At 51.0% G+C, this 54,216-nt stretch carries 46 protein-coding genes; 4 read left to right on the plus strand and 42 right to left on the minus strand.

Annotated features, from left to right (window positions below; all coding sequences use genetic code 11):
• Window positions 1–258: 258 nt before the first annotated feature.
• From PXY01_RS18735 to PXY01_RS18745, 3 genes are all read right to left on the minus strand, one after another.
• Window positions 259–6,618, minus strand: a complete 6,360-nt coding sequence (locus PXY01_RS18735) for a glycoside hydrolase family 78 protein (protein ID WP_127572090.1) — start codon at window positions 6,616–6,618, stop codon at window positions 259–261.
• A gap of 10 nt (window positions 6,619–6,628) precedes the next feature.
• On the minus strand, window positions 6,629–7,582 hold the full coding sequence (locus tag PXY01_RS18740) for a copper amine oxidase N-terminal domain-containing protein (RefSeq protein ID WP_127572092.1): 954 nt from the start codon (window positions 7,580–7,582) through the stop codon (window positions 6,629–6,631).
• Between the two features lie 309 nt (window positions 7,583–7,891).
• Window positions 7,892–8,797 carry a nucleotidyltransferase-like protein gene (locus PXY01_RS18745; protein ID WP_127572094.1) on the minus strand — a complete coding sequence of 302 codons (906 nt, stop codon included), beginning with the start codon at window positions 8,795–8,797 and terminating at the stop codon, window positions 7,892–7,894.
• 147 nt (window positions 8,798–8,944) lie between these two features.
• Between PXY01_RS18745 and PXY01_RS18750 the strand changes: the two genes are divergently transcribed.
• Window positions 8,945–9,349: a DUF2614 family zinc ribbon-containing protein gene (locus PXY01_RS18750; protein ID WP_127572096.1), complete on the plus strand. Its 405-nt coding sequence runs from the start codon at window positions 8,945–8,947 to the stop codon at window positions 9,347–9,349.
• A gap of 154 nt (window positions 9,350–9,503) precedes the next feature.
• Here the strand turns inward: PXY01_RS18750 and PXY01_RS18755 are convergent, their stop codons facing one another.
• From PXY01_RS18755 to PXY01_RS18920, 37 genes are all read right to left on the minus strand, one after another.
• Window positions 9,504–11,237, minus strand: coding sequence for a glycosyl hydrolase family 18 protein (locus tag PXY01_RS18755; protein WP_127572098.1), 1,734 nt, complete (start codon window positions 11,235–11,237; stop codon window positions 9,504–9,506).
• Between the two features lie 161 nt (window positions 11,238–11,398).
• On the minus strand, window positions 11,399–11,821 hold the full coding sequence (perR, locus tag PXY01_RS18760; protein ID WP_127572100.1) for a peroxide-responsive transcriptional repressor PerR: 423 nt from the start codon (window positions 11,819–11,821) through the stop codon (window positions 11,399–11,401).
• A gap of 114 nt (window positions 11,822–11,935) precedes the next feature.
• Window positions 11,936–13,909, minus strand: a complete 1,974-nt coding sequence (locus tag PXY01_RS18765) for a DUF4097 family beta strand repeat-containing protein (protein ID WP_127572102.1) — start codon at window positions 13,907–13,909, stop codon at window positions 11,936–11,938.
• A complete protein-coding gene (locus PXY01_RS18770; protein ID WP_127572104.1) occupies window positions 13,906–14,619 on the minus strand; it encodes an MgtC/SapB family protein in 714 nt (237 codons plus the stop codon). Before PXY01_RS18770 ends, PXY01_RS18765 begins: the two co-directional genes overlap by 4 nt.
• A 196-nt stretch (window positions 14,620–14,815) precedes the next feature.
• Window positions 14,816–16,255, minus strand: coding sequence for an Asp-tRNA(Asn)/Glu-tRNA(Gln) amidotransferase subunit GatB (gatB, locus tag PXY01_RS18775; protein ID WP_127572106.1), 1,440 nt, complete (start codon window positions 16,253–16,255; stop codon window positions 14,816–14,818).
• 214 nt (window positions 16,256–16,469) lie between these two features.
• Window positions 16,470–17,927: an Asp-tRNA(Asn)/Glu-tRNA(Gln) amidotransferase subunit GatA gene (gatA, locus tag PXY01_RS18780; protein WP_127572108.1), complete on the minus strand. Its 1,458-nt coding sequence runs from the start codon at window positions 17,925–17,927 to the stop codon at window positions 16,470–16,472.
• Window positions 17,928–17,966: 39 nt separating this feature from the next.
• Window positions 17,967–18,254: an Asp-tRNA(Asn)/Glu-tRNA(Gln) amidotransferase subunit GatC gene (gene gatC, locus PXY01_RS18785; RefSeq protein ID WP_127572110.1), complete on the minus strand. Its 288-nt coding sequence runs from the start codon at window positions 18,252–18,254 to the stop codon at window positions 17,967–17,969.
• Window positions 18,255–18,495: 241 nt separating this feature from the next.
• Window positions 18,496–18,876, minus strand: coding sequence for an ATPase (locus tag PXY01_RS18790; protein WP_127572112.1), 381 nt, complete (start codon window positions 18,874–18,876; stop codon window positions 18,496–18,498).
• A 236-nt stretch (window positions 18,877–19,112) separates the two neighbouring features.
• On the minus strand, window positions 19,113–20,363 hold the full coding sequence (locus PXY01_RS18795) for a M24 family metallopeptidase (protein WP_307719399.1): 1,251 nt from the start codon (window positions 20,361–20,363) through the stop codon (window positions 19,113–19,115).
• A 129-nt stretch (window positions 20,364–20,492) separates the two neighbouring features.
• The gene (locus PXY01_RS18800; RefSeq protein WP_127572116.1) at window positions 20,493–20,975 is read right to left on the minus strand and encodes a hypothetical protein; all 483 of its coding nucleotides are present in this window, start codon (window positions 20,973–20,975) and stop codon (window positions 20,493–20,495) included.
• 27 nt (window positions 20,976–21,002) lie between these two features.
• Window positions 21,003–21,428, minus strand: a complete 426-nt coding sequence (locus PXY01_RS18805) for a hypothetical protein (RefSeq protein WP_127572117.1) — start codon at window positions 21,426–21,428, stop codon at window positions 21,003–21,005.
• Between the two features lie 104 nt (window positions 21,429–21,532).
• Window positions 21,533–21,679: a hypothetical protein gene (locus PXY01_RS22430; protein WP_164744485.1), complete on the minus strand. Its 147-nt coding sequence runs from the start codon at window positions 21,677–21,679 to the stop codon at window positions 21,533–21,535.
• A gap of 31 nt (window positions 21,680–21,710) precedes the next feature.
• Window positions 21,711–21,860 (minus strand): hypothetical protein, encoded by a 150-nt coding sequence (locus PXY01_RS22435; RefSeq protein ID WP_164744486.1) that lies wholly within the window; start codon window positions 21,858–21,860, stop codon window positions 21,711–21,713.
• A 74-nt stretch (window positions 21,861–21,934) separates the two neighbouring features.
• Window positions 21,935–22,834 carry a type II secretion system F family protein gene (locus tag PXY01_RS18810; RefSeq protein ID WP_127572119.1) on the minus strand — a complete coding sequence of 300 codons (900 nt, stop codon included), beginning with the start codon at window positions 22,832–22,834 and terminating at the stop codon, window positions 21,935–21,937.
• A 15-nt stretch (window positions 22,835–22,849) separates the two neighbouring features.
• On the minus strand, window positions 22,850–23,785 hold the full coding sequence (locus tag PXY01_RS18815; RefSeq protein ID WP_127572121.1) for a type II secretion system F family protein: 936 nt from the start codon (window positions 23,783–23,785) through the stop codon (window positions 22,850–22,852).
• 8 nt (window positions 23,786–23,793) lie between these two features.
• Window positions 23,794–25,239, minus strand: a complete 1,446-nt coding sequence (locus PXY01_RS18820) for an ATPase, T2SS/T4P/T4SS family (protein ID WP_127572123.1) — start codon at window positions 25,237–25,239, stop codon at window positions 23,794–23,796.
• Window positions 25,236–26,081, minus strand: a complete 846-nt coding sequence (locus PXY01_RS18825) for a CpaE/TadZ family protein (protein ID WP_246028003.1) — start codon at window positions 26,079–26,081, stop codon at window positions 25,236–25,238. The genes PXY01_RS18820 and PXY01_RS18825 overlap by 4 nt, the downstream gene beginning before the upstream one ends.
• The gene (locus PXY01_RS18830) at window positions 26,078–26,797 is read right to left on the minus strand and encodes an SAF domain-containing protein (RefSeq protein WP_127572125.1); all 720 of its coding nucleotides are present in this window, start codon (window positions 26,795–26,797) and stop codon (window positions 26,078–26,080) included. Before PXY01_RS18830 ends, PXY01_RS18825 begins: the two co-directional genes overlap by 4 nt.
• A 211-nt stretch (window positions 26,798–27,008) precedes the next feature.
• A complete protein-coding gene (locus PXY01_RS18835) occupies window positions 27,009–27,608 on the minus strand; it encodes a TetR family transcriptional regulator (protein WP_127572127.1) in 600 nt (199 codons plus the stop codon).
• Between the two features lie 103 nt (window positions 27,609–27,711).
• Window positions 27,712–28,893: a YhgE/Pip domain-containing protein gene (locus PXY01_RS18840; protein WP_127572129.1), complete on the minus strand. Its 1,182-nt coding sequence runs from the start codon at window positions 28,891–28,893 to the stop codon at window positions 27,712–27,714.
• A gap of 163 nt (window positions 28,894–29,056) precedes the next feature.
• Window positions 29,057–29,407 carry a type II toxin-antitoxin system PemK/MazF family toxin gene (locus tag PXY01_RS18845; RefSeq protein WP_127572130.1) on the minus strand — a complete coding sequence of 117 codons (351 nt, stop codon included), beginning with the start codon at window positions 29,405–29,407 and terminating at the stop codon, window positions 29,057–29,059.
• Window positions 29,408–29,410: 3 nt separating this feature from the next.
• Window positions 29,411–29,692 (minus strand): CopG family ribbon-helix-helix protein, encoded by a 282-nt coding sequence (locus PXY01_RS18850; protein WP_127572132.1) that lies wholly within the window; start codon window positions 29,690–29,692, stop codon window positions 29,411–29,413.
• Window positions 29,693–29,928: 236 nt separating this feature from the next.
• Window positions 29,929–31,107 carry an alanine racemase gene (gene alr / locus PXY01_RS18855; protein ID WP_127572134.1) on the minus strand — a complete coding sequence of 393 codons (1,179 nt, stop codon included), beginning with the start codon at window positions 31,105–31,107 and terminating at the stop codon, window positions 29,929–29,931.
• 185 nt (window positions 31,108–31,292) lie between these two features.
• Entirely contained in the window at window positions 31,293–32,516 is a 1,224-nt protein-coding gene (locus tag PXY01_RS18860; RefSeq protein ID WP_127572136.1) for a DUF4367 domain-containing protein, read from the minus strand.
• Between the two features lie 196 nt (window positions 32,517–32,712).
• Window positions 32,713–32,934: a hypothetical protein gene (locus tag PXY01_RS18865; protein WP_127572137.1), complete on the minus strand. Its 222-nt coding sequence runs from the start codon at window positions 32,932–32,934 to the stop codon at window positions 32,713–32,715.
• Window positions 32,931–33,062: a hypothetical protein gene (locus PXY01_RS23100; protein WP_262385084.1), complete on the minus strand. Its 132-nt coding sequence runs from the start codon at window positions 33,060–33,062 to the stop codon at window positions 32,931–32,933. The genes PXY01_RS18865 and PXY01_RS23100 overlap by 4 nt, the downstream gene beginning before the upstream one ends.
• Before the next feature lie 210 nt (window positions 33,063–33,272).
• On the minus strand, window positions 33,273–33,968 hold the full coding sequence (locus PXY01_RS18870; protein ID WP_127572139.1) for a TIGR00266 family protein: 696 nt from the start codon (window positions 33,966–33,968) through the stop codon (window positions 33,273–33,275).
• Window positions 33,969–34,205: 237 nt separating this feature from the next.
• A complete protein-coding gene (locus PXY01_RS18875; RefSeq protein ID WP_127572141.1) occupies window positions 34,206–34,757 on the minus strand; it encodes a hypothetical protein in 552 nt (183 codons plus the stop codon).
• Window positions 34,758–34,819: 62 nt separating this feature from the next.
• The gene (locus tag PXY01_RS18880) at window positions 34,820–35,875 is read right to left on the minus strand and encodes a CobW family GTP-binding protein (protein WP_127572143.1); all 1,056 of its coding nucleotides are present in this window, start codon (window positions 35,873–35,875) and stop codon (window positions 34,820–34,822) included.
• Window positions 35,876–36,038: 163 nt separating this feature from the next.
• A complete protein-coding gene (locus tag PXY01_RS18885) occupies window positions 36,039–40,016 on the minus strand; it encodes a carbohydrate-binding domain-containing protein (RefSeq protein ID WP_127572145.1) in 3,978 nt (1,325 codons plus the stop codon).
• Window positions 40,017–40,490: 474 nt separating this feature from the next.
• Window positions 40,491–40,652 (minus strand): IS3 family transposase, encoded by a 162-nt coding sequence (locus PXY01_RS23105; protein WP_127572147.1) that lies wholly within the window; start codon window positions 40,650–40,652, stop codon window positions 40,491–40,493.
• Window positions 40,649–42,433, minus strand: coding sequence for an ABC transporter ATP-binding protein (locus PXY01_RS18895; RefSeq protein WP_127572149.1), 1,785 nt, complete (start codon window positions 42,431–42,433; stop codon window positions 40,649–40,651). Before PXY01_RS18895 ends, PXY01_RS23105 begins: the two co-directional genes overlap by 4 nt.
• A gap of 278 nt (window positions 42,434–42,711) precedes the next feature.
• On the minus strand, window positions 42,712–43,359 hold the full coding sequence (locus PXY01_RS18900; protein ID WP_127572151.1) for a response regulator transcription factor: 648 nt from the start codon (window positions 43,357–43,359) through the stop codon (window positions 42,712–42,714).
• A 6-nt stretch (window positions 43,360–43,365) separates the two neighbouring features.
• Window positions 43,366–45,549, minus strand: coding sequence for a sensor histidine kinase (locus PXY01_RS18905; protein WP_127572153.1), 2,184 nt, complete (start codon window positions 45,547–45,549; stop codon window positions 43,366–43,368).
• A gap of 135 nt (window positions 45,550–45,684) precedes the next feature.
• A complete protein-coding gene (locus PXY01_RS18910) occupies window positions 45,685–46,515 on the minus strand; it encodes a DUF8832 domain-containing protein (protein ID WP_127572154.1) in 831 nt (276 codons plus the stop codon).
• Complete coding sequence (locus tag PXY01_RS18915; protein ID WP_127572156.1) at window positions 46,508–49,000, minus strand: ABC transporter permease; 2,493 nt, start codon at window positions 48,998–49,000, stop codon at window positions 46,508–46,510. Before PXY01_RS18915 ends, PXY01_RS18910 begins: the two co-directional genes overlap by 8 nt.
• 2 nt (window positions 49,001–49,002) lie before the next feature.
• Complete coding sequence (locus PXY01_RS18920; RefSeq protein ID WP_127572158.1) at window positions 49,003–49,683, minus strand: ABC transporter ATP-binding protein; 681 nt, start codon at window positions 49,681–49,683, stop codon at window positions 49,003–49,005.
• 351 nt (window positions 49,684–50,034) lie between these two features.
• On the opposite strand from PXY01_RS18920, the gene PXY01_RS18925 reads away from it, so the two are divergent.
• From PXY01_RS18925 to PXY01_RS18935, 3 genes are all read left to right on the plus strand, one after another.
• Window positions 50,035–51,696 carry a M14 family metallopeptidase gene (locus PXY01_RS18925; RefSeq protein ID WP_246028004.1) on the plus strand — a complete coding sequence of 554 codons (1,662 nt, stop codon included), beginning with the start codon at window positions 50,035–50,037 and terminating at the stop codon, window positions 51,694–51,696.
• 296 nt (window positions 51,697–51,992) lie between these two features.
• Window positions 51,993–52,253, plus strand: coding sequence for a hypothetical protein (locus PXY01_RS18930; RefSeq protein WP_127572160.1), 261 nt, complete (start codon window positions 51,993–51,995; stop codon window positions 52,251–52,253).
• An 11-nt stretch (window positions 52,254–52,264) separates the two neighbouring features.
• Window positions 52,265–52,636, plus strand: coding sequence for a type II toxin-antitoxin system VapC family toxin (locus PXY01_RS18935; RefSeq protein WP_246028005.1), 372 nt, complete (start codon window positions 52,265–52,267; stop codon window positions 52,634–52,636).
• Between the two features lie 101 nt (window positions 52,637–52,737).
• Here PXY01_RS18935 and PXY01_RS18940 read toward each other — a convergent pair whose 3' ends face one another.
• Together PXY01_RS18940 and PXY01_RS18945 are read right to left on the minus strand one after the other, a co-directional pair.
• Window positions 52,738–53,544, minus strand: a complete 807-nt coding sequence (locus PXY01_RS18940; protein WP_127572162.1) for a CPBP family intramembrane glutamic endopeptidase — start codon at window positions 53,542–53,544, stop codon at window positions 52,738–52,740.
• A gap of 92 nt (window positions 53,545–53,636) precedes the next feature.
• Window positions 53,637–54,216 (minus strand): LuxR C-terminal-related transcriptional regulator (locus tag PXY01_RS18945; RefSeq protein ID WP_164744487.1); only part of this gene is annotated, 580 nt, incomplete at its 5' end.

Consider the following 54,216-nt stretch of genomic DNA (forward strand, 5'->3'; position numbering starts at 1 on the left):
AATGAATCTTGCTTTTCTTTCATCTCGTCCGCTTCGTCAGCAGCGACTCTTATAATGTATCACATCCGCCCACTCGAATGCAAGCTTTTTTTTAAATTCTTTTTCGCTTGTTTTCTTCGATGAGGCCCGCTTCAAAAGCGGCGAGATTTAATTTAACATGACAAGCCTATAGCAGTCAATAGCTTTTTAACATTTCATTTATTTTGTCCTCGTATCGCTTTCGAATGCTATAGGCTCTTGTCCAGTCATGTTAATGTTTTACTGCCTCCGATGAACCTCAACCGTCTCCTGAATGGTACCAATGATTCGAAAAGGTACTGTTGTCATCTTCGTAATTCCATTCATATATAACGCGGTAAATTGCAGTTTATACTTTCCTTTCGGAAGTCCACTTTGTAATGATGACCATCTCGAATCCACTAGCTCCGCTTCATAGCGTGCATGCCCCCCAGCTTCATTCATGCTCCAAGTCATAGATAGATCGGTGCCATCCAATCCGGTCGCAGCAAGTTTTACCGTTACTTTCTGTACTGGAGCTCCCGGGGTTGTTCGACTGCTGGCCAGTATAACCTCCCCTGCATAAAAATCTTTCGGATTACTCCTGGTCTCATGCCCTAACCGGTCGTGAAGCTGCTTCCATGCGTCTGTATGACGAATATCTGCTTCAATAGTTAATGGAGCGACCATGATCTCTTTCGTAACGCTCGATGCTGCCCGTCCATCTGATACAACTAATTTCACGGTGTATATACCCGGCTTGGCATTCGGTATTACAGGATCATTATTATAAGCAAATATTTGAGAAGAAGGGTTCACTACCGTCCACTCGGAAGTCAGAACGTCGCCATCGGGATCAGTTGAAAGGTCCGTTAATGTTAACGTATCCCCCTCCCAAACTGGTTTAGGCGACCAGTCGAAATCAGCCACTGGAGGCCGGTTCGTCTCAATATAGAAAAATTTCGGATCGGACCAGTCACCCCAGTCGTAACCATCATACGCCCGCACCATAACATACAAATTAACTCGTTCCGGCAAATCCGTCGTTGGCACAAACGACGTTGCAGCTCCACCCTTCACATTCGTATCCATCTGCAGCACGCCGCCATAACGATAGATACGCACTTGATATTGCGTTTGCGGATCGCCGTCCCCGTCGCCGTAGCTCCAGTTAAACGTTGGCCGCAGCGCATCAAATTTCGTCGGGTTATATTGATCAGCGCTGCTCGGATTGTAAATTTGCACGATAGGTTTACGATTGTGTATCGTTACCTTCAGCTCGTACTGCGCTGGTACACCCAACGAATCTTCTACTACCTGTCGAACATTAAACGTCCCGATCGTATTGAACGTCTTCACCCAGCTCGTTCGAGACATGCTTTGCAGCGTTTCAGATCCGTTCGTTAGCGAGAGATTGCGAATGTAGTATTCGTGCGGCAAATTCTCGCGGCCGCCGTCTTCGAGATCGTAGGCGTAAGAATCAAATGTAATCGGAACACCCCGGAACGTATTAATATAGCTGGACGTGAAGCCCGGTACAGGCGGCGTATTATTCCGTCCAATAACGCCGATCGTAAGGTTTTGAACGTAATACGTACTCCAAGCGCCGTACTCGTCCCGAACCGCCATGCCAATTTCATACGTGCCTGTCTCTTGCGGGGTGACAAGCTTCTCGCGTACCATCATACCGCTTGGTGAGATATAATAGAATTTCTTTTCGAGCACACCGCGAGTTCTGTAGTAATCAATGCCCGTCGGCTCCGTCGAATAAGTCCATGCGTTCAAATAGCGATCCGGATCATAGCTGTAGTCGACCCATTTCACCGTACCGTCCGGCATCGCCTCGACCGTGAAGTTCGCAATCGGACGGCGATGAACGATAACCTCCGCGACATATTCGTTGGACTCTTTGCGGTATTCCTTAAAGGTCATGTTCGGATAAGCAAAAGACGGATTCGGATCATCCGTTGTTGAGTACTTGACCTTATAGACCCCTACCTTATCAAACGGGATTTGTGGTGTCGTATACGTTTGACCATGCAATGCCGAACGTCCAGATCTTCCATCCCCTGCATCGAGGAACGGATCGCGGAATTGATCGTAGGTCCATTTCGTCAGCTGCTTAATCGACGGATCGTTCTCGGGATCTTGATACCGATCATTGTACTTCACGTTACTGTCCCCAGCGATCGCCACGTTATGGTATTCGGTCGTCGTGCCGGTCACATCCAAATTCGCATAAGACATTCCTTTAAATACTGTCTTCGGAGAGGATGAGTAAGGACCGAAGCTGCCGCCTCTATATTCTCCATCCCGAATATCAATCAGCGGTACGCCATTGACATAAACGCGGTGCCGATCATCCTGTACGATGATTTTATACGTGTTCCATGCATGATCTTCCGCCACAAAATCAGCGCTTCCGATAATCTCGCGCCAGCCATTACGAACTTTTACGAGCAGCAGCTTATTAGGGGTTTGCTCCACGGTATAATAGGACGAAAGATTTTGAATCCGATACGAGAAGCCAGCTCCTACTGAATTGGAGTAATAATCATTGAGCTGCATACTATATTGCAGCTGAATATTGTCAATTTGTTGACTCGAAATTAACTGATTTTGCGTGCCTAATGATTGATTGCCTGCAGCGCTATCGCCTTTGATCCAATACGTATAGTTACCCTCGTTGAATTCAAGAACACCATCCCCCGTTTGACGGATATTTGTCGCATTAAAACCAAGATAAGCAACGGTAATGATGCTTCCCGATCTTATATCAATGGTTTTAAGGGAATTGTCGCTGGAGAAATAGAGCTTTCCATCATTGGTTATGCTTATATTTATATTCGGGGCGTAGACTTCCCATAGATAAGTCAACGTTGCTCCTAGTTTATAAGCATAAATGGTCTGATCGCCCCTGAATAACAGATAATCGTTGAATCTTCCAACAATCCCCGCCCCCGCATATCGATAAGGGTAAAAGGAGGTAGGAAATGTCCAAACTGTAGTCGTTCCCGTTAATCGATCCAGCAGATTCCACTCTGATCCTGTAGTCTTATAGTCTTTGACCGTCAAAAGATATCGTTCATCCATTGAAAGAGCCCAATCCGTACCAATATTAAAATACGAATTATAGGTCGAAAAATTCGATATCTTATGTGCTAAATTATTTTTCATGTCTACCAAATAGAGACCGTCGTTTTGCTTTTGAATCGTATAATTGCCGAAAGCCGAAATTTTACTGATGCTATAATCGCACGTTAAAGTCATGATGCAATTCCCAGAAGAGACTTGGGCTGCAGACGGATCACCCCATGGCACTTTCGTTATAGAATAGTTACCGTTTGTATCGTACGATGGATAAAGATTTTCGTTTATCCCTGGGAGATAGTATTGTGTTGTGCGATTTTGAACAATTGAGTTCGTCGCATAGTGTTTCGTTTCAATTTTATAAGGCTGCCCAGCAGGGTTCACAAAGCTATCAATTGTATAGTAAGCATAACGAGATCCGCTATTAGTAGTGATAGCTGTTACGACCACCTTATTAAATAAATCCACTTGTTCTATTTGTTCTCTGGTCCAAGTGATACCACCATAACTACCTGATTGTCGTATGAAAGGAACTGCATAAACTCCTTCTTTGGAAATGGTAACACTCCAGTCATATGTGTTCCGATCATTTTCAGCGTAATAACCATTTCCGAGACCATAGGTTTCATTTTCTCTGGCGTAATGCAGACCTGTTGTGACACTCGTCGCGCTGCTTATTGCACGGAAATTGGTATACGAGCCATGGTTAGAGGCCGTTGAAGTCAGAGTCCCATCTGCATTCGCGACCCAAGCTTTAGGCTTGTTCGGATCACTTCCATCCGTATTAAGCCAAGAGCCTGAACTGACCACATCGGATGCTTTTATTTGCTGGACGGAGATCAAAGGCGGTTCTGTAATCGTTGATGACACATCAAAGGATACCTCTGGTGCATCATTCACAGCCGTAACGATAACCGTTATACACGCTGATTTTCCCCAGTCCTCTGTCGCACAAATCGTATATTGATATTTCCCCACTTTCGCATACGTTCGTTCGAATTTACTGTTCGCATCCAGATTTATATTCGTGGCGCTCTCATCGTCAAACGATCCATTGTTATTTGAGTCGTAACGTATGGAAACGGTCTTGCTGACGATCTTGTCCCCGTCCGGACTTATCGCACTCACTGTATACGGGAACGGAACACCCCTCACAACGGTAAGCGCCCCTTTGAGCTCCACTACCGGCGGCATATCTTCCAGCACCGTCAGCACATGTCGCGCCGGTTCAATCGATTTTAGACCAATGCCGTCATAAACATCGAGCTTAATAATCTCTTTACCCGGTGTCATATAGACCGATCTCACATTCGTCCATTCATCTCGGCTGTGATCAATGGTACGGCCTGATATTGGACTATATGAGCCATCAGCATTAAATTGCGACGGCAGCGGACGGCCCTCTACCACCTTGGTCGGACCTTCAATGACCGGGATCGGAGCTGGCGGCACAACAAGAACGTACGTACTCGCCGTAGAAGTCGCACCGAACTGATCTCGCATCGTGGCCGTTACGTTATGCACCCCAAGACCATCCATCCTGATGAAGTTATAGCTCATCCAGCCAAGAGTGCCTTTGCTCGGGACGGTCTTTAACCAGTCGTCGCTGCTTAGATCAAAGCCATCGAACGTGATTATATCTCCATCCGGATCGATCGGCGTTGGAACGGTAGGGTCTTGAATGACGACGAGGTTCAGCACTTCTCCTTCCAATACTTCATACACCGGTTTTAACGGCTCGGACGGCCGTACCCATGCGATCTGAAACTCCGGCGGACGGTTGTTATTTGGACCTTTTACTACGAGCTCTTTAGGCCCGATCCAGTCGCTCTCCCCGCAGCTTGTCTTGATCTTCATGTACACATAATGCGTTCCAATGCCGATGACCGATGGATATGAAGACTGCGTATAGGTTGAATCGGCATTCATACCGGTTACGGCAGGGGATATATATTCGCGGTTATCCCGAACGATCTTCCATTGATGATAAACGTAGGTGCAGCCGTTAAGTACAAAGTTTTTCGGTCGCAGCGTGAACGATTCTTTGTACTCGATTTCGTCCGGAATGACGTCGAAGTCTCCGGTAAAGTCCCCTTTTTTCTCATAAAAGAACGTCACGTAAGCTTCCTTCGTGACGGTCGTGAGATACATGGTCACTTTTGATCCGGATGAAATATCATCGCTATATTTGGTAGTCGATTGGCTTTTACCAATGATGGTACCATAGCTCGGATCAGCTTCGACCGTCTGGCTTTTCGGAAGTGGTGTGACAGGTATCACAGTTTCGGCTGCTTTGGTGTAAGTGCCGCTTGGCCCCATTCGAACCATGTGCCGTACGTGCATTTGACCTGTTTCTCCAACAGTATCGATGTCGTAAACGTAGTAGAGGTAGAGCGTTTTAAAGCTGCCGTCGTAAGTGAAGCCCGAATATTCGCCACTCGTCGGACTACTGATCTGTGATTTGGTTGGTGGGGTGCCGGTAGTGGTTTTGACGTAACCGGCGTATTTGTAGCCTTTTGGAGCTGCAGCGGATGTAGAACTAAACTTTTTATTTTGCTCCAGTTTCTCCTCACGATCGGCCAGCCCTGGAATCGGGTTTCCGTCGCGATCGACGTGACGAATGATGGCTTGTCCGTCTGTCTTCTCTGGTTTCTTGGTGTAATACAGATTGACGTGATAAATATCGTAAGTGCCATCATAGGTTACGTTCGGGGGGTTACCGGATTGGATCGATCCACCGCTTGGCGGTCCGGTAGTAGACTTCTTGTATCCGACATAATCGTACTTTGCGTTCGTCGCCGGTGTAAACGCGAGTGATCCACCTTGCGAAACGTTGAAAGATTGATCTGGAAAATCCGAGTCGATGAGCGTTCCGTCTGTCAGGTAATGGTGGACGGCTACGCGGCCGTCGAGCTGGATTTCGAACAGTATAGGAATGTAGTAGCGGTAGATTTTTGCGTCATCTGTACATTTGGGGCAGTAGTCTACGCCTTCATTCATGTACTGCGTACGCACGTTAAAGACTTGTGAAGAAGCAAGAAGCGCTGTTACATTGGCATTGAAAGTTACTGTTGATCCACCAATGCCGTAAATATTGGTGGCATTGTGATTAGTAATCTGAGTGCTGATAAAAGACTCAAATTCATTCCAGGGCTCCGATCCTGTACGAGACTCTAAAAAAATCTCAGAGTGATTGTTCGGATTAAACGCTCTTACTTTAACATCCCGAACCCTTCTGTCTGGAAAGTTAAAAGTATATGTCTTACTTACATCTACAGTAGAAGCAGGAATGTTACCAACTGTAGGGTGGGGTTTGGTAAGATCCCATGTCCCGTCATTCTTGCTCATAATTTCGTAGTACATAAATCCGACAGCGACGTAACGGGATTCGCCGTTCATAACTTTATTGATTGGTTTTACACTGGCATTATCTCCGAGCGCCGCTTCTGCAACTTCAGGTACAAAAATGGTGAGTCCAAGACCCACCAGTATGGTAGCTATGAGTATCGCTAATTTAAAGAGCTTTTTCATAGTATCACCCTTAGTTGAATGGATTTTTAACTAGAATAGGGTAGCTTTTTTTATCTACCGCACTTCTTATTCCGATATAGTCGGCACTGCTGAGCTTAAAATTCATATAATTCGTATCCCCCAGGTTATCTAAATCATTAATGGTTGACTCACTATAATAGTGAATACGAAATCCACCAATTGATTCGCGAATGCCCGCTAATTCTGCCCGACTACGGTACTTCTTATCATTTGAGAGGAAGAACAAGCCCGTTCCCATTGATCCCGTTTGTGTAGTTGAGGAACGAATATATGTGCTGCCGCCTACACTTTTAATGAGATCCCACCGATAGTAATATGATCCTTCGAGAAGAAACGGGAAATCTTTAATTTCCAATACATAAGCCTTCGTTGCCTTTGTACCCGTGTGATATGGATCAAGCAGGCCCTCTACCCCCTTGTAATAAGGCAAAAACGGCTTAATATCCACCAGCTTCGCAACATCTTCAAGCTTCGGAATGTTCTTATGCCCGATCCAGACGAATTGGTTCACCTTATCCCATTCGACGGCCACGCCCAGCGCTTCGCTAACGAATCGCAGTGGCACAAACGTCCGGCCTTTAATCACTTTGGCTGCCGTGTTTAACGTGAGTTTCTTGCCATTAACGGTCGCTGTTTTAGAGTCAATCGTCAGCTTAATCGTTCGTTCACCTTTCACAATCGTAATGTTTTTACCCGACAGCGATAGCTTGCCGCCAAGATTCTCGGATACGACGCGCACCGGCACGATTACCGATCCGTTGTCATTAATCGGCCGCGCATCCGGAAATGCAATTTTCCGAGCATCAATCAGCACTTCAATTGGCAGCGGTGTATGAATGAGCTTGGAGATGGAATACGGACCGTCAGCTGCATGTGCAGGCACCCCCGTTGAACCAATCATTGTCGTTATAGTAGTCAGTAGCAGAAGCAATTTTTTCTTCATAAAAACATCCACCTTTCACCCTATTGTTATTATCAATTTATCCATTCACGTATTTCGAATTATGAATAAGAGCTTCAACAAGCCTATCAAGATCCACCACCAAAATACTAATAATTACCATTCTATCACCACTCATCCCATCTGCGAACATTTTTTTACAACGTTCTTCACTATTCGACGGTATTGCTCGCAACAAAAAAAGCACCTCTCTGCAACGACAGCAAATAGCTATCGCGTGCAGACAGGTGCTTCCTGTCCGTAAGCATATTCATTTACCGCTATTATAAAACCAATTTTTACAAAAATCAACTACCCTGCATTCGTGCGGTCTGCGTCGGCTGATGTTACAACGGTATAGCGAAGCTCCAGCGCTTCAGGATCACCGGACTCCGAGATGAACGGAACCTCGTGGACGATCGATCGATTGACCAGCTTCTGCAGCAAGAGCGACAGATCGACATGCAGATGCGCAAATACGGGATGATTCTGCAGCTCCATAACGCTCCAAGGCTCAGGGCGGCTTGCTAATGTGCGAAGGAGCAGCGAACAGCACGATTTCATTTTGCTCATGATTGTAAACTCGCATGCCAGCATAACAAGCTGCACACGCTGCTCGAGCGTCTCGGAGCTGGCGGTCAATTCTTCATACAGCTTGTATATACCAGGGTGCACTCTGCGTAGCTGACGCCAGACCGTAAGCTCAGGATGCTGACCTTCTTCAATAAGCGCGATATGCGCCCAATGATGCAGACCGGCCAGAATATTCGAATAGGCATCCAGTAAATTGCCGTCCTGCAAATCTTGCTTCGCCTGAAAATAGGTGCGGACATAAGCGGCAAATTCGACCAGCCGCTTCTGCTCCCGGAACAGATCAGGAAACACGAGCAACGATTCACGAATATTTTTCAAATAGTTGTCGCGGTCTATAAGCAGCTGCCCCCGCTCCAACCATTGGATTATGCTTCGATTCTCTCCGCCGTAAATCCAGCGGTCAAGCATGATCTTATCGACCGTACGCACAAGCACCCGTTCGCCGTCGAATCGAAAATGCTCTGTCTGACCCGCAAGCTGAGACTGCTCTGTGACGACCAGCAGCAACAGATCATGTCCGTCGATAAGAGGATTATAAGGAACCGGGTTCTCAATTGCCGCTAAGCTTACGAGACCGCTGTCATTTTTATAACTTTCAACAAAATGATGTTTTATATGTTCCATGAGGCCTCCATATAGCTTAACCGAGAGGTTTCGGCTATAATATTAGTCTACAGCATACTGTTTCGACAACCGTCCGGCTGATTCCTGCTAATTTATGCGAATCACCCCCGGCATTTTTCGACAATTTACTGGAGGGGAGCTTCCACCGTGTTTTTCAAAACAGCAAAAATCAACGAGTTTCGTCTTTGGGGCTTATTGTTTATGCTCGGCGGCATGGGCATGATGATCTTCGGTACAGCAGGAATTGTCTTCTTCGACGGCACAGCCGGACGAATTTTCGCCGGAACGTTCATGGTGCTTGGTTCGATTTTAATGCTCATCAGCGTCGGGATCTACTTCTGGGCAGGCATGATGTCCACCAGCGTCAAGACGATTCAATGTCCGGAATGCGGCAAGCATACGAAGATGATCGGCCGAGTGGACCGCTGCATGCATTGCAAAACAAAAATGACCGTCGATCCTTCGCTTGCAACAGACCTGGACGACGAGACGTTCGAGCCTATTGAGGGACAGCAAGAAACCGCTACTGTATCTGCCCCTCCGCATGCGTAAGTCTTAACTTTGCTAACATTCAGACCTCTACATACGTAAACAAAATCCCCTTACAACGAAGGCCATATGGCATCGATCAAGGGGATTTTTGCATATTTACAATATAGGAAAATAGTAGTGCAGTCTGCAGTTCACTATAGCTTACAACTTTGGTTTATGACTTTGGCTGTCCCTTCAACGCGCCGTCAATCGTGCTCCATACATTCCCGCCTTGAAAAGCACGCTGCCACGTCGCAACGCCAGCCAGCTTATATTTATGCACGAGAGCAACTCTCGCCTTCAAGGAAGTCTCATCCTCCAGCCATATCCGTTTACGTCCGCCGTCCTCTTCAAACTCGACGTAATGCTGACCGGCAGCTTGATCAAATGTCGGCGTCAGCTTCTTCTCCTTTAGGAGCGAAGCTGCCTTCTCCATGCCAATCGCTTTGGAGCTAACTTTACCGTCCTTCTCCGTCCATACTCTCGTATACAACGGCATAGCGAGCACCATCTTCTCCGGCGGAACGCCATCCTCGTCCAAAATGCGCGCCAGCGATTTCTCCGTCCACCCAAGCGACGCAACCGAGCCTGCTTTCGGACTGCTTGCCCAATGCTCGTCATATGCCATCAGCATCATATAATCAACCGTTTGACCAAGAGCCTGACGATCGAGAAAGTTCGACCACGTATCGCTGCCGCCCTTCGGCGTAACGTCAATCGATACGACTAGTCCCTGCTCGTGCAGCAGCGGAGTCAGCTCGCGTACGAATTGTACGACGTTCGCTTTATCCGACAAATTAACGTTCTCGAAATCGACGTTAATGCCTTGTAAGTCATACAGCTGCGCGAATGCAAGCAGCTGCTGAATCATTTTGAACCTCGTATCAACGCTTGCCAGTGCCTTCGCCGTCCGCTCGGGCTCAAAGCCGTTGCTGAACAGCGCCCAAACGTGCATGCCGCGGTTATGCGCCCATTTGACATATCGTGCATCGGCCTTACTTATTATATCTCCGTCGCCGTTCTTCAGCTCGAACCATGTGGGGCTGACGACATTAACGCCGGGCATATCGCCAATAGATGCCGTATTGATCGGATTATTGTACACCGCTTCCCAGGTCAGATTGATCTGTCCTCCGGTAAGCTTAGGCGCTTCGAACGGCTCCGGCTGATCCGGCACAGGGACCGTCTCCGTCTCGGCAGTTGTGACGTCAGCCGCTTTCACATAACCGACTGCACCATCGGGCCCTTGCACGTACAACCACTTCTTATTCTCCTCACGCCAAAGCCGCAGCACTCCCGTACCTGTCACCTGCTCGACGATCGGCGCTTTGATCGATGGCTTCGTACGAATCGGGACTCCCTTCTTTACATTCTTCGGCTTAACCCGCTCTACCGTATCTCCCGCCTGAAGAAGCGTCACAGTCCCGCTGCCCGGCTTGTACTCCGCCTGAAGCCCATACAGCTGCTTAAGCGGTTCAACAGGCAAATACACTTCATCCTCCTGCGTCTCCGCCGCGACCCGAAGCTCGTACGGCTTACGGTTAAGCGTAGCGGTCAGCTCATCTGTTTTCATCCGGAGCACGTGATTGGCGGTCGTCAAGATGATTGATCCGCTCTCGTCCTCATATGGAATCGGACTGCTGTCGCCCATCACATCCTGGATGGCCGACAGCGGCAGCTTCAGCTCACTACCGTCCATCAATGCATGCTTATCTAATGGATTGCCCTCATAAAATAATGCAAACCCGCTTCCATAATCCGGGGATACATGCTTCTTATTAGGCGCTAGCTGATTCCAACCGATCCATGCCCCAATCACGGCGCCAACCAGTACGAGCAGGATGAAGCCTGCAGCTCCGCGCCGTCTTCGCCTTCTTCGGCTGCTTACACGCAGTCGAATCGTTTCCACCTGAACACTCTCCTTATCGTCACCTGCAGATCATACGATCGACACAGTAAGTTGATTAAATAAAAACGTGCAGCGGGAAGACGAGCCTCCTTCTGCACGTAATCGCGCATATAACTATTACGAAACCTTAACGCAAAAAGCTTCACTTGTTAACCGAGAAATTACTTCAAGCAATCCTCGCAGACGCCGTATATCTCCATCCGATGTCCCTCAACTGTAAAGCCCGTCGTCTTGGACGCCGCCTTCTCTACTTCGAGCAACGGAGGATATTCAAAATCAACGATCTTACCGCAGCACTTGCAGATCGCATGATAATGATCCGATAAATCAGCATCAAAGCGGCTCGACGAGTCGCCATAGGTCAATTCCCGAACAAGTCCCGCCTCGACGAATAGCCGCAAATTGTTATAGATCGTCGCCACGCTCATACTTGGAAACTGTGGGGACAACGACTTATAAATCTCGTCCGCTGTCGGATGCGACATAACGCTCATTAAATAGCTCAATATAGCATGACGCTGAGGGGTCATCCGGACGCCATTATTTTTCAGTTGTTCCAGTGCTCTTTCGACGGTGGCACCCATACCATTCACGTCCTTTATTCCATCTTTAGAATTATTGTAATTGCAAATTAAAGTTTTTGTCAATGTAAGCGCTCAAAGCTGCTTTCGTCAACCGGTAAGGGCTGGTCTAGCTTCCTATCGTACGAAGGGAGCGATTTCAATGCTGCTGTTCGCATTAACGTATATTCGGTGATCGCCGCCTCCAACGATGCCTCGGACGGTTTTGCGCACGGAGGTTAGCGGCAGTCCGGGATCTATATGGATTTGTCCGAACGTGACGGAGCCGTTCATCTCGTAGCTTCCATCGGACGGTAGCTGCAGCTTTACATCTCCAACCAGTCCCACAATGTCCCAATCTCCGCCAACAACGCTGCTGGATACCTCGATCGTTCCATTCAGCGTATCAGCCTTCACACGTCCTGCTGCTTCACGGATGGATACCTCGCCATTCTTCGTCTCTACCTCAATATCGCCCGCCACTTGCTTCAACTGTATTCCGCCGTTCGCAGTCGACGCTGTTACATTACCGCCGGCTTCAATGGCGTTAATGGAGCCATTACTTACGGAAGCATGAATTTCATCCGCTACCTGTATAAGCCGAACGCTTCCGTTCACCGTTTGGGCTGATACGGTACCGCTTATTCGCTGAGCAGTAATCGTGCCGCTGCCAACCTCAATCATTAATTCAGCAGGCACAGCGATATCGAACACTTTCGCATCCCCACTCTGAATTTTTATACGCATTTCCAGCCGCTTATGCTCCTCAATCTCTGGCTTGTTCTCTGCCTGTTCTGGAGCTTGCTCTGCTGTACCTTCAACGCTTGCGTCCTCATCCAGCGCGGCTGTCTGCCCCTGCTCCATTGCCGCCTCCTGCTCTGTCATAGGCAAATCCACACTCGCGTCTTGCGGGTCTGCCTCAACCGATGCGTCCTCACCTGGAACAGCATCTACGATGGACGGCGGCAGTGAAACCGTTATATTAACACGCGGCTTCCGCTCTCCACCTTCGCCAAAGCCTTGCGAAACCGTCTTAATCGACATTTCTTCTCCAGCAACAAGCTCGACGTTCGTACCTTCGGCAGCCGCATCCGCTTCCGCACGGTCGGCAGAATCAATCCATACGGTCGTATCGACAACGATACGCTCCGAAGCTCCGCGCTGGACATATACCTCTCCGTTCGGATTATCAATGATAATCCGTCTCACATCAGATGGAACATCTGCGGAAACCGCCGGCTTGTCGTAGCTAAATCCTTTCTCCTCACTGAAGTTCGAATAGCCGCTGCGCTGTGCTGCCCATTGGTCCAGCCAACGGTATGGAAGCTCCGCATATTGCGTAATGCTGTATGCGGTCACCGCAATGACGACAGCTGTCATTACGGCAGACATATCAGCCGATAACGCTGCGGGCGTAGTCCGCCGAAGCAAACTGTAGGCTAGCAGTTCGCCGCCGAACAACACGAACAGAAGCGGCCACCAGTCACCAATTAGCGCAACATTGTCCTTGCCCGTCCACTCATCCGATAGGAGAAGCGCCCCTGTCCCGAATGAAAGCGCAGCCGCCGTCCATCTACCGAGCCAGTACCGTCCGCCCTTTCTCCGGCGCACTACGATCCATGCCGTTACTGCAAACATGAGCACAGGCGCCCCATAATTCCCCGCTGTATCCAGCCAAGGACGCAGCTTGTCCGGCATTCGAAGCAGAAGCAACAACAGCAAGCCAGCCATCATGGTAAGAACCGCATGCAGCCAGCGAAAAGGTTCGTCTACAGGATCGGGTATCCCATCCGTAACAGACTCCCCGCGCGCCGTACCCGTTGTTTGAAGGGTGTTAAACACACTATAGAAATACAGTACGGGAAGCACCATTCCTAAAAATACGATAAGCAGCAAATGGCGTCCTCCGGCCGTATCCGCCAGCTTGACCATCGCCGCGATGTCAAGCGCAGCTGTCGACACAAGAAGCAGCCCTTTGGCATACCGTCCGAGTATCCAATGTCCCGCCCCAGGTACGAGACACGATGCGAGCACGGCTGCCCATCTTCTCATGCTGAAGCGACTGACCGATGCTGATCGCCGCTCTTGAGGAGAGCCGTTCCGAGCCGTCATTCCGAGCTCACTCCTCTTACGCCCTCAACATCGTTAATATCATTCACCAACAGCACGATGGACTGATTCTTCGGCAAGGTAATATACATTTGAACCATGACCTGGCCTCCGTGTCCGTCATGCTCGGTATGATCGTTAACCGTCAATTTGCGGACGACAATATCTCTTTCATGAATAATGGCGTTCATTGCTTGCATTAGCACGGCTCGGTCATCGGCATATATTCGAAGCATTTGCTCCTTCTTGCCCCGAAGAAACCGCTTCTCAACCTTATTCATCGCCCACAGAATAAAAAATACGGTCACAGTAGCTGTCACGGCCGGAATATAGAACCCTGCCCCGATCGCCAAGCCGATCGCTGAGACAACCCACAGTGACGCAGCTGTCGTTAATCCTGTAATCGACTTGCCAGTGAACAGAATCGTACCGGCTCCCAGAAAACCAATACCTGTAATGACTTGAGCAGCAAGCCGTGCAGGATCGAGCCGCACATTCGGTTCGTCGGCGAAAGCGCCGAAGCCGTACATCGACAGCATCATTAATAGACAGGAGCCAAGACATACGAGCGTATTCGTCCGAAGTCCCGCCGCATGATTAGATTGCTCTCGTTCGAAGCCGATTAAGCCGCCGAGCAGCAGCGCAAGACCCATTCTCAGCAGCATTTCGGTAGTATCAATGTACCATGGACTTGCGACTTCGCCCGCTACCATTTCACATCCATCCTTTCGGTTAAAAATGATTGTAACACATTGTATGCGGAATCAGCACCATCGATATGTTTTCCTCCAAAGACCGAAACAACAAAAGGTTGGGCAGAAAACAAGCACGTTGTTTTCCACCCAACCTTATATTATGGAGACTTATTGAACAACTACTAATTGATTGTACGACATGACGTACATCGTCTTACAGTTGGCTCAGCACCTCAACGAGCAGCTTGTTCGCAAGCGCTGGATTCGCTTTGCCTTTCGATGCTTTCATGACTTGGCCGACGAGGAAGCCGATTGCTTTCTCTTTGCCGGCTTTGTAGTCTGCTACCGATTGCGGATTCGCTTCGATAATTTGGACAACAATTTCTTTGACCGCGCCTTCGTCGCTAATTTGGACGAGGCCCTGCTCCTCGACGATTTGCTTCGGCAGCTTGCCCGTCTCGAGCATCGCTTTAAATACCGTCTTCGCGATCTTGCTGTTGATCGTTTTCGATTCCAGCAGCCCGATCATCTCGCCGAGACCTTGAGCCGTCAGCTTAATATCGCCGAATTCCAGGTTGTTTGCATTCAAATAACCGAGCAAATCGCCCATAATCCAGTTCGATACCGCTTTGGCATCCTTCGTATATTTCAAGCTTTCCTCGAAGAAGTCTGCCATCTTCATCGACGACGTCAGCACTTCTGCATCATAAGATGGAAGCTCGTATTCTGCTACGTAACGTGCTTTGCGGGCATCCGGCAGTTCCGGAATCGAAGCGCGGACACGAGCTTTCCATTCTTCATCGATATTCAAGCGTACAAGGTCCGGATCTGGGAAGTAGCGGTAGTCATGCGCCTCTTCCTTGCCGCGCATCGACAGCGTCTTGCCTTGAGCCTCATCCCAGCGGCGCGTTTCTTGAACGATTTCACCGCCGCTATTAAGCACTTCAGCTTGACGCCACTGCTCATATTCGAGACCGCGCTGAACGCCGCGGAACGTGTTCATGTTCTTCAGCTCTGCCTTCGTACCGAACTTCTCTTGGCCATAAGGACGAAGCGAAATGTTCGCGTCGCAGCGCATGCTGCCTTCTTCCATCTTCACATCAGACACGTCGCAATAGAGCATAATCGCGCGAATTTTCTCCAAGTACGCTTTCGCTTCCTCCGGCGTGCGGATATCAGGCTCCGAGACGATCTCGATCAGCGGCGTACCGACACGGTTAAAGTCGACAAGCGAAGCGTAGCCGCCGTCCACGTGCGTCAGCTTGCCAGCATCTTCCTCAAGATGAACGCGAGTAATGCCGATCCGCTTCGTCTCGCCGTTCACTTCAATGTCAATCCAGCCGTTCTCGCCGATCGGTTGGTCATATTGCGAAATTTGGTACGCTTTCGGGCTGTCCGGATAAAAATAGTTTTTGCGGTCGAACTTGCTAACGTCCGCAATGGTACAGTTAAGCGCCATTGCCGCTTTCATCGCATATTCCACCGCCTGGCGGTTCAGTACCGGCAGAACACCAGGGTGGCCAAGGCAGATTGGGCACGTATGCGTATTCGGCGGCGCGCCGAATGCCGTCGAGCAGCCGCAAAAGATCTTGCTCTTCGTATGCAGCTCGACGTGCACTTCTAGGCCGATGACCGTCTCGTATTGGGTCGACATGATTTGATCCTCCTGCTTGAGTTGGAAACATTGGTGCGTGCAGCTGCTCAGACGATATTGCTCTTCCGATCGCTGTTGTCCCTTGATTCTCCAGAATCAATACCGCCCGCTCCGCAAGCTGCGTCCATCCATCGAATCCAACATGTCTTTTATTTAAATAGGATGAAGCGCCGATTAAACTTGATCAGCGCTAATAGTTGTAGTTGCTTTCCCTTTACAGCTGTGGGCGTGCCTTGTGGAAATCCGTATGCTGCTCGAACGCATGAGCGGTCCGAAGAACCGTCGATTCGTCGAACGCTTTACCGATAATTTGCAAGCCGACTGGAAGGCCGTCCGCGAGTCCACACGGAATGCTGATTGCTGGAACGCCTGCAAGGCTGACTGGAATCGTCAAAATATCGTTCAAATACATCGTCAGCGGGTCGCCGACCTGCTCGCCGATCCGGAAGGCCGTCGTCGGAGCCGTCGGTCCGAGCAATACGTCATACTTCTCGAACGCTTGGTCGAAGTCACGTTTAATAAGCGTGCGTACCTGCTGCGCTTTCTTATAGTAAGCATCATAATAGCCGGAGCTGAGCGCATACGTGCCAAGCATAATACGACGCTTCACTTCAGAGCCAAAGCCTTGGCTGCGCGACTTACGATACATATCGATCAGATTGTCCGGATTGTCCGCACGAACTCCGTAACGAACGCCGTCGAAGCGAGCCAGGTTGGACGAAGCTTCCGACGAGGCGAGCAAGTAGTACGTTGCCACAGCGTATTCTGTATGCGGCATCGATACTTCTTCCCATACTGCGCCGAGACTTTCATAGACCTTCAGAGCAGCTAATACCGCCTCTTTCACTTTCGGATCGATGCCCGCGCCGAGATATTCCTTCGGAACACCGATACGAAGACCTTTGACATCGCCCGTAAGAGCTGCCGTATAGTCCGGAATTTCAACATTCGCCGATGTCGAATCCATGTGATCATAACCAGCAATCGCTTGCAGAACATAAGCGGAATCTTCTACGTTCTTCGTCAGTGGACCAATCTGGTCGAGAGACGAGGCGAACGCAACGAGGCCGAACCTCGATACAAGGCCGTACGTCGGCTTCAAGCCGACGATACCGCAATAAGATGCCGGCTGACGAATCGAGCCGCCGGTGTCGGAGCCGAGGGAGAAGTAGACTTGTCCCGCAGCAACCGATGCTGCCGAACCGCCGCTAGAGCCGCCCGGCACGTATTCGGTATTCCATGGATTGCGCGTCACGTGGAAGCTCGAATTTTCGTTCGAGCCGCCCATAGCGAATTCGTCCATGTTCAGCTTACCGATCGTAACCGATTGAGCCGCTTTCAGCTTCTTCGATACAGTTGCATCATAAATTGGGTCATAATTGCGCAAAAATTGGCTGGCACAAGTCGTACGGATACCTTCCGTAACAATGTTGTCCTTAATGCCCGCCGGCAGGCCGAACAGCAAGCCGCGCTCACCGCCAGCTTGCAGCTGCTTGTCCAGCTCAGCAGCTTGAGCGCGGGCGCCTTCCTCATTCAACGTAATGAATGCTTGTACTGCAGGCTCCGTCTCTGCAATCCGCTTGAACGAAGCGTCCGTCAGTTCGGATACTGACAGCTCTTTATTATTCAATTGGTTATGTATATCCTGTAAGCGCAAATCAAACCGTGCCAACAGTCGTTCCTCCCTTCATATATCGAACCAACCGGCCAGCTACTCGAGCACCGCCGGCACTTTAATTTGTCCATCTTCATCATCCGGTGCGTTGCGCAGCGCCGTCTCATTCGAGACGGAAGGCCGTACCTCGTCGGCACGCATCACATTCGCGAGCGGCAGCACGTGGCTGGTCGGCTCCACGCCGTCCGTATTCAGCTCGTTCAGCTTCTCCGCATACTTCAAAATTGCGTTCAATTGAACGGTGAAAGTCTCTTTCTCTTCATCCGTCAACTCGAGACGTGCCAGGTTCGCAACATGCTCGACATCGTTCGCCGTAATACTCATCGTCATTCTCCTTCCATTCTCGCGGTCATTCTTCATATTATAGCCGATGGTTGGCAAAAAAAGAAGGGCGCTAAGGTCCATCGTTGCTTCCTCGCACAACGAAAAAACGGCGAAGAAGCTGCACGGCGATGGAATGCAATCGCTACCTGACATACCATCGCCTAAAAGTGTTAGCAGCCCAACAAAAATAGCAGCCCGGCCGGACAGCTGTCCGAGGGCTGCTACTTGATTAAGATCGGTGTTAAATCCACGCCTTCAGCCGAATCTGCCGAATAAAATCTTCAGCGCTTTGGGGTTCCGATGCCTCTTCTTCTGCTTGTTCTTGCTGTGTGCCGCCGTTCATAATATGGCGGAACAGCTCTTCGTTGCGTGTCAGCAAGGCGTAATCAATGAGCGCTTCGCGCTCGATTCGGTCTACCTCCTGCTGAACAAGAACAGACTCGCGCTCCACATCGTCACCTGTTACGAGAAAATTGCGGCCGGCCTTCGGAACTCTCACCACATATTCAAACACATTATCTTGATTCCGATCGTAGGCGATAATATAGCCGTATTCCCCGATGGGGAGATTTTGCTCGAAACGATCGTCTACGATTATGACTTTCTCCCCCAGTTTCAGCATCTATCCATTCTCCCTTGTGTAGGATCCGTTTAATAAAGCGTCTATTAGTGATTCTATCCTACTAAATATTTTATAGGAAGTCCAATCGAAAGAGTATATTTGATCAAACATTTAATATTATGTCATAAATATTCCAATCGCCCGGTTTACTTTAAGCCTTATACAAAAAAAAACTCGTTCTCCGCGATGCGTAAGAACGAGGTCCTATTCTATAGAACATCCAATTCATCTATACGCTATTTTACAATAATCGCTTCAGGCGTCCGTGTCAGCGCTCGAGGGGGAGTGCCTCCTGCCGTTATAACATAGCTGTTCTCGATGCCGACGACACCGATTCCCGGGAACGTAAACTTCGGTTCAACAGCAAGTACCATACCGGGTTCGAGCACAATGTCGAAGCCGGCAGCAAGCACTGGCCATTCATCGATTTCGAGCCCGATGCCGTGACCGAGAAAACGGACCTGATCCGCTCCGAAGCCCATAAAATGGTCCGACAACCCCAAATCGGAGGCAAGCTTCAGTGCAGCAGAATAAATGTCCGAGCATCGGGCTCCTTCAACCATTAGCCGCTCTGCCTCACGGATGATTCGCTCTGCCGCTGCATAAGCTGCCATCAGTTCATCTGACAATTCTCCGATGACAGCCGTGCGTGTCTGATCAATAACGTAGCCGTCTATGCAGCATCCAAGATCAAGCAGTATCGGCTCATTGCGTGCGAACCGCTTGCGACTTACGCTTTGCGGCGAATGCGGACCAAGCCCGCGCCCTCCTGCCGGACCATCGAAATAAGTCGGCTCCGCAGCCGCTTCGCCGGAGCCGACCATGCCGGTCGGTACCTCCTGATTGTAGCCGCGAAGACGCATCGAGCCGATATGGCCGCGAAGGCGTAAGCCGTATTCAAGCTTCGCGATCCATTCCAGCTCGGATACACCTTCGCGCAGCTCCGGCAGCGCGTCCGACAGCGCCTCATCAAGCGAGCGCGCCGCCTGCTCGATCCGCTCGATCTCCCATGCCGACTTCACCATCCGCACGCGTCGCAGCAGCGGCGATGCATCCAACAATGGGCTTAAGCCGCGATCATACAGCTCTTGTTCTCCGGAAGCCTTGGCAACGAGCGAAGCGAGCTTCAAATAGACTGTCGCCGGGAGCGTATCAAGATCGGCTCCAACCTGCGGCGGCTGCTCCGCGCCGAACAACACCGAATAATCACGGCGGAGCGTTTCGCCGAACCGGCTGAAGGAGCCGAGCGGCACCGTCCGGATGGACGACTCGCGCTTGGCCCGTTCAACGCTGCGGCGGACGTACAGAGTCGGTTCACCGACAGATGGGACGAACAAATAGCCTGTCTGCATCGTACCAGTCCAATAAAGAATGCCGACATTCTGCGTAATGAGCACGGCGTCCATGCCCTCTACCGCCATCCGCTGCTGCAGCCGCTTGATGCGAGATCTAATTTCTTCTAAGGGAATCATTCCATCCTGTAACATAATCATTTCCTCCATCGTCACCTAGAACGTTCCCCATCATTATAGCTTACCTTTGAGAAGATAACGAACGAGTCTAACAGCCTGTTTCATCTCCCTCCATTCCTCGAACGAGACAGCTATCCATGACTATTAATAAACGAGCTCCGCCGTACCTTTCACATACCATTCAATCGGTTCCGTTACGTTGAACGCTCGCGGATAATGCAGTCGAATAATGAGAATGACGCCTGGACGTTCAAGCGTGACCTCGTAATCGTAAAGCGAATTGCGGTATGTATAGGGAAAATGCTGGTCCTCGTTAATAACCTCGAACAACGCAATCTCGACCTGTTCGCGAAATAACGATGCCGGCGTCGGTGTCAAGGTCGCATCCAACTGCAAGTTGGCCATCAAATACTGCCGGGCGGCAGCAGCCGCTTCCGCCGGATCAATATGTACTTGTCCATATGCAAGACGTTGTTCATCGAGCTGCTGCGCTGCCGCATGTGCTGCCCTATTCACCGCATGCTTGCCCTGAAACAACGCCTTCATTGCCATTTCTTCATCCAATTGCTGCGCTTGAGCCGTCATCCATACGACAGACATTAAGACGAACAGCAGCAGCTTCTCCACCCTTGTGTCACCTCAAATCGCAATCACTCATGGTACATATTCGCTCATTTTTAATCCGAACGCGCGCATCCGGGCGTCCGACGGCGGCGGCGTCAAGCCGATCAGTCTATCAATCGTAAACAATCCGTCATAAGGATAGCTGATCGTAAGCGCCAGCCCCTTGCCGCGAGTCAAAGGAGCGGCAGCATTCGTCGCCGTGCTTCCGTCGGTCGACGACACTTCATAGCGAAGCTCATCCGGCCGCAGTCCGAGTGATGCGAGCCGTTGCTTAGACTGCTCTATCATCGCCGCATCAATATAACCGTGACTACCATTCGCTCCGACCTCAAGCAGATAGTCTACCTCCTGCTGCAGCGCCGCTTGTCGGACGATGAGCACATGCTTATAGACCGGCGAGAACATCATCCAGCACAGCATTCCCGCGAATAATACGAATATTAAGATGCTCCGCAACACAATCCCCCCTATGTCAAGGTATCATCGTCAAGCAATAACCGGGCCACAGCAGTTGTGAAGAGACCAGCCCTAACTTGCCCTTAGCCGCCAAACGGATAGAGCTAAGGACTCATCCGCTGTATCGTATCGCCAATATGCTTGCCGCTTTGACTCAGCTTCTCCTTCGTCCCGTCCGCACCCCCCGTCACCTGCGAATAGATTAGGATAACCGTTAGCAGCAAAACGACCGTCATTAGTAGAGATCTCAAACTAGACGCCCCTTTCCGTAATCGAAGCTGGTTACGGAGTCATCGCACCGATTTGGGTATTCGTTGTCGCTCCTTGCGTCATAATCTGAGCCTTTGTACCTGTCGTATCCTTAGCAATGATCGTATTAAACATAACGATGACGACAACGATCATCATGACCGTAATCAGAATGTTACGCATCTCGTTTCACCTCCTTTAACTGCGATCCACCAGCGGATGATGTTAGTTAACCTGTACACTTATCCACCACAGCTTTATCCTCCGAGCGATTCGAACAGCTGCTGACCTTCCCTCACCCACGGATAAATAAACACTTGGAACGTGTATAAGATTGGAATACCAGCAATAACGAACAGCAAGTAAGATGTCGTCTCCTTGCGGCTTTCCTTCGCCAGCTCCAGCTTCTCCTTATAATCTTGAATCCGCTGTCTTAGCAGCGTATAAAACTCTTCACTTTCATGCAGTCTTAACGAATCCAATGTTTCCACGAAGCTCGCCCCATCGTCCGTACCCAGCCGTCTTTTGAATCTCCGCAGCGCCTCCTCAGAATCGTGATACCATTCCGCCAGCAGCCGTTGAAGATCGGCCTGTACGACTTTGGCGAACGGAATGCATCGAGATAGCTTCGTATGCAGGTGCAGATTCGAACCAGCGAAATAAAGCAGCTGATTGCTGATTACATATACTTCCTTCGTAATTCGCTGCGATCTCATCCGGTGAATGGACTTCAACCATGGAAGATCGAAGTAGAGCAACATTACGACCGCGGTCAAACTACCGATTACAACGGCGGGAGGAAGGCTCCCGGCCGCAAAATAATTCCCGGCGCAGCTAAGCAGCAGTACAACAGGCAGCAAGACGAGCGCAGCACGCCGGATAACCATATACACAGCAGCGTCGCCGTCGAAGCCGCAGCCGCTAAGAAGCGCCTCACGCTCCATGAATGACTCTGCCTCCCTCGACAAGCGCAGCCGCTGAAGCCATCGCTCTGAGACCGAGGCCCTCCGCCAGCGAAGGCCGCTCAAATGGACCCATCTCGGTCGTTTCTGCGGCAGCAGCCGAAGCAGCAAATAAATCGCAGCGAACAACATAAGATACTGAGCTGCCGTACCGATTACGAGCGCCAACCGACCGCTCCACTCGCTAATTAACACGATAATCCTCCCTTCTTATAGCTTTCTGCGCGACAGCCAAATTCCCATTAAGAACGAGGCAAAAATAAGCACCAACGCGTTCAGCAGCAGATCGCGTCCCTTCGGGTCAAGCAAATAATAACGGTATGCCCCCTCTGGGTTGTAGTGCGCATTGATTCCTATAAACAGCAGGAGGAACAATATCGGCGTAAAATTAGCAATTCGAATTTCTAACAGCTTGTTGCGCTCCTGCTCATTCGCCCGTCTCGCGCGCCGCATATCCGTAATCAGCTCCCTCAGGCTGTCGCTTACCGTGCTGCCTTCTGATAGCGCGACACGTAGCAAATTCACGAAATATTCGCCCCACATATGTCCGAGCGCCGCCGCGAACACTCTCAGACTTGCCTCATCGTCTCCTCGCACCGACAGGTTACGATATAACTGATCGAACACAGATTGAATCTGGCCCGGCAGACGGCGCTCCTCCACCGTTCGCTGCAGCGCCAGCCTGATGTTCCGTTCGCCAGTCACAAGATAGCATTGATAAAACAATTCCAACGCGGGCAGAAAGTCGATTCGCGTCTGCAGCTGGCGCTGGAGCAGCGATGCCCGGACAAAGGTATACGGCAGCAGCAAGCCGATCATACCTGGAAGCAGCGTTCCTTTGAGGCTCTGGAACAGCATCGCTCCAGCTGCCGAGCCGACTATTCCGGCTGTTATCGAGAAGCCTGCGAAAGATAACGGTTGGAATGGATATTGCATAGACTCCAGCAAATCAGACAGATGGCGGTACAGCTTATCGAACCGTTGCAGCCGTGACTCCAAGATGGCTGCCAAGCCCTGCCGCTGCCGGTATTGAAGCCTGGCGGCCAGCCGATTCTGTTCCATCCATATCGTAATTACGGAACGCAGCAGAACATAAAGTACGATGAACAGCAACGCCACGAGCAGCACGAGAACTGACATATTCATCGATCCGATCATGCTCCTGCTGCCTCATTAGGCTGAAGCTTTGCCCGGCTATCGCCTCTTACCACTCGGCCTGGGTGCCAATTCGGCTCAATACCATACCTTCTGAACCGCTCGACCGCCCGTTCCGAAGGAGGCTCACAGTACCGCCATATGCCGGAAGCCTCATCGTACCGAATCCATTCCGTCACGATAACTTGTCCGTCCTTCCAGCCAATTTCTCCAATTCGGCATACGCGTCGTTTGCCTCCAATTATCCTCATCTCGATGCCAAGCTGCGTCACATACTCTGCGATCCGCTTCACGAGCCGGTCGGGATTCATCGTCCGGCCGTCCAGCATGCACATATCGCTTACTGCCTCCGGCACATCCTCAAGCGTATTCGCATGGACGGTCGTCATACTGCCTTCATGTCCCCTCGTACAGGCGCGAACGTAAATGTTCGCATCCTGGTCACGAATCTCAGCGTGAACAATACGTTGAGGGGATTGACGAAGAGCCAGCTTGAATGCTTGTGCCGACCGATGCGCCGCATCTTCCTCGTCAAACTCGTATTCGACGGCGTTCTTGTCCGGAAAGTCTCGGTGAAGCATCATCTCGAACCGGTTCTCAAGCGTCACGATTCTTTCTTCATCCGGCAGCTCCGCTATAAGCGACTTCATTAAGTGGGTTTTGCCAGAGTTAGTCGGTCCAATAATGACAAGGTTAAACCGTGCTCGCAGCACGCTCAGCAGCAGCTCTCTCACTGAAGCGTCCATCGTCTCGTAGTCAGGCCGGCACAGCTCATCAAGCCGAAATACTTGCGCCGTATAGAACCGGATCGTAAGCGTTGGAGCCGCCGTAAAGCCGAACCCGGTCATCGTCACGCGCGACCCGTCCTGCAGCATCACCTCCGCCCAGCGCTTACGCGGATTAATTCGGTCATTGTTGTAAAGCACTAGATTTTGCTGAATCCGCTCTACATCGCGTATCGAGCTGAACGAATATTTAGACAGCACCGGCTGACCACCGCGAACCTCGTATATTCTCGTTCCAACAACCTGAATCTCCTCCAGTCCGCTTCGCTCCGCCAGCACAAGCTCCAGCACGTTCAAACCGATCACTTCTGCGAACAATGCTTCTGCAAGCGTCTCATAGGGATGGCTATAATCCGGCATCTGGTGAATGCGGTGACGCAGCAGCCAGTCATTAATGAGCGCAAGCACATGCTCCCGTTCCTTCGGGAAGCCAAGCACCGCGCGATTCAGCCGTTCGCCATACTGCCGCCGCTCTTCGTCCGTCATACCTCGAGGCGCCGCCAGATAAGCGCGAATTTCATCAGCGAGCCGCGTGAAGCCGTCTCCGGTATTCGTTCGCAGACCCAAGGGCATGTTCGTCTCTTCGGCAGGTCCGCTTTCACTCCGAAGCCTAGAAGAGAAAGCAGCAGGTGAGAACCGCTCCGCTCTACTCCCGCTCATGAGCCGACTCCATTGCGATGCGCAAGCAGCTTACGATACCAAGGCTGAATGTGCTTGGACCGCTTCCTCCGCAGACCGTACTGCCGTATCCAAGCCTCGGCGGAAGGCTTCATCGCCTCACGCCCTTCCTCAGAACTAAGCCAGTGATGGTAACGTCCATTGTCCAGCTGGAGCATCATCGGCTCCGTCAGCATCATCTCGCCGATCAACGGCAATCCGGTTTCTTTGCTAATATCCTTCAACTTAAATCCTCCATTCCTCCAAGGGGGTCGTATAACTAACAGCTCATAGTCCGCGGACGGAACGCCGAACAGCGGCGAAATTTGTCCGATCCAGCGGTACCAATCCTCCTGAAAATGACTGAGTGCGCCCGTCGTCACCAGTACGCGGGTCGATGCCTCTCGCAGTGCACATACTGTGGCCGCATTGTCCCAATAAGCGCCGACGTCCGCTACAACGATATCGAACGTGTGCCTTGCCGTATCGAGCAGACATTCGAAATCTTCCACCATATAGAACTCCGCCTGATCACGATCCATATTGCCCATCAATACATGCAAGCCAGGTATCTCCCGAACGGGGTACATCGTTCTTAGCAGCTTGGCCGAGTCTAACGAACCGTCTCGCAGCTCTGGTCGAATCGTATCCAGTCCTGAAGCGGGCCTATCAATGCCGACATAACGCTGCAGCTTTGCGCTCTTCAGGTTAAGGCACAAATAGCCGACTGCCGCCTCACTGCTCTCGGCAACCCGACTCGCTGCAGCGAATGCTGCCAGCGTCGTGCCAATGTTCGGCGTCGTGCCAACGAACGTAATTAGCGGAGCGTACATTCGCTCGCTCACGAGCTTCCACCCTCTCTACCGACGGCTTCGAACGATTCCGGACTGAAAGCAATAACAAGTCGTCCGCCGCTTTTACACAGCTCGTCAATCTTAAGCCACTGCTCTTCCGTTAAGTTCAGATTGACATAGTCAATCATCGCATTGGCGTCCCGTCTAGAAGCGTACATTTGCTCCTTATTGCCCTCCGCAAGTGACAGCAGGTTCGGATTGTCCATATCGTCCACCTCCATGTTCGCTGACGATTTCACAGAGGCGACGGTCACCGGCTCGTCGAATAGCCTAACGGACGGAATAGCTTCCCCCGTCACGTACAGCATGACCCGATCGCCGGCTCGAATCCCATTCGACACGGACAGTACGTAGCTGCGCGGAATCTGAAACGTATTCTCCGCCCGACCCGGCATAAGCCGATACCGATCCAGCTTCCATCTCAACAGCGGCTCATCTGCCCCGAGCGGTATGACCGCCTCCCAGCCTTCTGCTTCTGAGGCGCTTAACAGCATCTCCTCGCGGACGGCCGACTTCGCTAGCTGCACATACGCCAAGTCGTTAGACGTAATCCGCTCTCCAGCCGCGATATATCGCTTAGGCACCACAACACGTATCGTGTCCTTGCTCTGCACTTGACGCAGTTGTACCGTGTAAATGCCATACGCAAGCAGCCCAGCCAGCACAGCTGCCGTTAAGCTGACCGCCGCATTCCGTTTCCTGCTCATTGTGATACTGGCTCCTTTCGAAGAAATGGATGAATAAACGCAAAAAAGAACGCAGCCGTAGTACGTCGTAGACGTACTTCATGGCATGCGTTCTTCGCATCCGTTCATCTATTCTGTGACATCCGATTGTTCGGATATGCTAGGTTTTGACAATATAATAGCAATTACATTGTCATTTGTCTATAAGTTTTTGAAGAAAATGTCGCATAATTTATCTCGTCGTAAATTTCATTAATCCACCTAGCACGAAGCCCGTTAAATCATCGACAAGCTGTTCGAGATCACCGCTGTCATGCTTTAAGAGGGGCTCCCAATAGGAGGATGAATTACGATAGTACAGCAGCGTTCCAAGCACCGAGAAAAACGCGTTATCGACCGAGTGACTGTGGAACACGCCCTGCTCCATCCCCTTCTCAATCCACTCCCGCAGCCTGCGCCAAGGCGGCGCCGCATATTCACGAATGCGCGACAGCCTCGGCGAGTTCAGCAGCATCTCCTGTTGAATAATGACCGTCATCATCGGCTCGCGCATTTTGAACGCCGTTATTTCTCGAACGATGAGCTTCACCCCTTCAACCGGGTCCAAATCCATATTGTTCAGTTCATCGTAAGCTTCAAGCGGAAAAAAGTTCTCGAACATGGCGTAAAACAAATTTTCCTTCCCGCCAAAATAGTAAGAGATCAGCGCTCCATTCACACCCGCGTCCTCGCATATTTGCCGAACCGTCGTGCCATCGAAGCCTTGCTTCGCAAATCTCGACTTCGCCGCGATCAGTATACGTTGTTTAATATCCGAATCTATTGCCTTCATTACAGCCTCCGTATCTTACATTTATGATTATTATGAAGAACAGACGCTTCTGTGGCAACTGCGAAGGACAAATTTAATCGACCTTCGGCTTCATGCATAAGATTTATGATTTGTGCGAGGACACCGTAGCGGTCTGGGCACTCGAGGCTTGAGCAACAGCCGCGCTGTGATCCTTGCGTGCTGCAACGGCGCCGGCGCTGATTAGAAGTGCCACAGCTCCAATCGCTGCTAGCTTCAGAGCCGGATAAGCCGCCGAAGGTCCGCCGAACAAGATGTCCATCATCCCTTGCACCGCATAAGTGGCCGGAAACACGTCTCCGAGATGGTTATAGAAGCTTGGAAGCAACTCGCGCGGCATCATCGCGCCGGAAGTAACAAGCTGAAGGGACAGCGATAAAATGTTGAACAGCATGCCCGCCATGCCGAGCAGGAAAAGGAACATCTGAGATACGTACATGAACACAAGTACAGTCAAAATTTGATACGCCCACAATGTCAGGAAGCCGTGCTCCGCTTGACCGCCGAGCGCCGCAAGCAAGATGACGCCCACACCGGATACGAAAACTGCTGCGGCAGCGTTGATCATAATTCGAGCACCGAATCTGCGCCAACGGCCAAGCTTGCCGATGAGAGACATCGACGATTGCTCCATATTCATACCCATAATCATCGCTCCGACATACGATGCAAGCACGAGCATCATCGGAACCATCTGATTGTTCATGCCGTCAACCTTATTCACCGAAACAATATCCGCTTTAATTTTGTCGCTAAGTGAAGCAGCAGCCGCCTTGGCTTGTTCAGCCGGCATATTAAAGCTTGTCAAGAGCGCTTCCGTCCCGCCTGCCATCGCCTGTTTGTTCACTTCGCTTGCGATTCGCTCGGCGGCGCTTTGCATAACGGTTTTAATCATCGATGCATTCGCTTCATTAATCGTGAACAGCAGCTCAGCCTGCGTGCCAGCCGCCTGAAGGTTAGCGGTGAAGCCCTCCGGAATGACGATCACCATTTGTACTTCTTTATCATTCAAAGCTTCCTTGGCTGATTGCTCATTATCATATAACGATGACTGAAAAGGAACAGATTGCTGCAATTGATCTGCAATTGAAGCCGCCGCTTGGCCGTCTGCATTAACAATGCCAACATGCAGCTTGTTCATCCGATCCGTAACACCGTCATAACCTGTCATCCATACGACGGAGAAAATGATTTGGAACATAAGGGCCGTTAATATCCCGACGATCGTCGTTGGCCGCTTAAGAAACATAAGTATGGCTTGCTTCATAGTATATAGCTCTCCTTTATCTCTTTATTTAAACAAGCATTTTAAACGATTGTTTTAAACAACTGTTTAAATATTAACCGACGACTCTCTGTCCTGTCAATATATAGATACAAAAATCTCCCTTCAGCGAAGGAGACCCTCGCTGAAGGGAGATTTAATTAGGTTAAAAATCAATTAATCCGACGCTGATTTGGAGTGCTTCGTCCACCTTACGCATCATCTCGTCGTCAAGATGCGTAATTTTATCGGTTAGACGCTGCTTGTCGATGGTCCGAATCTGTTCCAGCAGCACAACGGAATCACGATCGAAGCCATGCTGTTCCGCTTCAATTTCAACATGCGTTGGCAGCTTTGCTTTTTGAATCTGCGCCGTAATGGCCGCCACGATGACAGTCGGGCTAAACCGATTGCCGATATCATTCTGAATGACGAGCACAGGACGCACGCCTCCTTGCTCAGACCCGACAACGGGTGACAAGTCCGCAAAAAATACATCGCCGCGTTTAACGATCAAGCTTTACACCCCGCTTACGAGACGGCCGAGCGTAAGATCGGCATCTTCCTCCGCGTGAAATGCTTCCGAGGCCATGTTCAAGTTGATCTTTGCCATCTCCAGATACCCGCGCTGCATCGATTCGCGGATTTGCCGCTTCTTTCGCTCCACTAGATACAGCTTCATAGCCTGACGGATAAATTCGCTGCGGTTGGAGTTCTCTTTGGCAACAATGCCGTCGACCTCCTCCAGCAGTTGATCCGGCAAGCTGATCATGATTCTCTTGGTGTTCTGCATATTGGCCACCGAACTAGCACCTCCAAAACTTTTCCAGACCCTTATAAACATTATGTCAAAATGCTTCTCCCGCTATACTACACATACTTATGAAACGGATAGCAGCGTTATGCAGCATCACTTCATGCATTCGTATCCATCTCAAAACCTATTCCGATCGTCACACTTTGTAATACTATTCGCAATAAATTTCGAGGTAAATCCCGAATATCCTTCTTCATCTTACAAATTATGCGCAGTTAATTTTATCCTTGCAGCGGATTAACTACTGCAATCGTCTCCCCTGACCGTACATAGACGCGCGGGACACGCGAGGCGAGCATACAAGTCACCTCATATGAAATCGTCCCCAGCTTCGATGCAATGTCATCCGCCGTAATGCGCTGATCGCCCTGAACACCGAGAAGCACGACCTCCTCGTCTACCGATACCGGCTGTCCGTTCGCTTCCGCAGCTGCTAGCCCAATCATGCATTGATCCATACAAATGCTCCCAAGCACGGGAACCCGGACGCCTCGGATCAGCGCCTCCGCCTTGCCGCTCAGCATACGGCTGAAGCCGTCTGCATAGCCGATAGGCAGCGTACCGATCGATTCCTCGCTGCTCGTCACATAACGTGCGCCGTAGCTGATTCCCCAGTCCTTCGGCGCAGTTTTCGTCATAGCAACCGCCGTCTTTAGCGTCATCACCGGCTCCAGCTCGACGCGCTGCTTATTCACATCGTCGGACGGATACAGACCGTACATTCCGATTCCAAGCCGCAGCATGCCATAGCCCCACTCAGGCGTGTCGATTCCTGTCGCGCTATTGGCCGCATGGATCAGCGAGATCGGCAGCGAATGGCTGCGCACATAATTTACTACACTCGAGAAGCGCTCATATTGCTGCTTAGTGTACATTTTGTCGAGCTCATCCGCCTTGGAATAGTGGGTGAACATCCCTTCAACATCCAATTGCTTGACAGCTAGCGCCCGCTCGATGAACCGTTCCGCTTCTCCGCCCGGCAGTTTGCCCAGACGTCCCATTCCGGAATCAATTTTAATATGAACCTTCAGCTTCTTACCGTTATCCGGAAGCTGAGCCGCCGCATCAAGCACGTCATCGCGGAACAACGCGATCGTGACGTTATGCTCACGCGCAGCCTCCAGCCCTGAAACCGGCACATACCCAAGCACAAGTATCGGAGTCTTGATGCCATTCCGACGCAGTTGAAGCGCCTCGTCCAAAAAAGCAACTCCCATATAATCGACGCCGAATGCCTCTGCTTCCTTCGCGATATGCACGGCTCCATGTCCGTAAGCATTCGCTTTCACCGAAGCCATCAGCAGCATGGATTCCGGAATCGCTTGACGAAAAGCCGTCAGATTGTGCCGAAGCGCATCTAACGAAATCTCTGCCCGAGTCGCCCGATAATATGCTTCCACTTAATCGTCACCTTCTCCTCTGGCCGTAACAACCCAATAGAAACTATGTTAATGGTTGAGGCTTGGAGTGTCAATGAAACCATAGGCTTTTCCGATGGGAAACCCGCTGGTAAAAATAACATGGTCAAAGGCGGCCCCGCAGGAGCCGCCCGTGTTCAAGAGCAGAATATTACTATTATATGCCGTTACTTCGTTGCGCTTGCGTCAATCGATTGCGCGATCGCAACCATCTCCTCCTCAGTCAAATCAGCACTCGTAAGTCGGAATTCACTGCCCTCGTACGTCCACGTCAGCGTGCGCTGATCTTCGCCGTCGCTCAGCGAGCCCCATGTGAAGCCAAGGTCGATCATGAAGCCCGGCGAATATAACACTTCCTTATCCTTAGGCTGCGTCTGAATAATCGTAAAGTTGACGTCGCCTTGGTATCGGAGCATATAGCCAGGATTGCCGCCGAATACAATTTCATTCGCATCCTTGAACGACGCTCCGGATGGAATCCAGGTCGGCTCCATCATTTCGAAATCAACTGGGTTAGCAATCGTATCCTCCGCTTCAGGATCAGACTCGCTGCCCGTTACTCCTTTATCCCCCGTTGCATCGCCTTGCGGATTGCTGTCCTCTGGCGTACCAGCATTATCAGGCGTACCGTTCTCGCCAGACGCCCCCGAACCGGTCGACTCCGTACTAGACGTCGGTTGCCCGTTATTCGTGTCCGTTTGGCCCGGATCGGTAGCCGACTCTTGATTCGGTGTCTTATTCGATGGAGCAGGCGCGCCTCCCGCATTCAAGTTAGCCTGAGTATCGAATGCGCTTTTCTCAAACTTCGGATCGAATTTGAATTCGTTGAACACAACCTGAACCATGACAGCTGCGTTCGTATCGGACACTTCCACCTTGCTCGGCGCAAAATTATCTTTGTTCAGCCATATTTTTTGTCTAGCAAGCGATCCGTTCTGATAGTTAGCCATAACATCGAACACATAGGAATCGTTCTCTGCCGCGAACTGTCTCGACTCATCTAGCAAAATGCTAGAGAGAAGGGTTTGGTACAAATACACTTGGCCCTGATTATCCGGCCAATCGCTTTGGAACCGGAACACTTTGTTCAATCTCGGCGTCAGCACGAATACGCCGTCGTCATTGCGCAGCACAATTTGAGTGATATCCTTCTTCGCGTTCGTCAGAGCAATACGATAATAATGATCCTTCTGATACCATACCTCCACTTGATACTCTAAGGGCTGCTGGCTCGTATTGAGCGTCATTGTCCCTTTGGCCTGATAGCTGTCCAGCTTGTTCGCGACCGAGTTAAGCTCTCTAACAACCGACTCCGCATCTTTCTTCCCGCAGGCAGTAGCTACGATCGTGAAGCACATCAGAATGGCCGTGATCCAAATGATCCGACGCATGAAGATCAACCCCTCTGCACATTGTGTGAACAACTGATAACATGTCTATGTGCAGACTTGGCCAATTATGCAGCCGAGCCTCCTGCTTGGCCGTATATTTGAGAAGCGGCTCAACGCTCGCACGCTTGCTCGCCTGACGCTCCGTAAGTGCCTTTCGGCACTTATCTCGACCCGCTCACGCTCGCCGGGCGCTCCGTCACAACAATCCCCAATAGTCGGTTAAGAAAGGTATAAGCATGTACCGCTTTATTCTTGTGCCTGTCTTGCTAGGAACAGGACGAAGTCGCCCTTTCGCGCATAACAATGCGAACCTGTACTGCCCGCGAATCCATACCAGATCGATGAACATCGGCCGTCCTCGCCAATCTGCCGCTTCATATTCCGGGTGAACGCATCCAAGCTGCCGAATATTGGTCACCAGACCCGCTCCAAAAACAGCTTCTCGCCATGTCCGTGCCTCCGTTCCAAGCGGTTCCGGCGCTCGCCCGACCGTTGGTTCTGATGTGCCTTCAACCACTTTATATGCTCCTTCTCACAATCGTTCATCCTACTTCCTCCTCTCCTAATTTCAAACAAAAAACGTCCCGTTCCCCCGGAAAGGGTTCACAGGACGTTCTTCGTCACTTCAACTAACAGGACGTTCTTCGTCACTTCAACTATTCGTAAAATAACTTTTCGCAACGTGTGCAATCGACGCTGCATGATGCTGGTTCGTTCAGGACCGTTATTCTATCTCACTCACGTGAGCTCAGGTTATTACAAGAATCCGCCCCCGCCTCCGCCAGGGAGAAGCTTCTTCAGCCAGCCGCCGAAGCCTTTCGGATTGCGGCTTTGGATCAGGACGACGCCTTCGCCGCGGAACCGGCAGACGAGTCCCTCGCCGCTCTTAAAGCTGTTTATCCAGCCCTTCGACGCTTTCTCGACCGAATAGTTCATATAGTCAGGCCAAGCAACCAAATGCCCGTTGTCCACGACCACTTCTTCGCCAGGGCCAAGATTAAGCGCGTGGATCGCGCCGAAGGAGGACAGAAATACGGTGCCCCTTCCGCTAATCTCAACGATAAAAAATCCTTCGCCCGACAGCAGGCCGCGGCTTAAATTTTGCATTTTCGTATTGACCTCAATCCCGCTTGTGCCCGCCAAAAAGCCATCCTTCTGAACGAGCAGCCTGTAGCTGCCGTCCAGCTCAACCGCTTGAATGTCCCCTACCGAGGACGGTGCCAGCAGCACCTCGCCGCTCCCTCTTTCAGCCGACAGCTCTTGGAAAAAAAACGTTTCCCCGCTCAGCATGCGGCCTAGGCCGCGCATAATACCGCCGTCGGTCGTGCCGGAAACCTCGATCGACGGTGACATCGACACCATCGCACCGCTTTCAGCTTTGACAGTCTCGCCGCGATCAAGCATTACTTTGAGCAGCGCGAACGCGCCCTGATACATAACTTCATACTTCATAGGAGCCCCATCCTCCAAATCATGACTAATATGATTGCGCTATTGATCTTGCAAGTGTTTCTATCAATCTTACTTTCATTCTAACATTCATTCAGACATTCATTCCAGCCAAAAAGATTCGCTTACAGACCTGCCAGCTTGAACCGAACGATGCGCTTAACTGCCCGGTATCCGCAACGAAAAAGCCTCTGCATCCGTGACGGATTCGTCCCGTCCTATGCAGAGGCTGTATTCTAGCTATACGTTGCTTCCCGTCTCCTGCTTCTTCTGCTGCTCGCTGCTCTTCGGTTGATCCTCCTGGCTGCTGCGCTTGCTGGCATCATGCTGAGCGCGCTTCTCCATAATGAAAGTACGCCATTTGTCTGGATTTCGCTCACGAGCTGCCTTTACTTCCTTGTGCAGCTGCTCAACGGACTTGCCTTCCGTCGGAATGTTGAAATAGCGAGCCGCTTCCTTCAGCCGCTGCTCGAACTGAGCACGATGCTCCGCTTTGAACGACTCCCATTTTTGCGGATTCGCTTTTTTCGCCGCTTTTATTTCCTCGAGCAGCTGCTTGCTGTCCTTGCCGTCGGTCGCAATGCCGAAATAATTCGCCATATAGCGCAGCCGCTCTAGCTGATGCTTCTCGTCATGACGGCCATGGCCATGAATGTGTCCCCAGCCTTCCGCCCGCTCACTCTGCTTCGAATCAGCTTCCGGTGCCAATGAAGGACTGGCAGCGGCCGGTACGGCGGATAGCAGCAGCGCAGCAGCAATGCTAAGCGCAATACCTTGTTTACTCCATACCATCGTGCATACCTCCCGTTGTGGAATCACGGTTAGTATGGTCTTTATTACCAGTAATTATTCTTCTACTCGGTCTGGCTTAACGATTGAAGGCGCTGAAGCAGCTCATCCTTGGCAAAATGCTCCCCAATAAACACCGCGACATCGAACACTTTTCCCTGCGGCGTTATTCTAATGAAATCCGTCTCTTTATAAGCATATTGGAACAAAAAGCGGCTGGACGTCTCGCTGTCGCGGAACGTCACGACACCCTTGGCCCGGTACACGTTATCCGGCAGTGAGTTCAACAGCGCCTCGAACTGATGGCTGTCCACCGGACCGTCCAAATAATAAGTCAGCGCCATTACATGCTCGTGGCTGCTGTGCGAATGCTTCGCCTCCGTCCCGGTATGCTCGTGATCGTGATCCTGATGATCATGGCTGCACTCCGGTCCGCACACATGATCAAGGGTGATGCTGCTGCTATCGCGAGCGGATCGGCCGCGACCCGCCGTCTCTGGCGCCGCAAGGCTGGCGATCCAGTCACGGTCGACCTTGCATCGTACAGAAGCCAGCATCGGCGCGAACCCGTTTAATTCGCGGATTAGCTGCTCAGCCTCGAACAGCTCCTCCCCGGCAAGCTTATCGGCTTTGTTCAGCAGCAGCTGCGTGCCGCAGCGAATCTGCTCCTTCATCAGCCGGAACGTTCGACCGCCGGTGCGGCTGCGAGCAAGCAGCTCGGGGCCGTCAATAACCGCAATGACCGACTTTAGCTCGACTGGCGTATACATCGCCGTCTCCGTCAAGCCGTCGATCATCTCGAACGGATTGGCGGCTCCCGTCGCTTCAATCAGGACGACATCCGGCGAATGCTGATCGATGAGCAGCTTCAGCTCAAGGCTCAAATCACCCCGGATCGAGCAGCATATGCACCCGCCAAGCATTTCCGCCATCGGTACAGACGATTCGACCTCCAGCCCGTCCAGGTTCACATCGCCAAGCTCGTTCATGACAACCGCCGCTTTTTTGCCCTGCGCTTCATATTCATCCAGCAGACGCTTTAGCAGCGTCGTTTTGCCGCTTCCTAGAAATCCGGTCAGCACATGCACTTCAACTGCTGCTTGAGATGTCTTCGCTTCCATACGTTACGTTCTCCCCGTTCCTCTTCTTCAGTTCTAGCTCTTCATTGAACATTATAATCATCGTATATGAAAAAGAAGCGAGACGCAAAGCGTCTCTATAATGAAACAAGCTTGTCCGCCGTTCATCGCTGAACCGCAGACAAGCTTGTAATGAGTTACTTCACTAATCAAGCGCTTCGAGCAGCCGGAAAATCAACAATGCGCTTTCCGCACGTGTCGCCGTACCTTGCGGTACGAAACGGTTATCGCTCCGCCCTTGAATAATGCCGAGCGAATGCGCCGCGTTCACCGCCTCTACTGCCCAGACGGAGATTTGGTCCTGGTCATCGTACGAGGACTGGCTATCCTCAATCGTGTTACCCGTCACAAACGTATACGCACGCATAAGCATAACGGTCATCTCTTCCCGCGTAATGGCTGCATTTGGCGAGAATAACGTCTCGCTTCGTCCATTCACGATGCCCGCTTCACTGACCGCTGCTACCGCATCAGCATAGTACGCTGCGGGATCAACGTCGCTATAGCGGACAGCCTCCTGCGCTTGAAGACCAAGTGCACGCGCGAGCAGCGCCGCAAATTGTGCGCGAGTTACTTGAGCGGCCGGAGCGAAGCGGTCGGCGCTAACGCCTTGAATAATGCCTTGAGCGCTGAGCTTCTGAATCGCTTCCGAGGCCCAATGCTGATCGTTTAGATCCTTGAAGGGCTTATAATAATTCAATAATCCGTACGCGCTGAAATGATTCGTCTCAGCCGTGACGATATCCTTCTCCCGCTTTCCTCCGCGTACATAGTGAAGCGACCCGTCATCACCAATATAGAAAATATCGGTGATCGCTTGCTCATCAGCCGCATGAGCGTGGAACGACAGCAGCACGGGTTGTTCGAAGACGCTCAGCCTCTGCTCCTTGCCGTTCTCATCGACGATCGTAAGCGAGAGGCGGACAATGTCTCCTGCTGCCGTCAGCTCAGCCGCATTCACCTTGCTCGCTTGTTCTAGGAGAGATGCCTGCTCAGCTGGAGTGAGCGTGTCGATCCGCAGGACGATCGCTACTTTCGCCAGCTCCTGCTCGCTCAGCAAATGCTGCAGCTGCTTGATAACCGCCGCCGGTATGCGGACAGACGCCATTCCACTCGTGAATTCGATCGCCTTCAGATTTGCAAGCGCTTTGTCATTGGCACGGATTCGAACCTCGCCATTGATAGCTGCCTTTACGATGCCGTCACTGTCTGCATCAGGTAAGTCAAACCATTGATTGCCTTGATTCGTAGGCGGCGTAACTACAGGCACGTAGACGCCATTGTTGCTATTACCATCGTTACCACTGCTGCCGCCATTTCCGTTATTGCCATTGTTGCCGTTGTTGCCACCATTTCCGTCATTACCTTCGTTACCGTTGTTACCACCAATTCCGTCATTACCGCCGTTGCCGTTGTCGCCACCGTTTCCGTCATTACCATCGTTGCCGTTGTTGCCATCATTTCCGTCATTACCGCCGTTGCCGTTGTCGCCGCCGTTTCCGTCATCGCCGTCATTGCCGTCGTTGCCATTGCTGCTGTACGGAGCAGCCGACACCTCCGACGAATACGCGCTCTCGCCCGCCTTGTTCGAGGCTGTTACGACATAATAATAGGTCGTACCGTTCGTAAGTCCGGTGTCCGTATAGCTCGTCGTGCCATACACGGCGGACGCCACCGTCGTATAGGAAGCGCCTGACGTTGTCGATCGTTTCACATTGTACGTCAGCTCATCCTCAGCAGACACAGCGTTCCAGCTTAATGTCACTTGTCCATTCCCTGCTGTCGCATTCAGCCCTGTCGGTGCGTCCGGAACCGAATTAAACCGGATATTATCGATGTACATACGCCCTTGGAAGTTGCTGCCTGCATCCGCCATCACAAGCGTAATGTCACGAAGAAGCGTGTCTGGTCCGATTATTTTGTTGTCCGCAATATTCGTCAGATCGAACGATACAGGTACATAATACAAGCCTTCTGCTGTCTGCTGCAGCGTATCCAGCTTATCCAGCGGAACGTTCACGCTCTGTGCAGCTTGTGCCCAATAGCCGAGCGAAGGCGGTGCAAAGGCGAGATGAATCGAGATCGCCCCTTCACTGGCGCGAACCGGTGCGAAGTAGAAATCGAACGTCAGACGGTCATTCGTCCCTCTCGTCGTATTAATGCCGTTAAGAATCAGCCTTGGCGCCGATGCCCAACCGTCGGTCGGCTTCACGTCAGGATAAGCCGTATCCCAGGAGAGCGCGCCGGAGCCGCCAGCTTGCTCGATCGTCAGCGCGGTTTTCACACCGGAGCTGCTGTCCCAGTTCCAGCCCTGTCTGGTCGCTTCCTCGCCATCAAAGGTCGACGGCAGCGTTGCCGTTCCAAGCGGAGCATGGACAATTGGCTGCTCAACGACAGCGCGGTTGCCGGATACCGCAATGTTGTCCAATATTATTTGATCCGTGCCGGAAGCTGTACCAATAAATAAAATAATATTCGTCAGAACGTTGTCGGTCTCATGAGACGCAATCGTCTTCAAATTCGGCGCATCGTCCGCCGTTATCGTCAGCGTTGCCCGATAGCTGCCATCCTCCTGCAGCTCGAACTGCTCTGGTGTCACTTGCACCGCACGGTTCGGATTCGCCCAGCCAGCGGAGCTGCTCTGCGGAACCGCCGCGATGGCAACTGTCGTCTGTGACGGCGCAATGACGTCCATCGTCAGCTTCTCCGCACCAAGCACGTTCGGTCGTATTGCCGTACCGTCTGCCGAGATGCGCGGATTACCCCAGAAGCTCGTGGCCGACAGATCGTTACCGCTGCCTAAGCCTGTAATTTGCAAGCCGTTATTGACGTTCGACAGCGTGATCATTTTTACCGGGCTATCTCCATTCACGCCAAAGCCTTGCTCCGTGCCGTCATCGAAATTCCAAATGATCGTATGGAAGCTTTCTCGCACTGTCCGGTCAATCGGCTCATACGGAATGCCTTTAATTCTTGCCCGTACATACTCACCGGACAAGCTCAGCTCACGGGGCTCCCACAGCTGATCCGCGCCCGGGTCCAGATCCGTTGCATTTTGCTTGCCAAGCTCCAGCGGGATGAACGCTCCCGACGTTTCATTCTTGTTCGTCAGCGACCAGTTCACCCAGCTAATGTTGTTCTCGTTCAGGAACGTCAGCCATTCGTCCGCTTTGTCAAGGAACGGTCCGTTGTTGCCGCTCGCCTCGCTCGTTCCCCACTCTGTCGAGAAGACAGCCACTCCATGCTCAAGCGCATAGCGGGCATTGCTCATCACATTGCCGCGGTTGCTGCTGTCTGCAGCCGGCATATGCGTACCCGTATAGAAATGAACCGTATACGCCGTATTATCGTCGTCAATCGGATCATCCGCCGCAAGATCCGGACGCTGGCTCCAGTTCGGACTGCCGACGATGACGAGGTTTTCGTTGCCGCTGTCGCGCAGCATTCGAATAATCGGCTCGGCATACGATTTGACGGCTTGCCAGCCTGCCGCATCGTTCGTCACGCCTTCTCCTGCTACACCGCCGTCATTGCTGCTCGGTTCATTTGCCAGCTCATAGATGATGTTCGGGTGATTCGGATACAGCTCCGATATTTCCTTGAAGAAATCGAGCGCTCCGCTGTAAACAGACGCATTCGGATTGCCCGGTGCATGAACATGCCAGTCGACGATGACATACAAATCGTTCGCGATGGCATACTCGATCCCGCTAATGACCCGCTGCTTGATTACCGACGGATTCGATGCGTAGCCGCCCTCTCCAACATACATCGCTAGGCGAACGACATTGGAGCTCCAATCATTGGCAAGCGTAGCGAAGGCATTGTTATTCAAGATTTCCGGGAACCACTGCAGCCCATGCGTGCTCATGCCGCGCAGCTGAATCGGATAGCCGTCCTTGTCGCCAAGCGTCTTCTTCCCATCATGCTCAATGATGCGCAGCGCCCCCGCCTCTGAAGGCTTCTTGCCGGGCGCCTTCAATAACGGATCGATCGATGCCGGAACGTCAACGAACGGTCCCTCATCAGCCGCCGCTGCGCTGCCGACGACCGGCAAATAAGCTGCAACGAGCGCAGCGATCATGCATACGATCCATAACCGTCTTGCTTTGCTTAATCTCATAGGGCATCCTCCTGAATTAGATTAGCCCCTCACCTTTGCAAGCGCTTTCTAAAATGAAAGCGTGTTTTCTCTCTATCGTTACTATTTTACTTCCTTATAAGCTCGATGTGATGAGACGTTAGTCATATTTTGATACGAAATGTATCACAACAGCTCGATAGCTTGCAATAATAGCAGCATTCGGTTGAGCAAGACAGCCAAATATATGGTGAATCTTAGCAAATGAACCAGGGAGGGATCATATGTTCAATCCCAAAATTTTCTTCTACTAGTTGCGCCGAAGCTATGGCATGATAAGCCGAATTTTACCCGGTGCAACGGAGATGAGGATTGCAGCACAATCCATGAGCAATATGAGCTTCTACGTAACTACCAACGAACAAGCGGCTGGATTACTTGGTAATAAGAATAGAGTAGAAAGACAATCCAAAGTGAACTGCTCCCCGTCAAGTAGACAGTACAAAAAATAAAGATCTATGAAGCGGCCTTAGCCCTAAATTCAATGGGACTGAGGCCGTTTAGTTTTTTCTGTAATCGTTCGTAATTGTAAAAGTGGATATAATCATCAATGTCGTTTTTTAGTTGTTCAAAGGTCTGGTATTTATGTAAATAGTTGCAGTACTCATTTATTCTCACGAACTCAACAAAACACTCCGCTCCGCAACCCCCGACCGGCTTCCCAAGCTCTGCTTATCGTACAGCTGCTTATAAAAGCCGCCTGCCTGAAGAAGCTCCCGGTGCGTTCCGGCTTCGGCGATCCGGCCGTTCCGAAGCACGAATATGCGATCCGCGTGAATGACCGTCGAAAGCCTGTGGGCGATCATGACGATCGTTTTATCGCCGCGCATCCGATCGATGGATGCTTGTACGAACTTTTCACTCTCGTTATCAAGCGCGCTTGTCGCCTCGTCCAGCAGGACAATAGCAGGGTCTTTCAAGAACATGCGGGCAAGGGCGATCCGCTGCTTCTGTCCGCCAGACAGCTTGACTCCCCGCTCCCCCACCTCCGTATCATATCCGCTAGGCAGCGCCGTAATAAAATGATGAGCGAACGCTTTTCTAGCCGCAGCGATCACTTCTTCATCAGTCGCGTCTGGCTTAGCTAGCCGAATATTGTCCGCTATCGAGGTGCTGTACAGAAAGTTGTCCTGCGTAACGACACCCATCTGCTTCCTTATGCTTGCGAGCGAATAATTTCTAAGATCGTCCCCGTCTATTGTCACTTGCCCGCCCGTGACGTCGTACATTCTCGACAGAAGCTGCATGATCGTGCTTTTGCCCCCGCCGCTTTCGCCGACGAAAGCGTACGTTTTCCCACGCTCAAGTCGAAGCGAAACACCGCTGAGCACATTGTTCTTCCCATCATAGGAGAAGGACACGCGGTCGAATACGATTGCATCCTCGAAACGTTCCAGCTCCTTAGCCCCTTCCTGCTCGATGATTGTAGTCGGCACCTTCATAAATTCGAATATGCGGCCAAGGGCGACGCTGCCCTCCGCTATAACAGGAATCGCTTGGACGAGAGCGGCAACTGGCCCGCGCATTCGATCTACATACGCGAAGAAGGCGATTAAGCTTCCGAGCGTCAGCTCTCCGTAAATAACGAACAGGCAGCCGACAGATACGACCAAGAACGGCGTAATATCACTCAATACGTTCACCGCAGCAAGCGATACCGCCTGCGTCCCGGCTTGCCGGTCGGCAATCTGGCCATATTGCTCCAGATGGCGATCAAGCTGCTTACTTTCTTGTCGCTCCGATTGATACAGCTTTGACCACAGCGCGCCTTGAATTCGTTCAAGCACGAAGCCGCTTAATACCGACCGATAGCTCATCATGCTCCGAGTCGTCGCCTTCACTTTCCTCGACAACGCATGGGCCAGCAGAAATTGCAGGCTGACCAGCAGGACGCCAACAACTGTGAGCGTCACATTCAAGGTGAGCATGATTCCGATAACACACATAAGCACAATCATCTCGATCCATATGTTCGAGAACATGGCTGTCATATAACCGCGGACTTTTTCAATATCGTCAAAGAAACGGGTGCCGATTTCACCGCTGCGATGCTCCGTTAAATATTTGGCGTCGAGTGCGTGCACCTTGGCAAACGTATCTCTGCGAAGGGCAGTCATAACCCGGTTGTTTGCCTTGTTCATCCCGTACTGCCGGACGTATTCCATCGGCGCACGTACGACGAAGAAGACAGCAATCATCACAGCGGCTATAAGCAGCAGCCGGCCTGTCTGGTCCGCACGGGACAATTGATCGTCGCGCAGCAGATGATCGAACAAATATTTGATGACGAGCGGCACCGAGAGAGGAATAAGAAAGCGGAATAAGCTCCCGGCGAATCCCAATAGATACAGCTTTTTCTGTTGACGCACGTACGGCATAAATTGACGAAAATGGTTCATGAATGAACGCCTCCTAAATCATTCGGCCTACATTCATGTTACCGCCGCACAGCGCTCCTGATCGCGCAAGCGTTGCCCATACTGACGCAAAGAGTTGTACACGCTGACGCAAAAGCTTGCGCGGCGCACGCAAAAGCCGTCCATCGTGTTGGGCTAACAAGGAGCCTTATCCCCCGAAAAAGGGGGTGTCTAGAAAGACAGTACACAACTGACTTTCTGGACACCCCCTTCGATGCAGATCCAAACGAGCGATTGATGCTCAGCATAAGCCCCACTCGTCAATACAAATCCTCCGTCGGCAGAATGCCGAGGCTCTTCGCTTTCTTGATAAGCTCGACCCGGGAATTGACGTGAAGCTTCTGGAACAGCTCGGTCAGCGAGTATTCGAGCGACCGCTGGCTGATCATGAGTGTTTTTGATATTTCTTTGTTACTCTTACCCTTCGCCAGCTCCCGCAGCAGCCGATCCTCGTCTTGGCTGATCGTCGTCGGCTCATGGCCCGCATCGTCCTGTACCATAATTTCTTGACGGCGAAGCTGTCTAAGCAGCTGCATCGGAATGATCGCCTGCTTCCTCGCCGCGCATCGGATCGCCTGAATCAGCTCCTCGCGGGTCGAGGTCTTCGAGACGAAGCCCGAAACGCCCGACTCCATTAAGAGATTGAAATGCGGCGCAATTTCGAATCCCGAATAAATAAGAATGACGGCGTCCGGAACGTAATCGACAATTTTGCGCGCCAGATCGGCCCCATTGATATTCGGCATATAGAGATCGAGCAGAATGACATCATATTTGTTCAGCCGAACGAGATCCGTAACCAAATAGACGTCCGTCTCGATCGTTACGCGAATGTCTGGCTCCGACTCGATCAGCATTTTGGTCCCTTCGACGACCGACCGATGATCATCGATTAACAGAATGTTCATACGTCTTCACCTTTCTATCGTTTGCTTAGGAAACGTTACGTTCACATGAAACCCTTCATTCGGAGCGGATTGAACGTCGATGGCACCTTCCAGACTCAGTACCCGCTTCTCGATGCCGGCAATGCCCATATGCTGATAGGACCCCCCAAGCCGCGCTAGATCAACGCCAACCCCATCGTCCGAGTACCGGAACTGAATATGCCTCTCTCCATCTACCAGCGCGATCGTCACCCGGCTTGCCTGGGAATGCTTCGATGCGTTGTTGAGCAGCTCCTGTACGATTCGATATATCCCAAGTATTTGATCCTCGTGCAGCGGCGCCTCGAGCGCTCCGGCATGAAATTCGATCTCGTAATTTGCGAACATCCGGGCGTATTCGAATAAGCTTCGAAGCGATTCGACGAGCCCCATCTTCAGCAGGAACGGAGGGCGAAGCTCATTGCAGGTTATTCGGATCTGATGAATGGCATCAAGCAGTCCGTTCTCGATCTGTACCAGCTCTTCGTGCGAACGCTCATCGAACCGACTAGTGGAACGAAGCGATTCCAGCTTGCGGTACCAAATAATTAAATCCTGCAGCACCGTGTCGTGCAAATCGCTGGACAATGCAGCCCGCTCCTTCTCGGACAGGCGGAACATAAGCCGCAAAATCCATTTCGGCGTCTCATTCGTTCCGACGAGCTGCTCCAACCGTTTCATTAAATCTTCCGTCCGATGCAAATTATCATACAGAATCGTCACATAATGAACCGCTGTATCCAGCCATTCCTCTTCAATCCGATTAAGAGGCTCGGCAAGCTCCACGCATAGATAGACAGGATGCGGCTTCTCGCCGATTCGAATCCGGTAAGTATGAGGGGCTTGTCCCTCCTTCGCATCCGGCTCGTCCTCGATCGATACGTTGGAGGAAGGGAGAACCCTCCGCACCTCGTCAATAAGCCGCTCCTCCAGCTCAGACACTTTCATGACATTCGCCAAGTCGCTCGACAGTCGGTTCAAGCTCATTTGTAGAAATTTCGAGCGCTCCTCGCTTCGAACCAGCTCCTGCTGCTCCAGCTTCTGCTTCGTTATATCCTTCAGAATGCCATGAATACCGGTCAAGCTCCCCGCCACAAGAATCGGCACGAACGTAATGCTGACGATTCGCTCGCCGCTTGTCGTATGGGCAAGCCGGCATTCCGCATCGCGCGGTTTCCCTTCCTGCATCACTTCGAGCAGCGTCCGGTAAATTTCCGAATGATCCTCATCATGAATAAGGCCAATAAAACAGCGGTCCTGAAGCTTATTCGGCTCGATGCCGGTCGTCCGTTCGAACGCCTCATTCGCATTGACGAAACGCAGCCCTTCCAGCTCAAGCGAGAAGACAGCGTCAAGATTGTGCTCGAACAACGATTTATATCGTTGCTCGCTTTCTTCCAGGGCAAGCTCCGCCCGCTTCTTGTCTGTTATGTCCAGCATAATGCCATCCAGCCGCTCCACTTCTCCGTCTCGGCTGCTAAATGGGTGGATAATTAATTGCCCCCACCTGGTCTCATCAGGAATATGTATCCAACGGAACTCCTTGCGGACAGGAAGCCCCTCGTCCAGCCGTTCTTTCACCTCGCCCATAAGCGCTTCGTTATCTTCCGGATGAATATGATCATGAAGCCGAATCGGCCTCTCGATGACCTCCTCCTTCGGAAGCCCGGCTACCCGCTCCGTATTGCCTGCGAAATAATGATAGCGCGTAAATTGACTATCGGTTGACCAGACAGTAGCATTCACGTTGTCCAAAATATTTTCCAGCAACTGTTCCGTCTGCTTCCGTCTTGTCACATCGCGAACAACCGCGACGACATATTTAACTTGTTCATCCTCGTCCAGAACGGGCTTCACTCTCGTCTCCACGTCGATCGTCCGACCGTCGACATGACGAAGTCGGTAGTCGACATCAACCGGCTTCTTCTTCGTTACCGCCTCATACAGCCACCCACGTATTCGATCCTGATCGTCCGGCACAATAATTTCGAAGGCGTCCATCCCCTCGTACTGCTCGACGGTATACCCTGTCAAAGGATAAATAGAAGGAGATACGTAGTGGACGACGGCGCTGCTGTCGACCACCACGATCGTATCCATCGTATTCTCTGCCGCGATCCAATACAGCTCATCTCTGCCGATAGCTCGGCCGTTCGTCCTCCTGGTCGTCATAAGTCCGTTCTCCTCTACAGTACGATTCGTTAGCTTCTTCATTCATTATATCGAAGCTGCTTCCAACTATCGCGCAAAAAAACGAGGAAGTCCGCAAAAAATGCAGCGCCTCTTCACACGACATGAACGCTTCTGCTAGCTCGCGGCTTCTGCTTCAATAACGAAGGGAACGGTAAATACGCGGTCGCTGCGCTGGAACTGCGCCCATATTTTATACACGCCGCTGCTCGGGAAGGACGTCTCGAATACGGCCTTGGGACCGGACTCCTGCCCCTCCTCGGCATGAACATGAATGTACCGTTCCCCATCTTCAGACACAATGACAACATGTCCGATCGCGCCCAAATAAGGCTGAAGATCGGTGATCGGCTCCCCGCCGGACGACTCCGTAAGCGTAAACGTCAGCACAGTATTCTCATTCACACCCGGATTGTCAATGTCTAACTGAACGTTCACCCCTTCTTCCGTCTTCATTAGCGAACGGTCCGGAACAACAGGCTTCGACGGAGCCGACAGCCCTTGCAGCGTCACCCATTCCATTGTGGTCATCGAATCTCCATCGGAAGGCTTAAAATCAGCAATCAGCTTGTATTCACCGCCAGCCGGGAACGTATTCTGAATTTCGAAACGTCCCTCGCCCGCATACTCGGGGTGGATATGATTAAAGTAAGATAAATCCCGACTAATGACGATTAGATGGACGAGTTTCTCATGATTCAGGTCGAACGATTCAATCGGCGTCCCGTCTTGCTTCTTCAGCGTAAGCTGAATTGTCGCTGGAATGTCCCCATTCGGGTCGTCACTCGATTCCAAATCCGGCTTAACCGTCCAGACAGCCGTCACGTCATCTGCGAGCAGCCGGTCGCTAACCTCCTCCAGCTGCTCCTCCTCCCAGGAAGAGCCAGAGCTGCAGCCGGAGAGGAGGACAGCGACTAAGAAGAGAATATAGAGCAGCGGTTTATTCATATCGAAGCGCCTCACTTAGCGGAATTCTAGCCGCACGGCGCGCTGGCGCAATGCTGGCGATCAGGCTGACAGACACGCCGAACAGCGCAATAACAAGCAGGATGATCCACGATACGCCGAACTGATAGGTGAGCGAATGAATTTCCAGGAACGTGGAGGTCAAGTAGATCAGCATCGTTCCAAGCAGGCAGCCGACGACCGTCGCACCAAGCCCCATCCCGACTCCTTCGAGCCGAATGATTCGAACGACTTGGCGCCGGGTTACACCGACCGCTCTCATCATGCCAAGCTCACGAACCCGTTCCATAATGCTCATCAAGAGCGTATTAGCAATGCCAATGCCTGAGATGATAATCGATAGTCCGACCAAGAAGTTCACGATGGTGAAAGAGCCTGTATAGGCGGCACCGATGACGCTCACCCAATCCTCCGGTCCGAACATCTCCATAATGCGCGAGCCGAATTGATCGAAAATACGCTCACGCAGCTGCAGCGGCGACACCGTATCATCTTTAATGACCAGTGCATTCTTCTCATATTTGATACCGAACACGTCTTGGAATTGAGACTTGCGCATGAATGCGCCGTAGCCGTTATTTTTCATCGTCTCCACGACAGCAACGACTTGGAACGACTGCATGCCATGCTGCGTATCGAGCTCAATCCGCTCTCCGATTTGGCCCCCCCACGTGTTGAAGGCGATTCGGTCGAGCACCAATTCATCCTGCTTCAGCTTGCCCAGCAGCTCGCTAGGCTGATGTCCCTCCGCCGTAAAGAGCGGGAATCGAGCCATCCAATCCTCTCCGACACCATATACGGTTAACTGCCGCTTCTTCTCCTGCACTTGCCATACCGCTGTATGCTGCGCATACGTCTCTGCCCCAGCTACGCCTGGAATGCTCCTTAGCTGCTCCAGATCCGTCTTCTCGATATGGTGAAGATGAACGTCCAGATCGCCGCCATACGTCTCATGAATGACTCGTTCGAACGACTGGACAAGCGCACTATTGAGCGAGCTCATCAGGACGATCATCGCAATACCAAGACATAGAATGACTGATGTCATCGTCGTCCGGCCGCGGCTGCGGCTCAAGTTGCGCGACGCCATCGTACCGCCGAAGCCGAGTACAAGCCGGTACACAGGCCGCAGCAAGAACAAGAATCCGTCGAACAGATATGGGAATAACAGCACAGCGCCAAGCATGAACGGAATTAGCAAATATAAGCTTTTGATGAAGAACGCCGACACTAGCAAGAGGACGCCCGCAGGGACAAGCCATATGCTCCGTTTCGGTCTGCTTACAGAAGGCACTTCGTCCTTAAGCGAAGCCATAACGCTTACTTGTCCTGCCTGACGAATCGGATACAGCGCTGCAAGCACCGGAATGATCGTTCCCGCTGGAATTGCGACCCACAAGCCTTGCAGCAGCTGAAGATTTCCTTGCTCGTTAATGCCGAACAGCATGAAGATTACCGCCTGCAGCAGCTCCGCCAGTCCGTATCCGATCATGAGGCCGACCGCCGTTCCGATAACCGACATCAAGAGTACCTCATATGTTACGATCGTTCGCAGCTGCAGCTGCGTATAACCAATCGTCTTCATAGCGGCAAATTCCTGCCTGCGCTCCTGCACACTGACGAACAAGGAGTTGAAGATAATAAACGCGCTGAGTGCAATGCCAAGCAAGCCAGCCAAATAAAGCAGCATAAAATAGGTGTTCAATTCCTTAGACTGCGCATCGTAGTCGATGACGATCGGCTGCACATAGATGCCGCCCTGCTCCTCTGCCAGCCGATCGAGCTGTTCGCCGATAGAAGGCAGGTCCGCCTCGCGTTCCGCTTTCACCTGAATCGTGTCGATCTTGCCGTCAAGCTCGAACCATTGCTGCATTACCGGAAGCGGCACCGCCACCGACCAAGGATGGTACTTCGCCATCGTCCAGCTGGACGGCCCCATCAGCTCAACCGTATATTTGACGATCGCAGAGATTTTAATAGTACGTACACCGTTGTCTGTATCAAATGTAATCGTGTCGCCAACGGATGCTTTCCACACATTGGCAGTTCGATCCGTAATAACTGCTCCTCCTTCCGACAAGCTGCCCTCGATAACCTTAAAGCCAGTCAAAGCCGTATCCATTCGGCTGTAGCCGGTAAGGTCAGCCCGCTTCTGAATTGCGGACAAGCCATCGTCATCAAGCAGAAGCTTCGTGCTTTCTTTCAAGACAGCAATGGCGTTAGTTCCTTGGATCGTTTGAATCTGTTGAAGGACCGTGTCCTCGAAGTAAGCATTCTTCCCGTTGATAGCGTAATCAGCTTTGCCGAACGCCGCCTTAAGATAGAGCGGAAATGTCCGCTTGGCGGAGTCCACCGACGTTACAACACCAAGGGCAGAAGCGACGCCGATCATAATGGAGATAATCGTTAGAAATGTACGAAGCTTGCGTCTGGTCAGGCCTCGCCACGCGATCTGCCATAAGCTCATAATTAGACCACCTTTCCTTCCTGCACCACTTCTCCGTCACGAATCCGAATCATTCTGCTTGCCGCTCTAGCTGCCTCCTGGTCATGTGTGACCATCACGATTGTAATGCCTTCCTCGCGGTTTAATCTCGTCAGCAGCGACAGCACACTCTCACCCGTCTTCTGATCCAAATTGCCGGTCGGCTCGTCTGCCAGCAGGAATGCAGGCTTCATCGCCAGCGCTCTCGCAATGGCGACCCGCTGCTGCTGACCTCCACTTAACTGAGAAGGATAATGGGATGCTTTATCTGCAAGACCGACGTCCTGCAGCAGTCGGTCGACTGTCGATTGAATTTCTTTCTTGGAAGCTTTATTAGCGGCCATCGGCAGCGCCACGTTCTCCGCGACCGTCATCATCGGAAGCAGCTGATAGTTTTGAAAGACGAATCCGATCTTCGTACGTCTAAAGAGTGTTCTCTCTTTCTCTGTCATCCCGCTCAGCTCGATACCGTTTATCTTAACGCTTCCGGTTGTCGGAAGATCGAGCCCGCCGAGCAGCTGCAGCAGCGTGCTTTTGCCAGATCCGCTCGGTCCCATAATAGCGATAAATTCCCCTTGACCAATAGTCAGATCGGTCGGCTGCAGCGCGGTGAACTCGCCAGCCTCCAGCTCGTAGATTTTGGATACATTGGATAGTTGAATCATTCGTGTGAGCCCTCCTATTAACATTTCTTCTCATGTGATCGCTCTGTTATCTGCTCTTATCTTAAGGGCCATCGGCACAATCGAACGCGCAAACAACTACTTTGCCAGCGCAAATATTTGCGCGTCAAACGCAAATAAGCCTCCTTGAATATGTAATAGAGTAAGAGGCGATTGTGGGATGAATATTTAGATGCATATGAGTAGTAGGAGGAACGGGCAGGTTATTTCTCTTTATATTTCTATTGAACTATAAAATTACCAACCTTTAGGAGGATTTGTTCATATTATGTCGAATATCTAGCATTCGAATTTATCATTTCGACATTTTTCATTTGGGAGAGAAGTACTTTGTTGTCAAACATCACAAAGCATATCCAGCTGAAGCCGTCCGTCCGACTTCTATCCGCCATTGCCATATCGGCTGCGGTCTTCGCGGCTTCGGTCCCGTCACCGGCACAAGCTGCAGCTCAGACGGCCTCGGTATCGAACCAATCGATCGTCAATCCGATGCAGGTCTATTCCTATACCCGCATGAGCAAAGACTTGCAGGCGCTTGCCGCCCGTTATCCCGACCTTATTACGCTGGATTCAGCAGGCAAGAGCGAATACGGCCGTACACTATGGATGGCGGATATTGGCCATGGACCTGCTGTTATTTTGCTTAACGGCGCCCATCATGCCCGCGAATGGATTACGACTATTACGTTAATGAAACTGCTTGAAGAGATGGCCGTTCAATATGAGAAGAACGGCACGGTCTCGGGCGGACTTCGCGCCCGCGATCTGCTTGACCGCGTTACGTTCCGCATCGTCCCAATGGTCAATCCGGATGGCGTAACGCTGCAGCAACAGGGCTTGAGCGCCTTCCCAGAAGACTACCATGCGGGGCTCATCTATATGAATAACGGCAGTCGCGACTTTAAACGCTGGAAAGCGAACGCCCGCGGCGTCGATCTCAACCGCCAATATCCGGCTGACTGGGCCGGTATCAGAAATGTGAGCAAGAAGCCGTCCTATATGAACTATAAGGGTACCAAGCCGCTGCAGGCGAAGGAAGCACTGGCGATGTATAATCTGGCACTGTCCACGAAGCCTGAAATTGCGTTATCCTACCATAGTTCCGGTGAGATCATCTATTGGAATTTCCATACCAAGAAAGAAAATTTCAACCGCGACTATAACTTTGCTTCCGCCTATGCGAAGCTAACAGGCTATTCGCTCGTCACACCGCAGCCCAATCCGTCCGGAGGCGGATTCACGGACTGGTTCATCCAACAATTCGGGAGACCGGCGTTGACACCAGAGATTGGCCGTGCCGCCGGATCGACGAACGTTCCGCTAACGGAATGGAGCCGAATCTGGAAGCAGCACAAAAATACAGTATGGATGATAGCAGAGAAAGGCTATGAATTGTGGCTGAAGCGGCAGACTGCTGCCAAATCGACTAGCGATGTTCGACTGCTTGCCGCTGAGAAAGGATACCAGTTCCCGGAACTGCGTGCGAAGACAATGGGAACTGTCTATGAGGGGCGCTACAAGACACTGCGTCAGAAAGGGGACTGGCTGGAGATCGCCACGTCGAACGGTCCGCGCTGGATCTCCTCCCGCTCCGTCATTCAAGGCCCGTTCGAGCAGACGAACGATTTGACCGTCAGCTTGACGAAGCAAACGGTCCATTATGCAACACCGCTCTCTACCCAACCATCCGCCGTCAAGCTTCAAGCTCAAACAGCCGTCGTCCGCGAACGGTGGAACGACTGGCTGTACGTCGCCGCTGCAGAGGGGATGATCTGGATTCGGGAAGCCGACCTGCCGGAAGGCGCTTTGATAACGATCATCGAGGAACAACAGGAGGAAACGGAGACGCAGACAGAGGAAGAGACAAATACTTCGTCGGAGGACGAGACGATAACGCCGACGGAGGGTGAGACTACCTCGACGGAAGAACCGACCGAACCGGATAGCGGAGATGAGAAGCAAGAAGGGGAGGTAAGCGAGACGAAAGATAGATAGCGTATCTAATGGTGAGTCGCTAAGTTCGATGTAGGTTACATTGTTGTCAATACAACTCCACGGCCTACAGCCCCCTGCCATGAGAGATGTTCTTTCACAGCGAAGCGATGGAGGCCAGCATAATGGAATGCTGGCCCCATCGCTTTTTACGATTTAGTATTTCACCTTTCTAACATATGCGGAGTATGGCAATTGTCCGCAGCCTCATTGTCTTGTTTATCTGGATGCTGCTGTATTTTTGGTAATTGGGAGTAAACCCTGAATCAGATATACTTAATTCAAGGATAGTGATTAACATGAGCTTTGTCAGAAAAATTACAAACAGTGATGCTTTAAAGCATATCGTTGATCTCCCTGAAGAGCTTCAAAATCAAGATGTTGAATTAATCATATTACCTATCAGAGAGCCATCTCCACTCAAACAGACACTTTCCCCTTCTCCTACCGCTAGAGGCGCATTGAAACAATACGCCAACCCGGATTTAATACGATTTGAACAAGACGCTTGGGAAAATGGTATACAAGAAAAACATGAACATCGTTTGATGCTAATTTAATACTGCGTTATTTGCTTCAAGATGTTGCTCAGTTCAATGATCAAGCGCGTGATAAAATTGAAAACTATAGTATATTCATCCCCAATGAAGTTATGGCTGAAGTCGTCTATGTGTTGGAAAAAGTATATAAAGTGGAACGAGCTCTCATCTCAGATTCGCTACGAAGCTTGCTCTACTACAGCAATATATCCGCGCATGACAAAAACATCCTTATTGAAGCATTAAAGGTCTACAGTGAAATCAAAATCGATTTTGTTGACTCTTTGCTCTTTGCTTACTCGAAACTCGGTGGTCATACCGTTTTTACTTTTGACCAGAAACTTAACCAAATGATTAATGGATTACGCGAATCTTATAATAGGCTTCTCATAACAGAGTATTGAGGCAGGTGATCCTTGCACATAGCCACAACATGGTTCCGGTTTTTCGCTATAACGTGGAGCCAAGCCTTATCTTGGCGGCTTTATCAATTACAACGCTCAGGTTATGACGATTTACGTACTCTACTGAGCCAGAATGAGCATACAACAATAAGTGTCGTCATGATCAAGGTATTGGCGAGGCCTGCATCGAATCCTTGGCTTCCCCCGCTGATCCATTCATTCGGACCTAACTGAATCTGGATTAAGCTGTCCTCGGTGCCGATAAATCGGTTCACGGTATTCCATGCAAAGTGGAACCCGATCGGCAGCCAAAGTGATCCCGTCATTTCACGCAGCAGCGCTAGAAAGACTCCAGCCAAAGCTAGGTTTATTAATACCAGTGGATTGGATAATACATCGTGCCCCAGCGCATGCAGGGCAGCAAACGGAATAGCAGAAATGATGATACCGGACCAAATACCGAAGCTACGTTTGATCATTTCTTGAATATAGCCTCGGAATAGAATCTCTTCTGTAATGGAATCGCATAAAGCGAGGATGGCGGCAACACCCATACTGGCGAATATCGCTTGACTGATTCCGAATGACTCGAAATCTGCTTCTCCAACGATAAAGACGGCAATAAACGAAACAAGAACAAGAACGATGCCGTAGAGCGAACCGGACAAAAGCAAGAACGGTTTTCGATTACCAGCAAGTCCAAGCGATAAGGACCGATCCTTCTTGAATATTAGCAGCATGAGTATAACTGCTCCCAGGATGACAAAAAACGATTTGGGACCGTTCAATATGTGCGGCATTTCCTCAGCATCAATAAAAACCATCATGAGTACATTAAAGATCGCGCTAAGTCCAGTACAAATTGCAAAAGTTAATACGATCTTTCCGAATACAACTAACGCTTTCATGCAAGCTCCCCCTGCAAACGATATTGCTCAGCTCCTTGTGCTGATGTTTACAGTTTAAGGGGGAAAAGTCACAACGAATTAGTGCCATTTAGTCATAAGTCCTGGTTTATGACTTTTACTAGACCCGCCTCTCTCGCCTTCTTAGTAGCCTCCACCCTACCCTTCACATTAAGCTTGGCATAAATATTAGAGATGTAGTTCTTCACAGTGCCTTCACTAAGAAATAAGCTCTCCGCAATTTCCTGATTCCGCAAGCCATTCGCCAGCTTCTGTAGAACGGTGATTTCTCTGCTGCTCAGCTCAAAATCATTTGTTTTCGCTTTGGTCGCTTTGTTTTCTTTATGTTCTCCATTTAACTCCCGTTCCTTTAATCTTTGAACAACGTCAGACGCCATATCTTGAGAGATTAGAGTGCCGCCCAAATGCACAACGCGGATTCCTGCAACCAAATGCTTGGGGTTAATGGCCTTCAATAAGTAACCTTCCGCCCCATGACTCAATGCAGATAATACATAGTCGATCTCTTTATAAGACGTAAGAATAATGATTTTAATCTCCGGGTATAGCTCCTTGATCATTTTGGTCGCTTGGACACCATCAAAATGAGGCATATTGATATCCATTAGAACGATATCCGGGTGGAATTCCTTGCACAGATGAACGGCTTCATGA

It is taken from the genome of Paenibacillus xylaniclasticus (assembly GCF_004001065.1).
GTDB lineage: Bacteria > Bacillota > Bacilli > Paenibacillales > Paenibacillaceae > Paenibacillus_T > Paenibacillus_T xylaniclasticus.

Bases quoted from the DNA above. Each gene is read 5' to 3' on its own strand.
- PXY01_RS18820 (WP_127572123.1), bottom strand. From the start codon at position 25,239: ATGAGCGGGAGTAGAGCGGAGCGGTTCTCACCTGCTGCTTTCTCTTCT.
- PXY01_RS23100 (WP_262385084.1), bottom strand. From the start codon at position 33,062: ATGAACGATTGTGAGAAGGAGCATATAAAGTGGTTGAAGGCACATCAG.
- PXY01_RS18900 (WP_127572151.1), bottom strand. From the start codon at position 43,359: ATGAACATTCTGTTAATCGATGATCATCGGTCGGTCGTCGAAGGGACC.
- PXY01_RS18920 (WP_127572158.1), bottom strand. From the start codon at position 49,683: ATGATTCAACTATCCAATGTATCCAAAATCTACGAGCTGGAGGCTGGC.
- PXY01_RS18790 (WP_127572112.1), bottom strand. From the start codon at position 18,876: ATGCTGAAACTGGGGGAGAAAGTCATAATCGTAGACGATCGTTTCGAG.
- PXY01_RS18905 (WP_127572153.1), bottom strand. From the start codon at position 45,549: ATGACGACCAGGAGGACGAACGGCCGAGCTATCGGCAGAGATGAGCTG.
- perR (WP_127572100.1), bottom strand. From the start codon at position 11,821: ATGGGTGCCACCGTCGAAAGAGCACTGGAACAACTGAAAAATAATGGC.
- PXY01_RS18840 (WP_127572129.1), bottom strand. From the start codon at position 28,893: ATGAAGCAAGCCATACTTATGTTTCTTAAGCGGCCAACGACGATCGTC.
- PXY01_RS18910 (WP_127572154.1), bottom strand. From the start codon at position 46,515: ATGAATAAACCGCTGCTCTATATTCTCTTCTTAGTCGCTGTCCTCCTC.
- PXY01_RS18815 (WP_127572121.1), bottom strand. From the start codon at position 23,785: ATGAATATGTCAGTTCTCGTGCTGCTCGTGGCGTTGCTGTTCATCGTA.
- PXY01_RS18895 (WP_127572149.1), bottom strand. From the start codon at position 42,433: ATGAACCATTTTCGTCAATTTATGCCGTACGTGCGTCAACAGAAAAAG.
- PXY01_RS18735 (WP_127572090.1), bottom strand. From the start codon at position 6,618: ATGAAAAAGCTCTTTAAATTAGCGATACTCATAGCTACCATACTGGTG.
- PXY01_RS18830 (WP_127572125.1), bottom strand. From the start codon at position 26,797: ATGAGCAGGAAACGGAATGCGGCGGTCAGCTTAACGGCAGCTGTGCTG.
- PXY01_RS18930 (WP_127572160.1), top strand. From the start codon at position 51,993: ATGAGCTTTGTCAGAAAAATTACAAACAGTGATGCTTTAAAGCATATC.
- PXY01_RS18870 (WP_127572139.1), bottom strand. From the start codon at position 33,968: ATGAAGTATGAAGTTATGTATCAGGGCGCGTTCGCGCTGCTCAAAGTA.
- PXY01_RS22435 (WP_164744486.1), bottom strand. From the start codon at position 21,860: ATGCGTAACATTCTGATTACGGTCATGATGATCGTTGTCGTCATCGTT.
- PXY01_RS18765 (WP_127572102.1), bottom strand. From the start codon at position 13,909: ATGACGGCTCGGAACGGCTCTCCTCAAGAGCGGCGATCAGCATCGGTC.
- PXY01_RS18880 (WP_127572143.1), bottom strand. From the start codon at position 35,875: ATGGAAGCGAAGACATCTCAAGCAGCAGTTGAAGTGCATGTGCTGACC.
- PXY01_RS18915 (WP_127572156.1), bottom strand. From the start codon at position 49,000: ATGAGCTTATGGCAGATCGCGTGGCGAGGCCTGACCAGACGCAAGCTT.
- PXY01_RS18875 (WP_127572141.1), bottom strand. From the start codon at position 34,757: ATGGTATGGAGTAAACAAGGTATTGCGCTTAGCATTGCTGCTGCGCTG.
- PXY01_RS18745 (WP_127572094.1), bottom strand. From the start codon at position 8,797: ATGGAACATATAAAACATCATTTTGTTGAAAGTTATAAAAATGACAGC.
- gatB (WP_127572106.1), bottom strand. From the start codon at position 16,255: ATGTCGACCCAATACGAGACGGTCATCGGCCTAGAAGTGCACGTCGAG.
- PXY01_RS18740 (WP_127572092.1), bottom strand. From the start codon at position 7,582: ATGAAGAAAAAATTGCTTCTGCTACTGACTACTATAACGACAATGATT.
- gatC (WP_127572110.1), bottom strand. From the start codon at position 18,254: ATGAGTATTACGGCGAACGATGTCGAGCATGTTGCGAACCTGGCACGT.
- PXY01_RS18795 (WP_307719399.1), bottom strand. From the start codon at position 20,363: ATGTTACAGGATGGAATGATTCCCTTAGAAGAAATTAGATCTCGCATC.
- PXY01_RS18940 (WP_127572162.1), bottom strand. From the start codon at position 53,544: ATGAAAGCGTTAGTTGTATTCGGAAAGATCGTATTAACTTTTGCAATT.
- PXY01_RS18860 (WP_127572136.1), bottom strand. From the start codon at position 32,516: ATGCGTCGGATCATTTGGATCACGGCCATTCTGATGTGCTTCACGATC.
- PXY01_RS18770 (WP_127572104.1), bottom strand. From the start codon at position 14,619: ATGGTAGCGGGCGAAGTCGCAAGTCCATGGTACATTGATACTACCGAA.
- PXY01_RS18835 (WP_127572127.1), bottom strand. From the start codon at position 27,608: ATGAAGGCAATAGATTCGGATATTAAACAACGTATACTGATCGCGGCG.
- PXY01_RS18885 (WP_127572145.1), bottom strand. From the start codon at position 40,016: ATGAGATTAAGCAAAGCAAGACGGTTATGGATCGTATGCATGATCGCT.